Annotated in this window: 46 protein-coding genes (2 of these 46 cut by a window edge); 20 read left to right on the top strand and 26 right to left on the bottom strand. The window is 68.3% G+C overall.

Features of this window, described 5'->3' with window-relative positions; genetic code table 11:
- Nucleotides 1-137: 137 nt before the first annotated feature.
- On the bottom strand, nucleotides 138-1,244 hold the full coding sequence (locus tag ASE58_RS16075; protein WP_055823493.1) for a 5-methyltetrahydropteroyltriglutamate--homocysteine S-methyltransferase: 1,107 nt from the start codon (nucleotides 1,242-1,244) through the stop codon (nucleotides 138-140).
- A gap of 219 nt (nucleotides 1,245-1,463) precedes the next feature.
- Between ASE58_RS16075 and ASE58_RS16070 the strand changes: the two genes are divergently transcribed.
- From ASE58_RS16070 to ASE58_RS16040, 7 genes are all read left to right on the top strand, one after another.
- Nucleotides 1,464-2,744 (top strand): MFS transporter, encoded by a 1,281-nt coding sequence (locus ASE58_RS16070; protein WP_235515925.1) that lies wholly within the window; start codon nucleotides 1,464-1,466, stop codon nucleotides 2,742-2,744.
- 71 nt (nucleotides 2,745-2,815) lie between these two features.
- Complete coding sequence (locus ASE58_RS16065; protein WP_055823489.1) at nucleotides 2,816-4,222, top strand: aldehyde dehydrogenase; 1,407 nt, start codon at nucleotides 2,816-2,818, stop codon at nucleotides 4,220-4,222.
- An 87-nt stretch (nucleotides 4,223-4,309) separates the two neighbouring features.
- Complete coding sequence (locus ASE58_RS16060; protein WP_055823487.1) at nucleotides 4,310-5,146, top strand: p-hydroxycinnamoyl CoA hydratase/lyase; 837 nt, start codon at nucleotides 4,310-4,312, stop codon at nucleotides 5,144-5,146.
- A 155-nt stretch (nucleotides 5,147-5,301) separates the two neighbouring features.
- Nucleotides 5,302-7,395 carry an acetate--CoA ligase family protein gene (locus tag ASE58_RS16055; RefSeq protein WP_055823485.1) on the top strand — a complete coding sequence of 698 codons (2,094 nt, stop codon included), beginning with the start codon at nucleotides 5,302-5,304 and terminating at the stop codon, nucleotides 7,393-7,395.
- A 92-nt stretch (nucleotides 7,396-7,487) separates the two neighbouring features.
- Nucleotides 7,488-9,875 (top strand): TonB-dependent receptor, encoded by a 2,388-nt coding sequence (locus tag ASE58_RS16050; RefSeq protein ID WP_235513652.1) that lies wholly within the window; start codon nucleotides 7,488-7,490, stop codon nucleotides 9,873-9,875.
- 176 nt (nucleotides 9,876-10,051) lie between these two features.
- Nucleotides 10,052-11,641 (top strand): L-aspartate oxidase, encoded by a 1,590-nt coding sequence (gene nadB / locus ASE58_RS16045; RefSeq protein WP_055762814.1) that lies wholly within the window; start codon nucleotides 10,052-10,054, stop codon nucleotides 11,639-11,641.
- A 121-nt stretch (nucleotides 11,642-11,762) separates the two neighbouring features.
- Nucleotides 11,763-12,839: a serine hydrolase gene (locus ASE58_RS16040; RefSeq protein ID WP_235513651.1), complete on the top strand. Its 1,077-nt coding sequence runs from the start codon at nucleotides 11,763-11,765 to the stop codon at nucleotides 12,837-12,839.
- A gap of 40 nt (nucleotides 12,840-12,879) precedes the next feature.
- Here ASE58_RS16040 and ASE58_RS16035 read toward each other — a convergent pair whose 3' ends face one another.
- Both ASE58_RS16035 and ASE58_RS16030 read right to left on the bottom strand, forming a co-directional pair.
- Complete coding sequence (locus ASE58_RS16035; protein WP_082468139.1) at nucleotides 12,880-13,962, bottom strand: glycoside hydrolase family 43 protein; 1,083 nt, start codon at nucleotides 13,960-13,962, stop codon at nucleotides 12,880-12,882.
- Nucleotides 13,940-14,578 carry an HAD-IA family hydrolase gene (locus ASE58_RS16030; RefSeq protein ID WP_162233539.1) on the bottom strand — a complete coding sequence of 213 codons (639 nt, stop codon included), beginning with the start codon at nucleotides 14,576-14,578 and terminating at the stop codon, nucleotides 13,940-13,942. Before ASE58_RS16030 ends, ASE58_RS16035 begins: the two co-directional genes overlap by 23 nt.
- A gap of 79 nt (nucleotides 14,579-14,657) precedes the next feature.
- Between ASE58_RS16030 and ASE58_RS16025 the strand changes: the two genes are divergently transcribed.
- Nucleotides 14,658-14,876, top strand: coding sequence for a hypothetical protein (locus ASE58_RS16025; RefSeq protein ID WP_055823476.1), 219 nt, complete (start codon nucleotides 14,658-14,660; stop codon nucleotides 14,874-14,876).
- 60 nt (nucleotides 14,877-14,936) lie between these two features.
- On the opposite strand, the gene purH is transcribed toward ASE58_RS16025, so the two are convergent.
- Nucleotides 14,937-16,526, bottom strand: a complete 1,590-nt coding sequence (purH, locus tag ASE58_RS16020) for a bifunctional phosphoribosylaminoimidazolecarboxamide formyltransferase/IMP cyclohydrolase (protein ID WP_055823473.1) — start codon at nucleotides 16,524-16,526, stop codon at nucleotides 14,937-14,939.
- A 172-nt stretch (nucleotides 16,527-16,698) separates the two neighbouring features.
- Here purH and ASE58_RS16015 point away from each other — a divergent pair, with 172 nt between their 5' ends.
- Nucleotides 16,699-17,478, top strand: a complete 780-nt coding sequence (locus ASE58_RS16015; RefSeq protein ID WP_055823471.1) for an SDR family oxidoreductase — start codon at nucleotides 16,699-16,701, stop codon at nucleotides 17,476-17,478.
- A gap of 11 nt (nucleotides 17,479-17,489) precedes the next feature.
- Here the strand turns inward: ASE58_RS16015 and ASE58_RS16010 are convergent, their stop codons facing one another.
- From ASE58_RS16010 to ASE58_RS15995, 4 genes are all read right to left on the bottom strand, one after another.
- Complete coding sequence (locus tag ASE58_RS16010; RefSeq protein ID WP_055823468.1) at nucleotides 17,490-18,062, bottom strand: hypothetical protein; 573 nt, start codon at nucleotides 18,060-18,062, stop codon at nucleotides 17,490-17,492.
- A gap of 18 nt (nucleotides 18,063-18,080) precedes the next feature.
- Nucleotides 18,081-19,820, bottom strand: coding sequence for a heparinase II/III family protein (locus tag ASE58_RS16005; RefSeq protein ID WP_055823464.1), 1,740 nt, complete (start codon nucleotides 19,818-19,820; stop codon nucleotides 18,081-18,083).
- Nucleotides 19,817-20,476, bottom strand: a complete 660-nt coding sequence (rpe, locus tag ASE58_RS16000; RefSeq protein WP_055823460.1) for a ribulose-phosphate 3-epimerase — start codon at nucleotides 20,474-20,476, stop codon at nucleotides 19,817-19,819. The genes ASE58_RS16005 and rpe overlap by 4 nt, the downstream gene beginning before the upstream one ends.
- 310 nt (nucleotides 20,477-20,786) lie before the next feature.
- The gene (locus tag ASE58_RS15995) at nucleotides 20,787-22,052 is read right to left on the bottom strand and encodes an RsmB/NOP family class I SAM-dependent RNA methyltransferase (protein ID WP_055823458.1); all 1,266 of its coding nucleotides are present in this window, start codon (nucleotides 22,050-22,052) and stop codon (nucleotides 20,787-20,789) included.
- An 88-nt stretch (nucleotides 22,053-22,140) separates the two neighbouring features.
- Between ASE58_RS15995 and ASE58_RS17635 the strand changes: the two genes are divergently transcribed.
- The 3 genes from ASE58_RS17635 (at nucleotide 22,141) to ASE58_RS15990 (ending at nucleotide 24,918) form a co-directional block, all read left to right on the top strand.
- Nucleotides 22,141-22,308 carry a DUF1674 domain-containing protein gene (locus ASE58_RS17635; RefSeq protein ID WP_082457151.1) on the top strand — a complete coding sequence of 56 codons (168 nt, stop codon included), beginning with the start codon at nucleotides 22,141-22,143 and terminating at the stop codon, nucleotides 22,306-22,308.
- A gap of 157 nt (nucleotides 22,309-22,465) precedes the next feature.
- Nucleotides 22,466-22,933: a hypothetical protein gene (locus tag ASE58_RS18040; protein ID WP_156347780.1), complete on the top strand. Its 468-nt coding sequence runs from the start codon at nucleotides 22,466-22,468 to the stop codon at nucleotides 22,931-22,933.
- A gap of 158 nt (nucleotides 22,934-23,091) precedes the next feature.
- Nucleotides 23,092-24,918 carry an AsmA family protein gene (locus ASE58_RS15990; RefSeq protein ID WP_055823455.1) on the top strand — a complete coding sequence of 609 codons (1,827 nt, stop codon included), beginning with the start codon at nucleotides 23,092-23,094 and terminating at the stop codon, nucleotides 24,916-24,918.
- Between the two features lie 344 nt (nucleotides 24,919-25,262).
- Here ASE58_RS15990 and ASE58_RS15985 read toward each other — a convergent pair whose 3' ends face one another.
- From ASE58_RS15985 to hemC, 6 genes are all read right to left on the bottom strand, one after another.
- Nucleotides 25,263-26,369 carry a CaiB/BaiF CoA transferase family protein gene (locus tag ASE58_RS15985; protein WP_055823452.1) on the bottom strand — a complete coding sequence of 369 codons (1,107 nt, stop codon included), beginning with the start codon at nucleotides 26,367-26,369 and terminating at the stop codon, nucleotides 25,263-25,265.
- Nucleotides 26,366-26,878, bottom strand: coding sequence for a GNAT family N-acetyltransferase (locus ASE58_RS15980; RefSeq protein ID WP_055823450.1), 513 nt, complete (start codon nucleotides 26,876-26,878; stop codon nucleotides 26,366-26,368). Before ASE58_RS15980 ends, ASE58_RS15985 begins: the two co-directional genes overlap by 4 nt.
- Before the next feature lie 13 nt (nucleotides 26,879-26,891).
- The gene (locus ASE58_RS15975) at nucleotides 26,892-28,076 is read right to left on the bottom strand and encodes an acyl-CoA dehydrogenase (RefSeq protein ID WP_055823446.1); all 1,185 of its coding nucleotides are present in this window, start codon (nucleotides 28,074-28,076) and stop codon (nucleotides 26,892-26,894) included.
- Nucleotides 28,077-28,357: 281 nt separating this feature from the next.
- Nucleotides 28,358-29,278 carry a hypothetical protein gene (locus ASE58_RS15970; protein WP_055823443.1) on the bottom strand — a complete coding sequence of 307 codons (921 nt, stop codon included), beginning with the start codon at nucleotides 29,276-29,278 and terminating at the stop codon, nucleotides 28,358-28,360.
- A gap of 30 nt (nucleotides 29,279-29,308) precedes the next feature.
- On the bottom strand, nucleotides 29,309-29,974 hold the full coding sequence (locus tag ASE58_RS15965; RefSeq protein ID WP_055823441.1) for a uroporphyrinogen-III synthase: 666 nt from the start codon (nucleotides 29,972-29,974) through the stop codon (nucleotides 29,309-29,311).
- Nucleotides 29,971-30,882, bottom strand: a complete 912-nt coding sequence (hemC, locus tag ASE58_RS15960) for a hydroxymethylbilane synthase (protein WP_055823437.1) — start codon at nucleotides 30,880-30,882, stop codon at nucleotides 29,971-29,973. The genes ASE58_RS15965 and hemC overlap by 4 nt, the downstream gene beginning before the upstream one ends.
- 80 nt (nucleotides 30,883-30,962) lie before the next feature.
- Here hemC and tsaD point away from each other — a divergent pair, with 80 nt between their 5' ends.
- Genes tsaD through ASE58_RS15945 form a run of 3 tightly spaced genes read left to right on the top strand, consistent with a single transcriptional unit; the run spans nucleotide 30,963 to nucleotide 33,271 of the window.
- Complete coding sequence (gene tsaD / locus ASE58_RS15955; RefSeq protein WP_055823434.1) at nucleotides 30,963-32,003, top strand: tRNA (adenosine(37)-N6)-threonylcarbamoyltransferase complex transferase subunit TsaD; 1,041 nt, start codon at nucleotides 30,963-30,965, stop codon at nucleotides 32,001-32,003.
- A complete protein-coding gene (locus ASE58_RS15950; protein ID WP_055823431.1) occupies nucleotides 32,000-32,974 on the top strand; it encodes an NAD(P)H-dependent glycerol-3-phosphate dehydrogenase in 975 nt (324 codons plus the stop codon). Before tsaD ends, ASE58_RS15950 begins: the two co-directional genes overlap by 4 nt.
- A gap of 54 nt (nucleotides 32,975-33,028) precedes the next feature.
- On the top strand, nucleotides 33,029-33,271 hold the full coding sequence (locus tag ASE58_RS15945; RefSeq protein WP_055823427.1) for a hypothetical protein: 243 nt from the start codon (nucleotides 33,029-33,031) through the stop codon (nucleotides 33,269-33,271).
- Between the two features lie 44 nt (nucleotides 33,272-33,315).
- Here the strand turns inward: ASE58_RS15945 and ASE58_RS15940 are convergent, their stop codons facing one another.
- The 4 genes from ASE58_RS15940 to metX form a co-directional block, all read right to left on the bottom strand.
- Nucleotides 33,316-34,110: a DUF72 domain-containing protein gene (locus ASE58_RS15940; protein ID WP_055823424.1), complete on the bottom strand. Its 795-nt coding sequence runs from the start codon at nucleotides 34,108-34,110 to the stop codon at nucleotides 33,316-33,318.
- 41 nt (nucleotides 34,111-34,151) lie between these two features.
- Entirely contained in the window at nucleotides 34,152-34,868 is a 717-nt protein-coding gene (locus tag ASE58_RS15935) for a hypothetical protein (protein WP_156347779.1), read from the bottom strand.
- A gap of 75 nt (nucleotides 34,869-34,943) precedes the next feature.
- Entirely contained in the window at nucleotides 34,944-35,531 is a 588-nt protein-coding gene (metW, locus tag ASE58_RS15930; RefSeq protein ID WP_055823417.1) for a methionine biosynthesis protein MetW, read from the bottom strand.
- A complete protein-coding gene (gene metX, locus ASE58_RS15925; protein ID WP_055823414.1) occupies nucleotides 35,528-36,655 on the bottom strand; it encodes a homoserine O-acetyltransferase MetX in 1,128 nt (375 codons plus the stop codon). The genes metW and metX overlap by 4 nt, the downstream gene beginning before the upstream one ends.
- 218 nt (nucleotides 36,656-36,873) lie before the next feature.
- Between metX and hisC the strand changes: the two genes are divergently transcribed.
- Entirely contained in the window at nucleotides 36,874-37,968 is a 1,095-nt protein-coding gene (gene hisC, locus ASE58_RS15920) for a histidinol-phosphate transaminase (protein ID WP_055823411.1), read from the top strand.
- A complete protein-coding gene (locus ASE58_RS15915) occupies nucleotides 37,968-38,876 on the top strand; it encodes a prephenate/arogenate dehydrogenase family protein (protein ID WP_055823408.1) in 909 nt (302 codons plus the stop codon). The genes hisC and ASE58_RS15915 overlap by 1 nt, the downstream gene beginning before the upstream one ends.
- 155 nt (nucleotides 38,877-39,031) lie before the next feature.
- On the opposite strand, the gene ASE58_RS15910 is transcribed toward ASE58_RS15915, so the two are convergent.
- The 7 genes from ASE58_RS15910 to ASE58_RS15880 all read right to left on the bottom strand — a co-directional run bounded on the left by ASE58_RS15910 (nucleotide 39,032) and on the right by ASE58_RS15880 (nucleotide 49,701).
- Entirely contained in the window at nucleotides 39,032-40,960 is a 1,929-nt protein-coding gene (locus tag ASE58_RS15910; protein WP_055823404.1) for a CocE/NonD family hydrolase, read from the bottom strand.
- 191 nt (nucleotides 40,961-41,151) lie between these two features.
- Nucleotides 41,152-43,113 carry an ATP-dependent zinc metalloprotease FtsH gene (gene ftsH / locus ASE58_RS15905; RefSeq protein WP_055762745.1) on the bottom strand — a complete coding sequence of 654 codons (1,962 nt, stop codon included), beginning with the start codon at nucleotides 43,111-43,113 and terminating at the stop codon, nucleotides 41,152-41,154.
- A 69-nt stretch (nucleotides 43,114-43,182) separates the two neighbouring features.
- The gene (tilS, locus tag ASE58_RS15900; RefSeq protein ID WP_055823401.1) at nucleotides 43,183-44,298 is read right to left on the bottom strand and encodes a tRNA lysidine(34) synthetase TilS; all 1,116 of its coding nucleotides are present in this window, start codon (nucleotides 44,296-44,298) and stop codon (nucleotides 43,183-43,185) included.
- Between the two features lie 328 nt (nucleotides 44,299-44,626).
- A complete protein-coding gene (locus tag ASE58_RS15895) occupies nucleotides 44,627-45,607 on the bottom strand; it encodes a hypothetical protein (RefSeq protein ID WP_055823397.1) in 981 nt (326 codons plus the stop codon).
- Nucleotides 45,608-45,672: 65 nt separating this feature from the next.
- On the bottom strand, nucleotides 45,673-46,494 hold the full coding sequence (locus ASE58_RS15890; protein WP_162233538.1) for a helix-turn-helix domain-containing protein: 822 nt from the start codon (nucleotides 46,492-46,494) through the stop codon (nucleotides 45,673-45,675).
- Nucleotides 46,495-46,753: 259 nt separating this feature from the next.
- On the bottom strand, nucleotides 46,754-49,030 hold the full coding sequence (ptsP, locus tag ASE58_RS15885; protein WP_055823394.1) for a phosphoenolpyruvate--protein phosphotransferase: 2,277 nt from the start codon (nucleotides 49,028-49,030) through the stop codon (nucleotides 46,754-46,756).
- A 110-nt stretch (nucleotides 49,031-49,140) separates the two neighbouring features.
- Nucleotides 49,141-49,701, bottom strand: a complete 561-nt coding sequence (locus ASE58_RS15880; RefSeq protein WP_055823391.1) for a helix-turn-helix domain-containing protein — start codon at nucleotides 49,699-49,701, stop codon at nucleotides 49,141-49,143.
- 102 nt (nucleotides 49,702-49,803) lie between these two features.
- Here ASE58_RS15880 and ASE58_RS15875 point away from each other — a divergent pair, with 102 nt between their 5' ends.
- A complete protein-coding gene (locus ASE58_RS15875) occupies nucleotides 49,804-50,259 on the top strand; it encodes a DUF6456 domain-containing protein (RefSeq protein ID WP_055823389.1) in 456 nt (151 codons plus the stop codon).
- Here ASE58_RS15875 and ASE58_RS15870 read toward each other — a convergent pair.
- A complete protein-coding gene (locus tag ASE58_RS15870) occupies nucleotides 50,213-52,651 on the bottom strand; it encodes a DUF2339 domain-containing protein (RefSeq protein ID WP_162233537.1) in 2,439 nt (812 codons plus the stop codon). The two genes, ASE58_RS15875 and ASE58_RS15870, sit on opposite strands and share 47 nt — an antisense overlap.
- Before the next feature lie 65 nt (nucleotides 52,652-52,716).
- Here ASE58_RS15870 and ASE58_RS15865 point away from each other — a divergent pair, with 65 nt between their 5' ends.
- A protein-coding gene (locus ASE58_RS15865) for a glutathione S-transferase family protein (RefSeq protein WP_235513650.1) crosses the window boundary here: on the top strand, nucleotides 52,717-53,379 show its 5' portion. 3 nt of this gene lie beyond the right edge of the window; the window shows 663 of its 666 coding nt (coding positions 1-663); the start codon lies at nucleotides 52,717-52,719; its stop codon lies off the right edge, out of view.
- On the top strand, nucleotide 53,379 holds a 1-nt sliver of the coding sequence (dapF, locus tag ASE58_RS15860; RefSeq protein ID WP_055823384.1) for a diaminopimelate epimerase. Its footprint extends 950 nt past the window's final position; only 1 of the gene's 951 nt is visible here; only part of the start codon is in view: it crosses the right edge, with 1 base visible at nucleotide 53,379; its stop codon lies beyond the right edge, outside the window. Before ASE58_RS15865 ends, dapF begins: the two co-directional genes overlap by 4 nt.

The following is a 53,379-nucleotide window of genomic DNA, read 5'->3' as shown; positions in this document are numbered from 1 at the left end:
CCCCTCGTCTATCGCGCGGGCTAAGCTTAGCCTTCGCCGAGAACGCCGATTTCAGCCGGGGAATCTCATATGCGGCCAATTTTATAGGCGACGCCGGCCTTGTTGCCAGCGTCGCCATTCCGCATCATTCGCTATCCTCACCCCCACACATCGCGCGCGACATCGACGACGAGGCGGAGCTTTGCCGCCTGTTGTTCAACCTCGATATCGTTGCCGTGGACCGTCGAGGAAAAGCCGCATTGCGGCGACAGTGCCAGCTGATCGAGCGGGGCGAAGCGGGCGGCTTCGTCGATCCGGCGCTTCACATCGTCGGCGGTTTCGAGGTCGCCGAGCTTCGTAGTGACCAGCCCCAGCACCACCGTCTTGCCCTTCGGCAGAAAGCGCAACGGAGCGAAGTCGCCCGAGCGGGGATCGTCATATTCGAGGAAATAGCCGTCGATCGCCAGTTCGTTGAACAGCACCTCGGCGACCGGTTCATAGCCGCCCTCCGCCGCCCAGGACGAGCGGAAATTGCCGCGGCACAGATGAACGCAGACCGTCATGTCGTCGGGCCGGTCGCGGATCGATTCGTTGATGAGCCGCGCGTAGAGCCGGGGCAATTCGTCCGGGTCCATGCCGCGCTTGCGGGCATTTTCGCGCTGCGTCGCATCACACAGATAGGCGAGGTTCGTGTCGTCGAGCTGGAGATAGCGGCAGCCCGCATCGGCCAGGCTGGCGATTTCCGCGCGATAGGCGGCGGCAAGGTCAGTGTAGAAATCCTCCAGATCGGGATAGGTCGCGCCGTCGATCGCGTCGCGCCCGCCGCGAAAGTGCAGCATCGTCGGCGACGGGATCGTCACCTTGGGCGTGCGCGTCGTGCAGCTGGCGAGGAATTCGTAATCGGCGCGCTGGATATCGCGGGCATGGGTGACCTTGCCGGTGATCTTCATGACCGGCGGGGCATATTCCAGCGCCTTGCCACCGTGCTGGTGAAACTTGACCTGGGTGCCGCCGGCTTCCTCCACGCCGTCGAGCTGCAGCAGGAAATCGGTGTGGAAATAGGTGCGGCGGAATTCGCCGTCGGTAATGCCCTGCAGCCCGAGTTCCTCCTGAAACCGCACCACGTCGCGGATCGCCGCGTCCTCCGCCGCGCGCAACGCGGCCGCGTCGATCGTGCCGGCGCGATAGGCGTCGCGCGCCTCGATCAGCGCCTTTGGCCGCAGGAAACTGCCGACGTGATCGGCACGAAAGGGTGGGGTCGGCATCGTCTCTCTCTCCCGCGACCCTGTAGTTATCCACAGGGCAATCTGAAGTTATCCACAGTTATCCACAGGCTGGCGTGGATAACCACAACGATCGGCAGCGCCATGAGCAAGGCCGGTTGTCGCGGGCCGTCATAGCGGTATATGTTACCCGACATAACAAAAAACTGGAGAGGGTGCATGGTAAGCCACGACCCACGCATAGCGATCGATCAGGCACCGATGTCGCGATTCCAATGGGGGATCGTGGCGACCATGGTCGGGCTGAACGCGCTGGACGGATTCGACGTGTTGTCGATCAGCTTCGCCTCGCCCGGCATCGCCGCCGATTGGGGGATCGATCGCGCGGCGCTGGGCATCGTATTGTCGATGGAACTGGTCGGCATGGCGATCGGGTCGCTGTTCCTGGGCGGGGTCGCCGACCGGTTGGGGCGGCGTACGACGATCCTCGGCTGCCTGGGCATGATGACGATCGGCATGCTGGGTGCGGCCAGTGCGGGCGGTATCGTCGCGCTGTCGGTCTGGCGCGTCGCCACCGGTGTCGGCATCGGGGGGATGCTGGCATCGACCAACGCCGCCGTCGCCGAAGCCGCCAATGCGAAGCATCGCGCGCTGGCCGTCGTGCTGATGGCGGCGGGCTATCCGATCGGGACGATCGTCGGCGGATCGGTGTCGGCGGTGCTGCTGGCGCACTATGACTGGCGGGCGGTGTTCGTGTTCGGCGCGGCGTGCAGCGCGCTGTTCGTGCCCCTCGTCCTGTGGCGCGCGCCCGAATCGGTCGCGTTCCTGATGCATCGCCGGCCCCCCGACGCACTGGCACGGATCAACGCCACGCTGCGGCGGATGGGGCATGGCGCCGTCGACGCATTGCCCGATCCCGAGCCGAAGGGCGTCGCCGCAAAGGCACCGGTGGTCGCGCTGTTTTCCCCTGCGCTGTTGCGCACCACGCTGGCGCTGACACTCGCCTATCTGGCGCACATCATGACCTTCTATTTCATCCTGAAGTGGATTCCGAAGATCGTGGTCGACATGGGCTTTCCCGCACCGCAGGCGGCGGGGGTGCTGGTCTGGGCCAGCATCGGCGGGGCGACGGGATCGCTGATCCTCGGGCTGCTGACGGGCAAGGTGCGGGTGCTGGCGCTGACCATCGGCGCGATGCTGTTGTCGACCGCGCTCGTCATCGTGTTCGGGCGCGCGCAGAGCGACTTGGCCGGCCTGTCGATCGTTGCAGCCGCCGCCGGCTTTGCGACGAATGCCGGGGTCGTCGGCCTCTATGCGCTGGTCGCCGAGCGCTTTCCGACATCCGCCCGCGCCACTGCGACCGGCTTCGTCATCGGCGTCGGGCGCGGCGGGTCGGCGCTGGCGCCGATGGTCGCCGGATTCCTGTTCGCCGCCGGCTATGGGTTGCAGACGGTTGCGGTACTGATGGGCATCGGGTCGCTGGTCGCGGCGGTCGCACTGCTGCTGCTGCGCGGCAGGCCGACGGTGGCGGTCGCGCGATAGGCGAATTGCCCGATTGACGCGCCAAGCGACTCGATTTAGGTATGGTGCATAACAAATAAGGAGAGGCCGCCATGGTGTCCGCCAAGACATTCGATCGGATCAACCCCGTGACCGGCGCGGTCGCGACCACCGCAGAGGCGTTCGGCCCGGCAGAGGCGAATGCCGCAGTCGAGCAGGCTGCCGCTGCCTTTCCGGCATGGTCGGCGCTCGGCCCCAATGCCCGCCGCGCCGCGCTGACCAAGGCGGCAGATGCGCTGGCCGGCAAGGGCGACCAGTTCGTCGAGGCGATGATGGGCGAGATCGGCGCGACCGAGGGGTGGGCGCGCTTCAACCTGATGCTGGCGGTGTCGATGGTGCGCGAGGCCGCTGCGCTGACCACGCAGATCGCGGGTGAGGTGATCCCGTCGGACAAACCGGGTTGCATCGCGATGGCGCTGCGCGAACCGGTCGGCGTCATGCTGGGCATCGCGCCGTGGAACGCGCCGATCATTTTAGGTGTGCGCGCGGTCGCAGCACCACTGGCGTGCGGCAACACGGTCGTGCTGAAGGCGAGCGAGCAATGCCCGCACACCCACAGCCTGATCGCCGAAGCCTTTGCCGAGGCGTTGCCCGCAGGCGCGGTGACGATCGTCACCAATGCGCCCGAAGACGCCGGTGAGGTCGTCGGCGCGCTGATCGACAATCCCCATATCCGCCGGATCAACTTCACCGGTTCGACCCATGTCGGCCGGATCATCGCGAAGCGCGCCGCCGAGCATCTGAAGCCGGTGCTGCTGGAGCTGGGTGGCAAGGCGCCGCTGATCGTGCTGGACGATGCCGATCTGGACGAGGCGGTAAAGGCCGCCGCGTTCGGCGCGTTCATGAACCAGGGCCAGATCTGCATGTCGACCGAGCGGATCATCGTCGTAGAGAGCGTCGCCGATGCCTTTGTCGAGAAATTCGCTGCCAAGGTCGGCACGATGGCGGTCGGTGATCCGCGCGAAGGCAAGACCCCGCTGGGCGCGGTGGTCGACCAGAAGACGGTCGATCACGTCCAGTCGCTGATCGACGATGCGGTGGCGGCCGGCGCGGTGCAGGTGAATGGCGGCGACGCGAACGGCGTGCTGATGCCCGCCCATGTCATCGATAAGGTGACGCCGACCATGAAGCTGTTCCGTGACGAGAGCTTCGGCCCGGTCGTCGGCGTCATCCGCGCGCGCGACGAGGATCATGCAATTACCCTCGCCAACGACACCGCCTATGGCCTGTCGGCATCGGTCTTCACCCGCGATACGGCGCGGGGCCTGCGCGTTGCGAAACGCATCCAGTCGGGCATCTGCCACGTCAATGGCCCGACCGTGCATGACGAGGCGCAGATGCCGTTCGGCGGCGTGAAGGCATCCGGCTATGGCCGGTTCGGCGGCCGGGCGGGGATCGACGCCTTTACCGAACTGCGCTGGATCACGATCGAGACCCAGCCGGGCCATTACCCGATCTGACGCGACCGCGCGCACGGCGCACCGCATTTCCCATTCGACATTCTCGCCGGCGAACCTGACCGCCGGCGCCAGCAAGAGGTTTGCACCATGACCGAAACGAGTAGCAACGGCGTCGTCGCCTATGATGTCGAGGGTGGCATCGCCTGGGTACGGTTCAACCGTCCCGAAAAGCGCAACGCGATGAGCCCCACGCTCAACCGCGACATGATGGAGGTCCTCGATGCGCTGGAGTTCCGCGACGATGTGGGCGTGCTGGTGCTGTCGGGCGAAGGGCCGGCGTGGACCGCGGGCATGGATTTGAAGGAATATTTCCGCGAGACGGAATCGCAGGGGCTGGCCGGCACGCGCAAGGCGCAGCGCGAGAGCTATGGCTGGTGGCGGCGGTTGCGCTGGTTCCAGAAGCCGACGATCGCGATGGTCAATGGCTGGTGCTTCGGCGGCGGTTACGGCCCGCTGTTCGCCTGCGACCTGGCCTTTGCCGCCGAGGAGGCGAAGTTCGGCCTGTCGGAGATCAACTGGGGCATCCTGCCCGGCGGTGGTGCCACCAAGGTGGCGCAGGAGCTGATGCCGTTCCGCAAAGCCATGTACCACGCGATGATGGGCGAAAATATCGACGGCAGGACCGCCGTCGAATGGGGCCTGGTCAACGAGGCGCTGCCGCTCGATCAGCTCAAGGACCGCGTGACCGACGTCGCCAAGGTGCTGCTGGCGAAGAACCCGGTCGCGTTGAAGGCGACCAAGGATGCGATGAAGCGCGTCGGCGTCATGAGCTATGACGATGCCGAGGACTATCTGGTCCGCGCGCAGGAAGCGGCCAATTCCTACGACAGCGACGGTCGCAAGGAAGGCATCCGGCAGTTCATCGACGAGAAGAGCTACAAGCCGGGGCTGGGCGCGTACGACAAGGACCGCGCCAAGGCCTGACCGCTCAAATCCTCCCCGGAATGGGGAGGGGGACCATGCGCAGCATGGTGGAGGGGGGTGCCCGCAACCGGAACGGCCGTATTGCATGGCTAACCCCCTCCGTCAGCGCTGTCGCGCTGCCACCTCCCCGTGCCGGGGAGGATTGAGGACATTCGATGCCCGACCTTTCCCGCCTGCTCACCCCCCGTTCGGTCGTCATCGTCGGCGCGTCGCCGACGCCCGGCGCGCTGGGCAATGCGGTGCTGCGCAACCTCGAACGGCACGGCTATGCCGGCGATATCCACCTCATCAACCCGAAGCGCGACACGATCGACGGGCGGCCCTGCCTGACATCGATCGACGCGTTGCCGATGGGAGTCGATGCGGCGGTTCTGGCGATACCGGGGCCGGCGGTGCTGGGCGCGGTGCGCGCGCTGGCGGCACGCGGGGTCGGTGCGGCGATCATCTTTTCGGCCGGCTTCGCCGAAGGGGGCGAGGAGGGGCTGGCAGCGCAAGCCGAAGTCGCCCGGATCGCCGCCGAACACGACATGGTGGTCGAGGGGCCGAACTGCCTCGGCCTCGTCAACTATGCCGCCGGCGTGCCGCTGACCTTTGTCGAGGCGCCGGTGCTCGACCTGACCGGCAAGCCGGCAGTCGGCATCGTCAGCCAGTCGGGCGCGATGGCGGTGGTGCTGGGCACCACGCTGATGGCGAAGGACCTCGGCATCACCGTATCGGTATCGACCGGCAACGAAGCGGCGTCGGGCGTCGAGGACTATGTCGAGCATCTGATCGCCGACCCGGCGACGCAGGCAATCGCGATGATCGTCGAACAATTCCGCCAGCCCGCGCGCTTTTTGCGCCTTGCGGAACAGGCACGCGCGGCAGGCAAGCATATCGTCCTGCTCCATCCCGGCACGTCGAGCGCGGCGCGCGAAAGCGCCGCGACGCATACCGGCGCGATGGCCGGCGACTGGCAGCTGATGAAGGCGAAGGTAGAACGTGCCGGCGTGGTGCTGGTCGACAGCCTCGAGGCGCTGGGCGATGTCGTCGACCTCGCGGTGCGGGCAAAGCCGGTGCGGCGCGGCGGCACGGCGGTGCTGACCGAAAGCGGCGCGTTCAAGGCGCTGACCCTCGACCTTGCCGAAGCGATCGGCCTCGACCTGCCGCCGATGGCGGGGGCGACGGCGGAGGCAATGCGCGGCGCGATCCCCGATTTCATTCCCGTGTCGAACCCAATGGACCTGACCGCGCAGGCGCTGGTCGATCCCGACCTGTATCGCCGCACGCTGATCCCGCTGCTGGCCGACGACGCCTATGCCGCGTTGGTATTCGGTATCATCCAGACCGATCCGGCAACCTCGGCGCGCAAATTCCCCGCGATCATCGATGCGGTGCGCGCGCTGGCCCCGGACAAGCCGGTGATCTTTGCCGGGCTGGACGACGGCGCGCCGGTACCGGGCGAGTATATCGCCGGGCTGCGCGCGATCGGCGTCCCCTATTTCCCCTCGCCCGACCGCGCCTTTCGCGCGCTGCGCCACCTGTTGCGCCATGCCGCGCGCGACTTTGCGGTGGCGGAGGCCGATCCGGTCGCGCTCGATCTGCCGGGCGGGGTGATCCCCGAATATCGTGCCAAGGACCTGCTGGCCCCGGTCGGCATCCCGTTCCCGGCGGGCGGGTTCGCCGCGACCGTTGCCGAGGCGCAGGCGATCGCCCGCCGCATCGGCTATCCGGTCGCGATCAAGGCGCAGGCCGCCGCGCTCAGCCACAAGAGCGATGCCGGCGGCGTCATCCTGAACATTGCCGACGATGCCGCATTGGCGGCGGCATGGGACCGGCTCTACGCCAATGTCGCCGCATACGACGCGACCATCGCGCTCGAGGGCACGCAGGTGGAGGCGATGGGTCGGCGCGGTGTCGAATTGATCGTCGGCGCGCGCAACGATCCCGACTGGGGGCCGGTGATCCTGGTCGGGTTCGGTGGCGTTACCGCCGAACTGCTCCACGACGTCCGGCTGTTGGCCGTGGACCTGACCACGCAAGCGATCGTCGCCGAACTGCGCGCGCTCAAACAGGGGGCGTTGCTCGACGGCTATCGCGGTTCGCCCGCGCTCGACGTCGATGCGGTCGCCGCGCTGATCGCCGGGCTGGGCCGGGTGCTGGCGGGGACGCCATCGATCCGCGAAATCGATCTGAACCCGGTGGTCGTCTATCCGAAGGGCAAGGGGGTCGTCGCGCTCGACGCACTGATCCTGGCGGAGGGCAGCTAGTTCTTAACCATTACAGTTATTGACAATAGCATTTGCTCGCGTAGCCTGCGGGAAAAGGGGAGCGACAGATCTCCCCATCCTGGGAGGATGCTATGACTGGCCTTCGTTCGTCGATGGTTGCGGTGCTGCACTGTCATGCCGCGATCGGTGCCCTGGCGGTTGCCGCCATCCCTGTCGCCGCCGCCGCGCAGGACACGCCGCCCACCGCCCAGGCGGAGGAGGGCGAGATCATCGTCACCGCCCGCCGCCGCGCGGAAAGCCTGCAGGATACGCCGGTCGCGATTTCGGCGTTCACGTCGGACATGCTCGACCAGCGCCAGATCGTGCAGACCCAGGACCTCGAGCGCGTCACCCCCAGCCTGCAGTTCAAGCCGGCGGGGCAGCTGTCGGGCAACAGCGCGGCATCGGTCGTGTTCATCCGCGGCGTGGGACAGGTCGATCCGACCGCCGCGGTCGATCCGGGCGTCGGCATCTATCTCGATGAAGTCTATCTCGGCCGCGCGGTCGGCGGGGCGATCGATTTCGGCGATATCGATGGCGTGGAGGTGCTGCGCGGGCCGCAGGGGACGCTGTTCGGGCGCAACACCATCGGTGGCGCGATCCTGGTGCGCACCCGCCAGCCGGAACTGGGCAAGACCAGCGTCCGCGCCCGCCTCCGCGTCGGCGATTACAATCTGCGCGAAGGGTTCGCGGCGGTGAACGTGCCGCTGGGCGAGACGCTGGCCGCGCGCGTGTCGGGCGGATTCCGCCGCCGCGACGGCTATGTCATCCGCGCGGTCGACGGCCTCGATCTGGGCAACGAGAATGGCTATTCGCTCAACGGCGCGGTGAAGTGGGAACCGTCTAGCGACTTCGACCTGTTCCTGCGCGCCGATTATTCGCGCCGCGACGAACATGGCGCACCGTTCGTGCTGGCCGGCGTCAACGAACAGGCCCCGGTCGCCGCCATCGCCAGCGTCGCCGCCGGCTGCCCCGGCGCGACCATCCCCTTTTCCCCGATCGTGCCCGGCGATCCTCGCTTCGGCGCGCCCAACGTGCCCCTTATCAACGACGCGCGCTGCGCCAATGATTTGCAGGCGAAGGGCGATTTCGTGAACGGCGGCAACGCGGCGGTGATGAGCATGTCGGAGGTGTGGGGCGTCGCCGGCACCGCCAACATCCATCTGACCGATCAGGCACTGGTGAAGCTGATTACCGCGTACCGCGAAACCAGCTCGCGCGGCATCCGCGATGCCGACAACACCCCGCTGACGCTCATCACTACCGATGTCGGGTCGAAATCCAACCAGTTCAGCCAGGAGGTTCAGCTCCAGCTCGATTTCGGCAAGATCAGCGGCATCCTCGGCGGCTATTATTTCAACGAATCGACCGATGAGCGCGCGACGGTCTTCCTCGCCTTCCCGCCCTCGCCGCCGGTCATCCGTTCGCTGCTGGCCGGCGGCCCCGGCAGCCGCGACCTGCAGGTCTCGCGCCTCAAGACCAATTCGGTCGCGCTGTTCGGGGAAGCCACCTGGTCGCCGACCACCCGGCTGGAGCTGACCGGGGGCCTGCGCTACACCTCCGACCGCAAATATTATCAGGGGACGGTGCTGAACCTGTTCCCCGCGACCCAGCCCGACCCCAACCCCCTGCCGCAGCTGGCGACGACGCAAGGCGGGCCGCTGTTCATCTTCCCCCGCCCGTTCCAGCGCGATTTCGCCGCGCTGACCGGTTCGGCCAGCGTGCAATATCGCTGGAGCGGCGCGGTCAGCACCTATGCGTCCTATGCCAAGAGCTTCAAGTCGGGCGGCTTCAACACGCGCTATAATGCGGCGACGTCGAACAACCTGCCGGTGCCGTTCTCGGACGAAAGCGTCACCAGCTACGAAGTCGGCATGAAGACCAATATCGGCCGGTTGCGCCTGAACCTCGCCGCGTTCCAGGCGGAATATCAGGATATCCAGCTGATCTTCCGCCAGGGGGTCGTGCCGCTGCTGTTCAACGCCGGCGAAGCGCGCATTCGCGGGCTGGAGGCGGAGGCGAACTGGCGCGCGCCATGGGGGCTGATGGTCGATGGCGGCCTGAGCGTGCTGAAGGACAAGATCAAGAGCATCACCCCGATTCCCGGCGCGACCGCGACCGTGACGCCGAACGACGACCTGCCCTTCACCCCCGACATCCAGGCCAATCTCGGCCTGGCGTACAAGATCGAACTGGGGAACGGCACGACGCTGACCCCGCGCGTCGATGGCAGCTATACGTCGAAGATCACTTTCATCACCGGCAGCATTCCGCTGATCGAGGAGGACGGCTATTTCGTTGGCAACGGGTCGGTCGCACTGAAGCTGGCCAACGGGATCGAGATCAGCGCGGGCGTGAACAACATCCTCGACCAGCGCTATCTGATCCAGGGCAACGCCTCGCTCGCGACGCTTGGCTATGCGGAACGCATCTTCGCCCGCCCGCGCACCTGGTTCGCACAGCTGTCGACGTCGTTCTAACCTGCTGTTCGTCACCCCGGGCTTGACCCGGGGTCCCGCTTCTTTCCGCCGCCAGAAGAAGCGGGACCGCGGATCAAGTCCGGGGTGACGGTGGTGGATGGGCGTTGTCCTACCCCCACGCTTGTCACGCCCTACGAAACCCGCCTAGTCGTCGGACAGAGCAACCGGAGCGCATCTTGTCCCACGACCCTGCCCAGAGCGATATCCTCATCATCGGGTCGGGGGCTGCCGGCCTGACCGCCGCGCTGCACCTGGCGGAACGCTTCCGCGTGACGGTGCTGGCGAAGGGCGCGCTGAACGAAGGGTCGACGGCGTGGGCGCAGGGCGGGATCGCCGCCGTGCTCGAACCCGGCGACACGTTCGAGAACCATGTCGAGGATACAATGGTCGCCGGTGCCGGCCTCAACGATCGTGCTGTCGTCGAATTCGTCGTGGAGAGCGCACCCGCCGCGATCGAGCGGCTGGCGGCGCTGGGCGTGCCGTTCAACATGGAGGGCGAGGCGCTGCACCTGACGCGCGAGGGCGGCCATTCGCACCGGCGCATCGTCCATGTCGACGACGCCACCGGCTGGGCGGTGCAGGAGGCGCTGATCCGCGCGGCAAAGGCGCATCCCAACATCACCCTGCGGCCTGACATGGTCGCGGTCGACCTCGCCACCAGCCGGCATGAGCAGCGTTATTCGGGCGCGGGCAATGTGTGGGGGGTCTATGCCTTCGACCGCACGACCGACCGGGTCGAGCTGTTCACTGCGCGCGCGACGATCCTTGCCACCGGCGGGGCGGGGCGCACCTATTTGTTCAGCACCGCGCCGCGCGGCGCGACCGGCGACGGCATCGCCATGGCGTGGCGCGCGGGGTGCCGCGTGTCGAACATGGAATTCATGCAGTTCCACCCGACCTGCCTCTACAATCTGGAGGTCAAGAACTTCCTGATCACCGAAGCGGTGCGCGGTGAGGGCGGCAAGCTGATCAACCCGACCACGGGCAAGAATTTCATGCCCTATTACGACCCTCGCGCCGAACTGGCCCCGCGCGACATCGTGGCACGGGCGATCGATGCGGAGATCAAGCGCTTCGGCCTCGATTACGTCCATCTCGACATCAGCCACATGGACCCGGCGTTCGTGCGCGGACACTTTCCCAACATCTATGAAAAGCTGCTGGGCCTCGGCATCGACATGACCCGCCAGCCGATCCCGGTGGTGCCGGCGCAGCACTATACGTGCGGCGGGGTGGTGATCGACCGCGACGGGCGCACCGACCTGCCCGGCCTCTATGCGGTCGGCGAAGTATCGCAATCGGGGCTGCACGGTGCGAACCGCCTCGCGTCCAACTCGCTGCTGGAATGTTTCGTGTTCGGCGAAGCGGCGGCAAAGGACATCGCCGCGCGCTGGGACACCCTGCCGCCGCCGCCCGCCATCCGGGGCTGGGACGAAAGCCGGGTGACCGATTCCGACGAGGAAGTGGTCATCAAGCAGAACTGGACCGAAATCCGCCGTTTCATGTGGAATTATGTCGGCATCGTCCGCTCGACCAAGCGGCTGGAGCGCGCGCGCCACCGCATCGCGCTGCTGGCCGAGGAGGTTGCCGATTATTATGGCCATTTCCGCGTGACCGCCGACCTGATCGAACTGCGCAACCTGCTGCAATCCGCCGACCTGATCGTGCAGTCGGCACTCAAGCGCAAGGAAAGCCGGGGCCTGCACTACACGCTTGATTACCCCGAAACCGGGCACGAGGCGGTCGACACCATACTCGTTCCATAAGACGTGCTGCCATTCGTCGTCCCTGTGGGGGGATTCGTCGCAAGCGGATCGGCCCGGCCTGTTATGTTAATACCCGGACAAGCATGGTTACCGCATATTCCGGGGTGAGATGGTCGCACACATGTTGAATCGAATCGGGTCGCGCAACGCGGCGCTGATGGTGGCGGTGATGGCGCTGGGCGGTGCCGGGTTGGCAACGCGCACCTTGCCGCCGACGGCGCAGGCCGCGCCGCAGCGCTATGCCGTGCCGGTGCCGCTGCCCGCACAGACCCGGCCCGCCCCGCCGGCCCTCGTCGCGGCGATCAATGCGCTCGGTGACGGGTTCCAGGGCAGGGTCGGCATCGCGGTGCGCAGCATCGATGACGGCTGGGTCGTGGGCCATGCGATGGACCAGCGGATGCCGCAGCAATCGGTCAGCAAATTGTGGGTCGCGCTGACCACGATGAACGCGATCGACGAAGGGCGCTATGCGCTCGACACCCCGGTCACGATCACCCGCAGCGACCTGACCCTGTTTCACCAGCCGATCGCCTATCTGATGAAGGACGGCGTGTTCACCACGACCGTCGGCGACCTGCTGCGCCGCGCGCTGACGATGAGCGACAATACCGCCAACGACAAGCTGCTGAACCTAGCCGGCGGGCCGATCGCGGTGCGCGACTTCATCGCCAGCCGGGGTCTCGGCAATATCCGCTTCGGTCCGGGCGAACGGCTGCTCCAGGCAAAGACCGCCGGCCTGCCGTGGCGGCAGGAATATTCGCAGGGCAACGCCTTTGCCCTGGCACGCTCGCGGCTCGACCCCAATGTCCGCCGTGCGGCGTATCAGGCCTACGTCGCCGATCCGCCCGATGGCGCGGGTGCGGGTGCCGTCGCCGATGCGCTGGCCCGGCTGCACCACGGGATGCTGCTGTCGCCGACATCGACCCGCTGGCTGCTCGACACGATGAGCCACACCCGCACCGGCCGCGCCCGCATCCGCGCAGCACTGCCCGCCGGGTGGAGCGTCGCGCACAAGACCGGCACCGGACAGGATCTGGGCGGACGCACGGCGGGCTTCAACGACGTCGGCATCCTGACCGCGCCGGACGGCAAATCCTATGCCGTCGCGGTAATGATCGGCGACACCTCACGCCCGGTGCAGGAACGCCAGCAACTGATCCAGACGGTCGTATCGTCGATCGTCGCGGTGCACGGATAGGACGATCACGCCGTTCCCCCGCCCGCGCGGGGGAGCGGCCCTATCGTTTCCCCAGCAACCTCGGCCCCACGCCCTTATCGGTAATCACCACCGGCACGATGCTGCCATCGGCGCGGAAGGTCAGGCGGTCGATTGCGACTTCGCGGTGGTTGCCGTCGGTTTCGGTCAGCGGGCGGCGGTGATAGACGATGACCCAGTCGTCGGTGCCCGGAATCTGCAACAGCGAATGGTGGCCTGCCCCGCGCGCCACCCGCGCATCCTGTTGCAGCACCACCCCGCGCGGCGTGAACGGCCCCAGCGCGGTCGGCCCCGTGGCATAGGCGACGCGGTAGTCCGGCCCGGTCCAGTCCCCCTCCGACCACATCAGGTAATAGACGCCCTTGCGCTTTGCCATGAACGGCCCCTCGACATAATCGGGGGAGGGGGTGATCGATTTGAACAGGGTGCCATCGGCGAACGGCACGATACCGGTCAGCGTATCGGACAGGCGCACGACGTTGCAGTGCTTCCACCCGCCATAATAGAGATAGACCTGCCCGTCATCGTCGCGAAACGCCATCTGGTCGATCGGCTGCGCGCCGCCGATGATCTTGCCGATCAGCGGCTTGCCGATCGCATCGCGGAATGGCCCTTCCGGCCGATCCGCCACCGCGACGCCGATGCCGCCGGTCTGCGCATCGTTCTTGATGTCGTTCGCACCAAAGAACAGGTAATAGCGCCCGCGATGCTCGATCGCCGACGGCGCCCACATCGAATAGGCCGCCCAGCCGACCCGCTCCACATCCAGCACGCGCGGATGCCGCGTCCAATGCACCAGGTCGGGCGAGGAAAAGGCGTCGAGGAACGTCTGGCGCAGGAACGGGTGCCAGATATGCGGGGCCTTGCGCTCGTTCGCCTGCCATGGCGTGAAGGGGCTGGTCGGCGCAGGCGTGCCCTGATCGGCGGAATAGGTCGGGTAGATCCAGTATCGCCCGCGAAAGATGCGGATTTCAGGATCGGCATACCAGCCCGGAAACGCCGGATTGGCCGCCAGCGCCGCGCGCGGCAGCGCCAGCGACGCGCCCAGCCCGGCCAGCAGCGTACGGCGATCGACGCGTAGGTCAGCGATAGTCGGTGATCGCATAGGTCCCTTCCTCTGCCGCGACGCGGGGGCCGACGATCGCGACCGCTGCTCCCGCCGCCTTGCCCGCCGCGACACCGGCGGGCGAATCCTCGAACACCAGACAGTCCGTGGTGGCGACGCCGAGCCGTTCGGCGGCGAGGCGGAACCCCTGCGGGTCGGGCTTGCCGCGCGTCACATCCTCTGCGGTGACGAAGACGTCGGGCACCGGCAGGCCGATGGCGCGCAACCGCACTTCCGCCAGGTTGCGCGGCGCGGAGGTGACGATTGCCCATTCCTGTGGGGCAAGCGTGGCGATCAGGTCATGGATGCCTGGGATCGGCACGACACCAGCGACATCTTCCAGCTCGGCAGCGTTCAGCCACGCGGCCTCGGCGTCGATGTCCATGCCCGGCGTAGCGAAGCGTCGCACCGTATCTTCGCCCCGTACACCGTGGCACTCAGCAATCAGCGTATCCGCATCGATGCTATGCCGATCGCACCAGCGCCGCCAGACCCGCTCGACCGCTTCCGAGGAATCAAGCAGCGTCCCGTCCATGTCGAACAGGAACGCGGCGTAGGCGGCATTGTGGAACGACGGCATGAAGGCGGTCGTACCGGGTGGGAGCGGGCGAGGCAAATCGCGATCGATAACGCGACGGGGGTATTGAAGCGTTCGCCCTGCCTCTGCCATGCTAAAGGCCAGGAGGACGAAAACGATGAAAATTCTGGCTTATCTGCTGTTGGCAGCCGCCATGGTTGGTGGCTTTGTCGGCCCGATCGTGACCGGCGCCTACGTGGCCGGTGCCGTTGGCGGGGCTGCGCAACTCTTCCCGGCAAACGTCTGTGCATGGCCCATGGTGTTTGGCGTCTTGGCGGCAATCGGTGCCCTGACGCCGCCGGTCATCGCCGAGCGCAACGGATGGCTCGCTTGGTAAAAGCGGCCCGGAAAACAAGCATCGGCGCAACCTCCCGGTCTCGCCGACGCTCTTTACCGATCAATGCCGGAAGTGGCGCATGCCCGTGAACACCATCGCGAGGCCCGCTTCGTCGGCCGCCGCGATGACCTCTTCGTCGCGGATCGATCCGCCCGGCTGGATCACCGCCGTCGCCCCGGCCTCGACCGCGGCCAGCAGGCCGTCGGCGAAGGGGAAGAATGCGTCCGACGCGACCGCCGACCCGGTGGTGCGTGCCTCGCTCCAACCGGCCTTGTCTGCGGCATCCTTCGCCTTCCACGCGGCGATACGCGCCGATTCCAGCCGGTTCATCTGGCCGGCACCGATGCCCGCCGTGCTGCCGTCCTTGGCATAGACGATCGCGTTCGACTTCACATGCTTGGCGACGGTCCACGCAAAGCGGCAGTCGGCCAGTTCCTGATCCGTCGGCTGGCGCTTGGTCACGACCTTCAGGTCGACCTGACCCAGATTGCCGCCATCACGCGACTGGACCAGCAGCCCGCCGGCAATAGTCTTGACCATCAGCCCGCCACGCGCCGGATCGGGCAGGTCGCCGGTCAGCAGCAGGCGGAGGTTCTTCTTGGCAGCGAACACCGCCTTCGCCTCGTCATCGGCTGAGGGGGCGGCGACGACTTCGGTGAAGATGCCGCTGATCGCGCGCGCGGTTTCGCCGTCCAAGGGACGGTTGACCGCAATGATCCCGCCGAATGCCGACACGCTGTCACACGCCAGTGCCGCCTGATACGCCTCGATCAAGGTCTCGCCGGTCGCGACGCCGCACGGATTGGCGTGCTTGACGATGACCACCGTCGGCGGGCCGTCGCGAAACTCGCTGACCAGCTCCAAAGCGGCATCGGCGTCGTTATAGTTGTTGTAGCTCAGCGCCTTGCCCTGCACCTGCTCCGCCTGCGCGATGCCGCGCGCGGCGGGGCCGCGCGGGATGTAGAGCGACGCCGACTGGTGCGGGTTCTCGCCATAGCGCAGCTCCGCGCCACGGGTGAAGGCGAGGGGGAGCGTGTCGGGAAACGCCTGCCCCTGATCGGCAAAGGCGAACCACTGCGCGATCGCCGAGTCATAGGCGGCGGTGGCGGCATAGGCCTTGGCGGCGAAGCGGCGGCGGGTGGCGAGGGTCGTCGCGCCGCCGGTTTCGGCCAGCTCGGCGATCAGCGCGGCATAGTCGGCCGGATCGGTGACGATCGCGACGGCATCATGGTTCTTTGCGGCCGAGCGGACCATCGACGGGCCGCCGATATCGATATTCTCGATGATCGTGTCGCGGTCGGCGCCCTTGGCCACGGTCGCTTCGAACGGATAGAGGTTCACGACGACGATATCGATCGCGCCGATGCCGTGTTCGTCCATCGACGCGACATGCTGCGGATTGTCGCGCACCGCCAGCAGCCCGCCATGGACCACCGGGTGCAGCGTCTTGACCCGCCCGTCCATCATTTCAGGGAACCCGGTCAGCTCCGAAATGTCGCGGACGGTCAGGCCCGCTTCGCGCAAGGCGCTGGCGGTGCCGCCGGTGGAAACCAGCTCGACGCCATGGGCAGCAAGGGCGGTGGCGAGGTCGACGATGCCGCTCTTGTCGGAAACCGAAAGGAGCGCGCGCTGTGCGGTGACATGATCCATGGCCGCGCCCTTTCGCGCGAATGGCGCGGCGGGGCAAGGGGGCGCGGCTTGCGACTTTCGGCGGGTCGGCCTAGCCTGCACGCCGTCCCAGATGGAGTCGGAACGATGGTCCAGTCCCTCAGCTGAACCGGCGGAGCGTCCGCCGCACGATCACGCGTACAGGGACTTCATCATGCAACGTCTGCAATCGAAAATCTGCGTCGTCACCGGCGCGGCGCGCGGGATCGGCCACGCCATCGCCGCCCGTTTCCATGAAGAGGGCGGCACCGTCGTCCTGACCGACAGCGACCGGCACGCCGGACAGGCCGCCGCCGATGCGCTCGGCTGTCGCTTCCTGCCCCTCGACGTTCGCGAGGAGGATGACTGGGCGCGGCTGGCGGACGACGTGCCGGTGGCCGATGTCGTGGTCAACAATGCCGGCGTGACCGGGTTCGAAGGCGGCATGGTCGCCCATGATCCCGAACATGCGTCACTGGCGGATTGGCGCGCGGTCCATGCCGTCAATCTCGACGGCACGTTCCTCGGCTGTCGCTATGCGATCGGCGCGATGAAGGGGGCGGCGAGCGGATCGATCATCAACATCTCATCGCGCTCCGGGCTGGTCGGCATTCCGGGGGCGGCGGCCTATGCCTCGTCGAAGGCGGCGATCCGCAACCACAGCAAGACGGTCGCGCTCTATTGCGCGCAGAACGGCTGGCGCATCCGCTGCAATTCGCTCCACCCGGCGGCGATCCTGACCCCGATCTGGGAGCCAATGCTGGGCGACGGCCCCGACCGCGCGGCGCGGATGGCGGCGCTGGTGGCGGATACGCCGCTCAAACGCTTCGGACTGCCGGAGGAAGTCGCGGCGGTCGCCGCAATGCTGGCATCGGACGAAGCGACCTATATCACCGGGACCGAGGTCAATATCGACGGCGGGCTGCTCGCCGGATCGGCGGCGTCGCCGGGGTGACGGAATAGCAGTTAGCCCTTCTTCACCGACATCGGCACGGCGCAGCCATAGGCCTTGTGATAGGACTGCCCCCAACACCGCAGGAAGCCGTCGAGGACGTTCAGGTTCATCGGCCAACGTATCGTCATCGGCTTGCCGTCCGGGCCGCGCGCATCGGCCAGCTCGGGCGGCCTGGGCAGCACGGCCAGCGCGGCGCGGGCACGCTCGAGTCCCACCCGATCGCCGCGCAGGAACGCGATGCTGCCATCGACATACAGGTTCCAGCCCCAGGCCCGGTCCTTCTCGGCGGGCTTGCGGCTCTGTGCGAACAACGCGATCGCACGTGCGGTCTGGCCTAGCTCAGCGCGCATCTGACCCTCGTGCCAGAACAGGATCTTGGCATTCGGCTGGTCGGACGGGTGCGCGGCGCGCCAATCGCGGATCAGGTCGGCCGCTTCAGCGTCGCAGCCCCGCTTCGACAGCGCGCGCCAGCCGCCGTCCATGTCCTGATCGAACGCCTGCTGTTCCAGCGCCAGCATTGCCGCCAGGTCATAGCGGCAATCGGGGGCGGGGAGGGCGAACAACGCAGCGGCCAGCAGTAACATCACCCTATCCCCTCAACCCTACCGCGCCCGGTGGAACCGCCATGAAAAGTCATGCCCGCCCGCCGGGGTCGCGCCCGACAGGACCAGCTGGAACGTCGGCACCGGCGTGCCGCCCTCATCGATCCACAGGCTTTCCTCGACGCCCAGCGTCGCGCCCTTGCAGCGGAACTGCCACACCGGGCCGCCATCGGGAATGCGCAGGAACGCGGCCTGTCCGTCCGGCGTCGGCGCGATCTCGATGCCGGGTGCCAGATGGAAACGCGCGACGAAGCCTGTGTCGCCCTTGCGCCCGCGCCGGCCGGTCGGGATCAGCATGTCCTCACCCTGCACGTCGCGGCCATCGGCGCTGAGGGTCAGCACGCGGCGATGCTGGAAGCCCAGCCGCCTGGCATAGCCGTCATGTGCGACCTCGATCCGGCTGATCGCGTCGCTTTCCTGCCGGTGCATGTCGACCACGCCGACCCCCTTGCCCAGCGACCCGTCGGCATGGATCGCGGTCGAATTGGCATCGGCCAGTACCAGAGTCGAATGGGCGGCGGTGGTGCGCAGCGCGCGGCGCAGCTCGGGCGAAAGCGTCAGCAGCGCGGCGCCCGCACCGCCGCAATTGACGACGATCCGCTGCCCGCCGTCCGACAGTTCGAACGCCAGCGTCGATGCACAGCCCTCGCGCGCCGCCCGCGCCACCGGCGGCGGCGCGGAATCGACTATCAGTACGGTGCGCCCGGCGGCTAACCGTTGGTAACCCCAGTCGCCTGCATGCCGTAGCGGGCGGGTGCGCACCCCGGTCGCCGCGACGACATCGGCGATGCGTTCGCCGTCGACCGGCCCCGATCCCTGCCAGCAGGCGAGGCCACCCTCGCCATGGCACACGCCCAGCAGCGCGGCGACCATCCGGGTCAGCGCCAGCCCCTGCGCCTCGGGCACGTCCATCCGCCGCGCGGCATAGATTTCGCGAAGCGCCGCCAGCGTCATCACCGCGTCGAGCTGTTCGGCGGGCGATCGGCCGACGATGCCGCCATCCTCGAACAGGCCGGTCGTCAGCGCCCGCGCAAGGCCATGTTCGCCGAACGCCCGGCGCGGATCGCCGCCGGGAATGACCAGCCCGGCGGCGACCACGCCCGCCCAGGCGGTGATCGCGCGAATCCCCGCCGGCGCCTTGCCCGCTTCACCGTCCAGATGCCGGGCGGCGCGGGCGATCGTGTTGAGCACGCGCGAGCGATAGACCAGATCGGTCGACGACAGGATCAGCGGCGCATGCGCGATCCAGAACAGCATCCGCCGCCCGGTGACATGCGCGCTCCATGCCGGTTCCGACACCCGTTCGCCATGCGCCGCCAGCCATTGCAGCATCAGCGTCTCGGCGATCGGCACCGCCGTCACCCGTGGCGCGACGCTCGACAAGTCGCGCAGCCATGCGAAGCTGTGGAGATGTTCGGCAAAGGCGGCGGAGAATTTGGGCCGGTCGAGGCCGAGGCGATCGATCGGTACCGCCTCGCCCCGGAACATCAGCTCGCCGCGTAGCAATGCCTGCCCGCGCGCGATATCGCCGAAGAACGGATCGTCGGCGACCGCGATCAGCTTGAGCGGATGCCGCCCCTTCAGCCGCAGGCCGTGCAGCGGCGTGCGCCACGCAAGCCGCTGCAATTTCTCGGCAATCCGTTCGGACAGCGACAGCCCGGTGCCGCCACCCTGCCGCACCAGCCGTTTGCCGACGTCGATCTCGCCCCGCGGTTCGTCGATCGGCTGGGGCGGGATCATGCGCCGCGCAGTGCGGCGATATTCGCGGCATAGGCGGTCGGGCCGCCGGTAAAGGTCGCGGTGCCGGCGACCAGGCAGTCGGCTCCGGCGGCAATCGCCTTGGGCGCGGTCACCCGGTCGATCCCGCCATCGACCTGCAGGTCGATCTGCCGGCCCGTCGCGTCGATTTTGCCACGCAGCGCCTCGATCTTGCGCAGTTGGCTGTCGATGAACTTCTGTCCGCCGAACCCTGGATTGACGCTCATCACCAGCAGCAGGTCGGTCAGGTCGATCACCTGGTCGACCACCTCGACCGGGGTGCCGGGGTTCAGCACGACGCCCGCGCGCTTGCCCAGCGCCTTGATCCGCTGGAGCGTGCGGTGCAGGTGCGGCCCCGATTCCGGATGGACCGACAGGATGTCGGCACCCGCCTCGGCGAACGCCTCCACCAGCGGATCGACCGGCGACACCATCAGGTGGACGTCGAACGGCTTGGGGCTATGCGGGCGCAGCGCCTTCACCACCGCCGGGCCGATCGTCAGGTTCGGCACGAAATGCCCGTCCATCACATCGATATGGATCCAGTCCGCGCCGGCGGCATCGATCGCACGGACTTCCTCGCCCAGCTTGGCGAAGTCGGCGGACAGGATGGAGGGCGCGATACGGACGGGTTGCATGGCATTCGTCCTAGCACGGTCTGCCGATGCGGCAAGACTTGCTTAGGGTCTGTCCTCAACCGCAATAAGGATCGTGATCGCCCGTGGATGGCCGCCCACGAGAAGTGCAGCGCAGTCGGGTAGCTGCGCTACCCGCAAGCAAGCGACGATGCTGGGCGGCCATCCACGGACGACCGCGCAGCGGCGGGCGGATTTTGGCGCCAGGCGGCGTCGCGTGTCGGTCACGATGCTTACGCATCGCTCCCTCCTTATTCCTGGCCTGGCGCCAAAATCCGCTCCGTCACGACCTTATTGCGATTGAGTACAGACCCTAACCCTCCTGTCGCCGCAGCCGGACGATGAAGAACCCGTCCAGCCCGCCCTGCTCGGCCAGCATCCCCGGCAGCGTGCGGACATAGCCGCGTTCATGCGCCGTCACGCCCTCGGGCAACTCGTCCGCCGTCGCCAGCTCTACGGCGTAATCCGGCCGCGCAGACAGGAACCGGTCAAGCTGCGCCTCGCCCTCGGCCGGCTCCAGCGAACAGGTGGCATAGACCAGCCGCCCGCCCGGCTTCACCCAGTCGGCGGCACGCGCCAGCAACCGCGCCTGCAACGCCGCCGTTTCCGCAATGATGCTCGGCCGCACGCGGTGCAGCACATCGGGGTGGCGGCGGAAGATGCCGGTCGCGCTGCACGGCGCGTCGAGCAGGATCGCGTCGACCGGCTCGGCCGGCTTCCACACCAGCGCATCACCGGTCACGACCGTTGCCGACAGCCCGGTACGCTCCATATTCTCGGTCAGGCGCATCAGCCGGCTCGCCGAATTGTCGAGCGCGGTCACGTCCCATCCCGCGGCGGCCAGCTGCAGCGTCTTGCCGCCCGGCGCGGCGCAAAGGTCGAGCGCATGGCCCGGCCCCTTGCCCAGCAACCGCGCCGGGATCGACGCCGCCAGGTCCTGCACCCACCACTGCCCCTCGGCATAGCCCGGCAGGTCGGCAATGGCGCCATGTTCGGCCAGACGCCGGTGATGCGGGGCCAGCGCCACGCCCTCCGGCCCGTCCTCACCCTTTAACGACAGGTCGACCGGCGGCTGCTGCGCGATCGCCTGTGCCGCCGCGATCACCATGTCCTCGCCCCATGCCGCGACCCAGCGCGCATCGGTATCGGCGGGCAGCGTCGCGGCATCGGGCAGCCGCGCATTGCCGCGCATCAGCGTCCCGAACACCCCGTGCACCAGCTTGCGCGGGCCACCATCCACCAGCGGCAGCGCGGTCGCGATCGCGGCGTGCGGCGGCGTGTTCAGCACCAGCGCCTGTGCCAGCGCCACGCGCAGCACGAACCGCGCCTTGGCATCGTCGGGCAGCGGCCGCTGCGTCGCGCTGTCGATCAGCGCGTCGAGATCGGGCAGGCGACGCAGCACGGCGGCGGCAATGGCATGGGCCAGCCCGCGATCCTCACGCCGGTCCAGCTCGGACGTAGCACTCGCCAGCGCCGCCTCCAGCGGCAATCCGCGCCGGATGACGGCATCAAGCAGTTTCAGCGCGGCACGGCGCGCGGGCACGCCGGGCGCTTCGGGGGCAAGACGGGGGCGGGCCATGATTGGGTTCCCATGTGGAAAAGGGGGTACTTGAATCCTGTCGCCGATCCGCCAAGTGCAGGCCTAAGCGAACCGGAAAGGACCCCCTATGGGCAAGCGACCGCCACATGTGAAGCCGCCAGCGCATCTCTCCAAGTCGCCGCCGGTACCGACTCCCGAGCCGATCCCTGAAAAACCGGACGCCGACGACCCGCTGGGTCTCAGCCCGACGCGCTATGGCGACTGGACGCACAAGGGCATCGCGGTCGACTTTTGAGCGGCTGCCGCGCCTCGCCGTTCCGCCGAACGGCGCGGCGGTTAAGGCCGCCGGTTATCGTGCAAGAGACGCCTTGCGCGGAATGGCGGGGGTGTCCGCCCACGCCTACTTGTGGACATTTAGCCGGGCACATACCGTGGCTGGAAGGAGACGTTCGATGCCTTCCCGCGCTTCGGTGTTATGGATGTTGACCGCCTTACTGATAGCGGCATATCCAGTTCCGAACTTCATTTACTGGCCTGAAATTCTGAAGTCAGGCGTTCTTCCTGTCGATGGCGACAGCATCGGCATACCCATGTTTGGCAGCTTGCTCGTGACGCTGGTGGTGTCGCCCATAGTCATCGGCATGGCTTGGATGTGTTATCGGCGCTACAATCCATCCACCCGGTTTCTTGTTTATCGTTTGGATCGCCCTTTGCGCAGCGCCGTTGCGACGGGAATTTTTGGCGTCAGCGCCGCTATTATATGTTTTGCTGCGCTGGCTGACGCCGTCAGAGCAATGCCGTGGTATGAGTATCTTTGGCCCGCATATATGCTGTTTATATCGGCGTGGCTCTTAACGCTAAGAGCTTCATTCATTCAACAACATACCGTTCAAGAGGCGGAGGCCGAACCGCTTCAATAGTCCGCCGCATGTAGGCGGAACTTCTGCAAACCACCAATTCCGGCCATTCTCATAACTCGCCCCCCTTGGTGACGCCCGTAGATCGCCGCCACCTACACCCCTGTCAGTAATTCCATTGCGCCCATGGAACGAACTGCCTGTTCCCGACTTGTCGCCAGATGGCATGGTTTTCGCGCAACTGGCGGTATTTCGTGGGCGGCATCGTCGGGCTGGCGCTGCTGATCCTGTTGATCCTCGCCGCCTTTCCATGGGGGTTGTTGCGCGACCGGGTGTCGGTGAAACTCGCCGAACGCTTCGGGTCCGATGTGTCGATCGGCACGATCGAGCGGGTCGAGCTGCTGTCCTTTTCGCCCACCTTGATCGTCCGTGACCTGCGCATCGCCCAGCCCAGCTGGGCGGGGCAGGGCGATCTGGTCCGGTTGCAGCGCATCGATTTCCGCTTCCGCGTCCTGCCGCTGCTGCGGGGCACGTTCGACCTGACCGCGCTCGCCATCGATGGCGGACGGGTGGCGATGGTGCGGTCGCGCGACGGACGAAAGAACTGGGCCCCCGACAAGCGCGGGGACAAGGGGTCGGCGTCCGCCATCACCAGCCTGACCGTCCGTAACCTCGTGATCGATTATCGCGATGCGGTGCAGAACCGCCGATTTTCGGTCACCGTCGCCTCCGATGCGCAGGGTTTTCGTGCCGGCGGCGGTGGCGCGATCGACAACCGCCCGGTCACGGTGTCGCTGAACGGCCCGGCCATCGCCGGCGACGGCGCGTGGCCCTTCACCGCGCGGGTCGCAGGAACAACGATCGACGTCGATGCGAAGGGCACCATGGCCTCCCCGCTCGACACGCGGCGGATGACCGTCGACCTGACCGCGCGCGCCGACAATCTGAAGACGCTGGACGCGCTGGTCGAGGCGGGGCTGTTCGGCACGCAACCGGTCGCGCTCACCGCGCGCGTGCGCCACGACGATCCGACCTGGGTGATCGAAAAGCTGTCGGGCAGCATCGGCCGATCGCGGCTGTCCGGCGCCAACGCGACCGTCACCAAGGATGGCGAGAAGACCGGCATCGACGGGCGGCTGCACTTCGCCACCCTGTCGTTCGACGACCTCGCCACCGACGAAGGCCGTGCCGAAGCCGCCGCGATCGAGCGTCGCATCGGCCCGCGCGTCGTGCCGGGCACCCGCATCAACCTCGCCAAGATGGGCAATCTCGACGGCACGCTCGCGGTGCGCGTCGACCGGTTGCTCGACATGCCGGGCCTGCGCAGCCTCGACACCGTGCTGGCGATCGACGACCGCCGCCTGACCGTCGCGCCGCTGACCGTGCGGCTGGCGCAGGGGCAGATCACCGGGCAGGTAGTGATCGATCAGCGGGGGCGCACGACGCCGAAGGCGACGTTCGACCTGCGGCTGAAGGATTCGCGCATCTCGACCTTCGCCGGCGGCGCGCCGGTCGATGCGCCGCTTCGCGCCCGGCTGCGGCTGGTCGGCAGCGGCGACACCATCCGCCAGGCGATCGGCCGGTCGGACGGTACGATCGGCTTCGCGGCAGCGGGCGGCGTGCTGCCGGCCAAGATGGCGTCGATGCTGGGTGCCGATGTCGCGCGCGGCGTGCTGACCGACGACGATGCGCAGGCGCGGCTGCGCTGCCTCGGCCTGCGGCTCGACGTCACCAACGGGCTGGGGCGGATCGACCCGCTGCTGATCGACACGTCGCGCGCGCAGACGCGGGGGCGGGGGGTGGTGCGCCTGTCCGACGAAACCCTGTCGATCGCGCTGACCGGCACGCCGAAACAGCGCACGCTGTTGCACCTCGACCAGCCGGTGCGGATCGGCGGCCGCATCCAGTCGCCCGAGGTGCGCATCCCGCCGGGCATCAAGAGCGCGGGCGGCATCCTGCGCATGATCGGCCACGCGATCCGCGGCGACGATACCCCGCGCGCGGGCAATGCCGATTGCGGCGCGCTGGTCCGGCGCGTGCTGGGATAGGCTTGCCGACCAGTACGCACCCCTTTCCTACACGCTGCCACCGCGCCATGATCGGCGACGCGCGACCCGCGCCCGCTCTTTGAATCCGCTGCAGCTGCCACAATTTGACCACAGTGCAACAAGCGTGGCGAGTGTGAACTTTGTGAACTTTGGCGCCCAGAGCGGTTCTCGATCAGGCTGGATCATCGGCACGGCGCCGTTTTCGGTTCGGGGCAAGGAGAGAGGAGGGAGCGATGCCGAAGCATCGTGACCGACGATCGACGCCGCCCCGGATCAAAAATGGCCCGCCGCGAAAGCGGTCGCCCGCAGGGCGATGACGGTGGTTCAGCCTGGTCGAAAACCGCTCAGGGCCGCTGTGGCGCACCCCGTTCGGCGACCATCCGTTCGCCGTCGATCACGATCGGCCCGGCAAGGCCCGGCAGCCCGTCGGGCCGGATCGCCATGCCGCGCGCGACCACCTGCGGGTCGGCGAACACCTCGTCCAGCGCGTTGATTGGGCCAGCGGGGATGCCGGCGGCCTCCAACGCTTGCGTCAGGTCGGCCTTGCGCCACGTCGCCACCGCCGCCTGCACCGCCGGAATCACCTCGTGGCGATGCATCACCCGCGCCGGGTTGGTCGCAAAGCGCGGGTCGGTATGCAGGTTCAGGCCCAGTATGCCGCACAGCCGCGCGAACTGTCCGTCATTGCCGACCGCGATGACCAGCGCGCCGTCCGCCGTCTCGAACGCCTGATACGGCACCAGATTGGCGTGGCCATTGCCCATCCGCGTCGGCACGCTACCCCCCGCCATCAGGTTCAGCGCCTGGTTGGCCAGCACCGCCACCTGCGTATCGAGCAGCGCCATGTCGATCCACGCGCCCTCATCCGTCAGGTCGCGACGGTGCAGCGCGGCGAGGATCGCGACCGCTGCGTACAGCCCGGTGAACAGGTCGGCATAGGCCACGCCTGCCTTTTGCGGTGCCCCGTCCGGCTCGCCCGTCAGCGACATGGCGCCGCCCATCGCCTGGATGATGAAGTCGTATCCGGCGCGGTGGGCATAGGGTCCGTCCTGCCCGAAGCCGGTGATCGAACAGGTCACCAGCCCCGGCCGCACCGCCGACAGCGCGGCATGGTCGAGATCATATTTGGCAAGGCCGCCGACCTTGTAATTCTCGATCACCACATCGGCCCCGGCGACCAGCGCGCGGACCTCGGCCTGCCCTTGCGGGCTGGTGATGTCGATCGCCACCGATCGTTTGCCGCGATTGGTGGCGTGGAAGTAGGCCGCGTCGCGGGCGCTTCCGTCGGGCGCGGTGACGAAGGGCGGCCCCCAGTGGCGGGTGTCGTCGCCGCTGCCCGGCCGCTCGACCTTCACCACCTCCGCGCCCAGGTCCGCCAGCACCTGTCCGCACCACGGCCCGGCCAGGATACGCGCCAGCTCGACCACGCGAATGCCCGCCAGCGGCTTCACGCGCGGCGCAGTTCGTAAAGGACATGCGGCACCATCCGCCCGCCGCGCAGCACAGCGACGCTGCCGGGGCGCAGCGTCGCCCCCAATGCCGCGACGGCAGCCCGCGACCGGGCATTGTCCTCACCAATATGGAAGGTAACGGCCCCAACATGCCGAGCGACATGATCGATCATCAGCCGCTTCGCCTCGCGATTATAGCCCCGCCGCCAGCAGTCGCGCGCGAAGAAGGTCCAGCCGATCTCGATCTCGTCGGCCTCGACATCATGGGGGCCATAGCGGCTCGACCCAATGATCCGCCCATCGCCCGCATCGCGGATGGTCAGCATTCCGCCGCCCGCCAACCCTTCGTCGAAAAAGGCGCGAAAGACACCCGTCTGCCACCGGTCGTGCGCGGGATGCTGGTCCCAGATCGCCGGATCGGATGCGACACCGTACAACGCATCATAGTCGCCGGCGGTCGTCGGCCGAACCGTCACCAGATCGCCGATCAGGATCGGCTGGCGATCCATTACCGCGGGGCCATCAGAAGGCGGCGATCCCGGTGATCGCCCGGCCGAGGATCAGGCCATGGACGTCGTGCGTGCCCTCATAGGTGTTGACCGTCTCCAGGTTGATCGCATGGCGCATCACATGGAATTCGGCGGCGATGCCGTTGCCGCCATGCATGTCGCGCGCGGTGCGGGCGATGGCCAGCGCCTTGCCGCAGTTGTTCCGCTTGATGATGCTGATCGCCTCGGGCGCCAGCGTGCCGTCGTCGAACATCCGCCCGGCGCGCAGTGCCGCCTGCAGCCCCAATGCGATCTCGGTCTGCATGTCGGCCAGCTTCAGCTGCACCAGCTGTTTGGAGGCGAGCGGCACGCCGAACTGCTGCCGGTCGAGCGTATATTGCCGGGCGGCGTGCATGCAGAATTCCGCCGCGCCCATCGTGCCCCACGCGATGCCATAGCGCGCGCGGTTGAGGCAGCCGAACGGCCCCTTCAGCCCCTCGACATGCGGCAGCAGCGCGTCCTCGCTGACCTCGACGCCCTCCATCACGATCTCGCCGGTGATCGATGCGCGTAAGCTTAGCTTGCCCTCGATCTTGGGCGCGGACAGGCCGGCCATGCCCTTTTCCAGCACGAAACCACGGATCTTGCCGCCATGCGCGTCGGACTTGGCCCACACCACGAAGACGTCGGCGATCGGCGAATTGGTGATCCACATCTTGGCGCCGGAGATGCGATAGCCGCCGTCGATCTTCTCCGCCCGCGTCCGCATGCCGGCGGGGTCCGACCCGGCATCGGGTTCGGTCAGCCCGAAACATCCGACCCATTCGCCGCTGGCCAATTTGGGCAGATATTTCGCCTTCTGTGCGTCCGAACCATAGGCGTTGATCGGATGCATCACGAGGCTCGACTGCACGCTCATCGCGCTGCGATAGCCGGAATCCACCGCCTCGACCTCGCGCGCGACCAGGCCGTACGCGACATAGCCCATGCCCGCCCCGCCATATTCGGGATCGATCGTCACGCCCAACAGGCCGAGCGCGCCCATCTCGGTCATGATCTCGCGCGCGAAATCCTCGTCCAGGAAGGCGCGGGTCACGCGCGGCAGCAGCTTCTCGCAGGCATAGCCATGGGCGACGTCGCGGACCATGCGTTCCTCGTCGCTCAACTGCGCGTCGAGGGCGAAGGGGTCTTGCCAGTCGAACCGGCCCATATCGGCCATGGGCGTTTCCTTTAGAGCGGGTTGTGATAATATGGAGGCAGCGTGATTGCCCTGTCGGGTTCGTCCGGCAAGGAGCGGATCGCAGCAGGTAGCAGCGCTACCTGCAAGGTTCGTGACGCAGCCGGCGGGCACGACAGGGCAACCGCCTTGCGGCGGGCCGATTTTCGCCCAGGGCAGCGGCGCTCGTCGGTCACGATGCAACAGCATCGCTCCGCTCCTCGCTTCTTGCCCTGAACCAAAATCGGCTCCGTCACGATACCTCCATATTATCACAACCCGCTCTAAAGCGTGGGCGCGACCGTCTCGGCCGCGGCGGGGGGAGCGGATGGGTCGGGGGTCGGCTGCACGATCGCCGACGGCGCGACCGGTGCCGGACGCGGCGTGGTCAGCGCGACCGATTCGAGGTCGACCAGCGCCTTGCGCGCGTTGACATAGCGCTGTGCGGCGGCGGTCCACGCGGCGGCATTGGCGGCGCCGGGCATGCGTTCGACCTCGGCCATCGCCGTTTCGACCTGCCCCGTGTCCAGCCGGCGGCGTGCGCGCTCCAGCCGGTCGCCGGGGCGGCTGCTGGGTGTCGTGCCCTGGCGGATCACGATCAGTTGCCCGACCTCGCGGCGAAAGGCATCCCACCAATTCTCGTTCACCGGGCCGGCGGTCAGCGGGATGGCAGCGGCGTCCAGCGCGCTGCGCAGATCGTCCAGCGTGACCGGGTTCTGCGCGGCGGCGATCAGCGTGCGCACCGCATCGGGGCGGCTGCCGCCGAACCGGTCGCGCAACTGCCCCTCCAGATAGTCGAGCGGCCGTCCGCGATCCAGCGCACGGCGCGTGGCGACGATCACCATCATGTCCTCGGCGCGGGTGGCATAGCCCGCCGCATTGCGCGCGCTGCTGTCCAGCCCGACGATGCGCGTTTCCAGATCGGCGATGCGCGCGGCCAGTGCCGCTTCGCGTGCCGACAGGATCGGGAGGGCGGAAACCTGCGGCGGCGGGGCGGCGCTGGTCGCGACCGGGGTCGGCTGCGCGGTCGGCACGGCGGCCTGCTGCTGCACGCCCCAGCCGAAGCGCGGCGCGACATAGCGCAGCACGGCGAGCGTCAGGCCAATGCCGATGACGAAGGCGATGAGGGCGATGGCCAGCCATCCCCGGCCGCCCCGGCGACGCGAGTATCTGGTCGTCGGAAAGGGCACATCGTCGCTGATCATGCCGCCTTATCCCCGCGCCCGTCCGTCGGGTCAATCACATGCGTCCGCCAGCGCGATGGCGGCGATGATGGTCGCGGTGTCGTCGGGCCGCGCGGCGACGGCGATGTCGCGCCATCCGTGGCCCAGCGTGTCCGCGACCGCCGGGGCGATGGCGGCGACGGCCAAGGTTCCGCGATCCGCGACCAGCATCGCCAGCCGCTGTGCCGCGCGCTGCGAATGGACCAGCGCAACCGTGCCATCAAGCAGGGCGGTGTCGATCCCCTCGACCACCTCGCTGGCATAGACGGCACGGATCGCCGACAGCACCGGATGATCGGCCACCGCCCGCGCGCGCGCGGTCAGCAGCAGCGCGCGGCGCACCCCGGCGCGGCCGGCGGCATCGAGCAGCGCCCGCCCGTTGGCATCCCCGGTCGCCACGACCCGCAACCCCGCCGCTCGCGCCGCCGCCGCCGTCGCCGCGCCCACCGCATGGACGGGCAGCGTCGCATAGGCGAGCAGTGCCGTGCCGGCCTGCCGCACCGCATTGGCGCTGGTCAGGATCAGTGCGTCATGCGCCTCGACCGGCGGCGCGTCCCATGCCAGCGGCGCGATGTGGAACAGCGGCAGGCGGATCGCGGTGCGCCCCAGCGCCTCGATCGCGCGGGCGGTGGCGTTGTTGCCCGGTTCGGGCCGCAGCACCGCCAGCGGCCGGCTCATTGCGCGAACAGCTTCGCCACGCTGTCGGGCGCGCGCGCCAGCATCCCTTCGGCCAGCATCCGGGGCAGGTCGATATCGTCGATCGCCCCGCTGGCGCTGTCGACCACCTGTGCGCTGCCATCCTGCGCCAGCAACTGCGCGCGCAGCGTCAGCACGTCGCCCTCGATCGTCGCCAGCGCCCCGACCGGTGAATGGCAATCGGCCCCCAGTGCCGCCAGAAACCCGCGCTCGGCGCGCACCGCCTGGTGTGTCGGCGCATGGTCGATGACGCGGACGAAGGCGAGGGTGGCGGCGTCCTCGGCGCGCACTTCGATCCCGACCGCGCCCTGCGACGGGGCGGGCAGCAGCGTGTCGATCGACAGCGCGGTACCGACATCGTGCCGGCCGAGCCGCTCCAGCCCGGCGGCGGCGAGCAGCGTCGCATCGACCTCCCCCGCCGCCAGCTTGCCGAGGCGGGTGTCGACATTGCCGCGGAACAGCACGATCCGCGCGTCGCTGCGGTGGCTGAGCACCTGCGCAGCGCGGCGCGGGCTACTGGTCCCGACCACGCCGCCTTGGGGCAGGTCGTCGAGCGAGGCGATCCCGACCAGCCGGTCGCGGACGTCGGCACGCGGCAACATCGCGGCGATGCGGATCTCGGTCGGGCGAACCGTCTCGACATCCTTCATCGAATGGACCGCCGCGTCGATTTCGCCCGAGCAGAGCGCGCGGTCGAGTTCCTTGGTCCACAGCGCCTTGCCGCCGATCTCGGCCAGCGCGCGGTCCTGCACCCGGTCGCCGGTGGTCTTGATCGTCACGATCTCGATGGCGGCGGGGTCCAGCCCATGTGCGGCCGCCAGCGCGTCGCGGGTGGCGTGCGCCTGCACCAATGCCAGCGGCGATCCGCGTGTGCCCAGTTTGAAGGTCATGGTCGCTCGCTATCCATCGGGCTGGCGCAGGGCAAGCCGGGGGTTCGCACGACGCCACAATCCGCGCTACAGCCGGCGGCATGTCCTCCCCCCTGATCCTCGGTATCGAATCCAGCTGCGACGAAACCGCCGTCGCCCTCGTACGCGGCGACCGCACCATATTGTCGCACCGCCTCGCGGGACAGGAGGCGGCGCACGCCCCCTATGGCGGCGTCGTGCCCGAAATCGCGGCGCGCGCGCATGTCGAAATCCTGCCCTCGCTGGTCGAGGGGGCGCTGGCCGATGCCGGGGTCGCGCTGGCGGATGTCGATGCCGTCGCCGCCACCGCCGGGCCGGGCCTGATCGGCGGGGTGATGGTGGGTCTGGTGACGGCCAAGGCGCTGGCGCTGGCGGCGGGCAAGCCGCTGGTCGCGGTCAACCATCTGGAGGGGCATGCGCTCTCCCCCCGCCTGACCGATCCCGACCTCGCCTATCCCTATCTGCTGCTGCTGGTGTCGGGCGGCCATTGCCAACTGCTGCGCGTCGATGGCGTCGGCCAGTATCGGCGGCTGGGCACCACCATCGACGATGCGGCGGGCGAGGCGTTCGACAAGACTGCGAAGGTGCTCGGCCTCGGCTATCCCGGCGGCCCGCGCGTCGAGGCGGCGGCGATGGAAGGCGATGCGAAGGCGGTGCCGCTGCCCCGCCCGCTGCTCGGCACGCCGGAGCCGCATTTCTCCTTCGCCGGCCTGAAAAGCGCGGTGCTGCGCGCGCATGACGCCGGCATCCACACGACCGCCGACATCGCCGCGTCGTTCCAGCAGGCGGTGGTCGACTGTCTGCTCGACCGGACGAAGCTGGCGCTGCACCTCGCCGGGCCGGTCAGTGCGCTGGTCGTGGCGGGCGGAGTCGCCGCAAACCGTGCGGTGCGCGCCGCATTGGAAGGGCTGGCGGTGGCGAACGGCCTGCGCTTCGTCGCACCGCCGCTCTGGCTGTGTACCGACAATGCCGCCATGATCGCCTGGGCCGGGGCGGAGCGGTTCATGGCCGGCCATAGCGATCCGCTCGACGTTGCGGCGCGGCCGCGCTGGCCGCTCGATCCATCGGCGGAAAAGGTGCGTGGGGCAGGAGTGAAGGCATGAAGATCGGGGTCATCGGTGGCGGCGCATGGGGCACGGCACTGGCGCAGGTCGCGGCGCGCGGCGGCGACGTGACGCTGTGGGTACGCGAGGGCGAGGTTGCCGAGGCGATCAACACGACCCGCAGCAATCCGCTGTTTCTGCCCGGCGTCACCCTGTCGCCAGCGATCCACGCCACGACCGATGCCGCCGCCTTGCAGGACGCCGACGCGCTGCTGGTCGTGTCGCCCGCACAGCATGTCCGCAGCGTATTGTCGGCGATCGATGTCGGCACCCGCGCGCTGGTGCTGTGCGCCAAGGGGATCGAGGCGGGGACGCGGCTGCTGGTCGGCGAAGTCGCCCGCGCCGTCCACCCGCAGGCGCCGGTCGCGGTCCTGTCCGGCCCGACCTTTGCGCACGAGGTCGCGGCGGGCAAGCCGACCGCCGTCACCCTCGCCTGCGCCGATGCCGCGTTGCGCGACCGTCTGGCCGAGCGATTGGCGGCACCGGCGTTCCGCCCCTATGCCAGCGACGACGTGATCGGCGCGGAGATCGGCGGCGCGGTGAAGAACGTCCTCGCCATCGCCTGTGGCGTGGTCGAGGGCGCGGGGCTGGGGCAGAATGCGCGGGCGTCGGTGATCGCGCGCGGCTTTGCCGAGATGACGCGCTTCGGCCTGGCGCGCGGCGCGCGGGCGGAGACGCTGGCCGGGCTGTCGGGGCTGGGCGATCTGGTGCTGACCTGTTCCTCCACCGCCTCGCGCAACTATTCGCTGGGCGTCGGGCTGGGGCAGGGGCGCGCCGCCGCCGAGCTGATGGCCGATCGGCGGACGGTGGCCGAGGGCGCGTTCACCGCGCCCGTGCTGCGCGAGGCGGCGGCGGAAGCAGGCGTCGACATGCCGGTAACGGCGGCGGTCGGTGCGCTGCTGGATGGCACGCCCGTTGCGCAGGTGATCGACACGCTGCTTGCCCGTCCGCTACGCCGCGAGGGGCTGTAACCGGTTGCGGGCACTGGGCGTTGCGCGACAGTGCGTGTTCGCTAGGCTAATACCATGATCTACAACATCATTGACCATCGATCGCGACCTTACCTCTGGCGGGAAGTGAATGCGATCGTCGAGGCAACCTCGCACGACAACGCCTGTGAGGACGCTGACCACGAGCGAACTTCCGACGCTGACATAACCTACGACCAGTTGGAGAACGTCACGGTTCAAGAGGCCGTGGCATGGGCGAGTGCGGAGCCGAGCGCGGTCACGCTCTACCTCTATGACAAGGGCGCGGGCACGACCTGATGGGCCTCCGCAATTAGGCGTGAGCAGACGAGTTGAGGCCTGGCTTAAAGGCGCTCAATCAGCGCCATTGCCCCATGAGGTGCTCTGATTTTTGCGCCGTTGATGAAGAAGACGAACGCCTCGCGCGGGCGCTTCACCGGTGGGGTGGGATCGATATAGGGCAGGCCGTCCGGCATCCCGCCATTGGCCCAGGTTCGCGCAGCGTCGGCCCAGCGGTCGAGCGCGGCGTCGTCATAGCCGGTCGCGACGTCCTCCTGCGCATTCTCCAGCCGGGCATAGGCGAAGTCGCCGGTTACATCAGCGATCGCCGGATAGCCGGCCGAATCGGCATGGACGATCGCCACGCCCGCCTTGCGCGCCATGTCGACGAACGCCGGCACGGCGAAGCTGTCGTGGCGCACCTGCACCGCATGGCGCAGCGTCACCCCGGCATGGGCAGCGGGCAACAGCGCCAGGAACGCGGCGAAATCGTCGGCGTCGAACTTCTTGGTCGCCATGAACTGCCACAGGATCGGGCCTAGCTTGTCGCCCAATTCGGTAATGCCTGAACCGATGAACCGTTCGATCGACTCCCCCGCTTCGGCCAGCACCTTGCGGTTGGTGCAGTATTTCGACGCCTTTACCGCGAAGACGAAGCCGTCGGGCGCGGTCGCGGCCCAGTTGGCGAAGCTCGCCGGTTTCTGGGTGCCGTGATAGGTCGCGTTGATCTCGATCGCGGTCAGCGCGCGCGACGCGAATTCCAGCTCGCGCTTCTGCGCCAGCCTGTCCGGATAGAAGGTGCCGCGCCACGGCGGAAAGCTCCAGCCGCCGATGCCGATGCGAATGGGAGCCTGGGTCATGCCACCGATCGTGACCGGTCACCGGCCCGCTGGCAAGCGGGTTAGCGCGCCGCCATGCGATAGCTGCCGCCGGTGACGTCGGTCGAGGCGACCAGCACCTGCGGATCGACCGCGAGCCGGGGCACCTGTCCCGCCTGCCACGCGGCCAGTTCGACGCGATACTGGTCGTAGGCGCGATAGAAATCGACGAAGGGCTGGTCGAGCGAAGCGATGCCCGGCGCGGCAAAGCCATCGATCCCGCCCACCGGCAGGTCGGCGACCTGTGCCAGCATCGGCAGCGCCGTTGCGCAGAACTGGTCCCGCACCGGCGGCTGGGCGAAATAATTGTAGACGCGGGTCATCGCGTCGTCGAACCGATCCTGCCAGTCGCCGCCGCCGCGGCGGTATTCGGCCTCCAGCGCCTTGTGCGCGGCGGCGAAGCGGGCGGCATGGACCTTCAGCAGCCGGTTATATTGTGCGACCCCCGTCGGATCGGCGACATTGCACTGGAGCGCGGCGACGTTCAGCGCCGATCGCAGATGCCAGACGGCCGCATCGGCCGACAGCGCGTGGTTGGGCGTCGCGTAATTGCCGTCGGACAATATGGCAGGAATGGTGAGGCTGGCGGCAGCGCCCATCGGCGGCCTGGGCTTCGGCGTAGGCACGGCCGCGACCGGCACCGGCGGTGGTGTCACCACCGCGACCTCGGGCGTCTTGCGCGCGCAGCCGTGGAGCAGCGCGGCGCTGCAGGCAGCGAGCAGGAGCAGGCGTGTACGCATCGAACCGATTCCCGTCTTGTCCCCCGACATGACGGAAATATCGGCCCCAAAGCCTTCACAATGGTTAACGCGGCATCAGCGTTTGAGCAGGAACACCGCATGTTCGGCACGGAAATTGGCCGCCGCCGCCGTGGTCCGCCGGCCCCCCGACAGGAACCACGCATCGACCACGATAATCCCTTGCTTGGCGACATAGGCGCGGAAATCGTCGATCGTCAGGTGGTGTATGTTGGGCGTTTCATACCATTCGAGCGGTAACAGCTTCGTCACCGGCATCCGCCCGCCCCACAACAGCGACGCGCGCACCCGCCAGTGCGCGAAGTTGGGAAACGACACGAACGCCTGCGCCCCGATGCGCAGCAGATGGTCGAGCACGACATGCGGCCGCATCGCGGTCTGCAACGTCTGGCTGAGGATCGCATAGTCGAAGCTGGCATCGGGATAATCGGCCAGGTCGCGATCGGCATCGCCCTGCATTACCGACAGCCCGCGCGCCATCGCGTCGGCGACATTGCCCGGATCGATCTCCAGCCCGCGCGCATCGACGCCGCGTTCGTCGCGCAGCGCCGCCATCAGCTGCCCGTCGCCGCAGCCGACGTCCAGCACACGCGAACCCCGCGCAACATGCGCGGCGATGATCGCCAGATCGGGGCGCAGCGTCATGCCCGTGCCTCCAGAAAGCCGCGCATGATCCGGTCCAGCTCGGGCGAATCGAGCAGGAATGCGTCATGCCCGAACGGCGAGGACAGCTCGACGAAGCTGGCCGGTGCCCCGGCGGCGTTCAGCGCGTGGACGATGTTGCGCGATTCAGCAGTCGGATATAGCCAGTCGGTATCGAAGCTGACGACGCAGAACCGCGCCTTGGTCGTACGGAACGCGTTGGCCAGCACCCCGCCATGCTCCTCCGCCAGATCGAAATAATCGAGCGCGCGGGTGATGTAGAGATAGGAGTTGGCGTCGAACCGGTCGGTAAAGGCCAGTCCTTGATGCCGCAGATAGCTTTCGACCTGGAAATCGGCGTCGAAGCCGAAGGTCTTGGCCCCGGCCTGTCCATCGGCGCGGGCCTGCAGCTTGCGGCCGAACTTGGCGGTCAGCCCCGCTTCGGAGAGATAGGTGATGTGCGCCGCCATCCGCGCGACCGACAGCCCGGCGGCAGGCGGCGATCCGTCGGCATAATAGTCGCCGCCGCGCCAGTCGGGGTCGGCCATGATCGCCTGTCGCCCGACTTCGTGAAACGCGATGTTCTGCGCCGAATGCCGCGCGGTCGATGCGATGACGACCACCGCCTCTACGCGCTCGGGCAGGGTCGCGGCCCAGGACAGCGCCTGCATGCCACCCATCGACCCGCCGACCACCGCCCGCAACCGGTCGATGCCGAGATGGTCGAGCAGCATCCCCTGCGCGCGCACCATGTCGCGGATGGTCAGCACCGGGAAGCGCATGGCGTATGGCGTGCCGGTCGCCGGATCGATGCTGGCCGGGCCCGACGATCCCATGCAGCTGCCCAGCACGTTCGAACAGATGACGAAATGCTTGTTGAGGTCGATCGGCTTGCCCGGTCCCACCATGCGCGCCCACCATCCAGGCTTGCCGGTGCGCGGATGGGTGGAGGCGACATGCTGGTCGCCGGTCAGCGCGTGGCAGATCAGCACCGCATTGTCGCGTGCCGGCGACAGCGTGCCATAGGTTTCGTAGGCGATGTCGATCGACGACAGCATCGCTCCGCCATCCAGCGCGAGGCCGGCGGCAAGGGTGGCGCGACGATCGGGGCCGAAACGGGAATCCATGGGGTCTGCGGTTAGGCGGGAGGCGCGGCGGGTTCAAGGGTCGGGGTGTGCGGCACCCCCATCGTCATTCCCGCGCAGGCGGGAATCCATATGCGCTGACGTTCATGCGGGAGGTGCAACCGTTACGTCTATGGATCCCCGCCTCCGCGGGGATGACGATACGGAGAGGGCGGCCCCAAACCTTGCGTTCACGCCGCGCATTTGCCAGTGCCGACGCCATGACCGCACCCGCTCCCAAGCCCTGGATTCTCGACATCGCCCCTTACGTTCCCGGCCGGTCCAAGACCGATGACGGGCGGCAGGTGGCGAAGCTGTCGTCGAACGAAAATCCGTTGGGCACCTCGCCCCACGCCCGCGCCGCCTTCGCGACCGCCGACCGCAGCCTCGAGCGCTATCCCGATCCCGCCGCCGCCGACCTGCGCGTGGCGATCGGGCAGGCGCATGGGCTGGACCCGGCGCGCATCATCTATGGCACCGGGTCGGACGAGGTGCTGCACCTGGCGGCCGGGGCCTATGCCGGGCACGGCGACGAGGTGATCTTCGTCCGCTACGGCTTTGCGGTCTATGAGATCGCGACGCGGCGGGTGGGGGCGACCCCGGTGATCGCGCCGGACAAGGATCATGCGACCGATGTCGATGCGATCCTCGCCTGCGTGACCGATCGGACCCGCGTGGTGTTCGTCGCCAACCCGAACAACCCGACCGGCACCTATGCCCCGCGCAGCGAGATCGCGCGCCTGCACGCCGGTCTGCCGTCGACCGTGCTGCTGGTACTCGATCAGGCCTATGCCGAATATCTGGAACCGGCCGAGGACGATCACGGCCTCGAACTGGCCAAGACGCAGCCCAACGTGCTGGTCACCCGCACCTTTTCGAAGATCCACGGCCTTGCCGCCGAACGGATCGGCTGGGGCTATGGTTCGGCGGAGGCGATCGATGCGATGCACCGCATCCGGGCACCGTTCAACGTGACCACCGCCGGACAGCAGGCGGCGATTGCCGCGATCCGCGACAAGGCTTTCGTCGAGGCGAGCCGCGCCCACAACCGTCAGTGGCGGACGTGGTTCGAGGGTGAGATTGCCGCGATGGGCAATGCCGGCCTGCGCGCGGTGCCGTCCAAGGCCAATTTCGTGCTGGTGCTATTCGAAGGGCCGGTCAGCGCGGGCGACGCGTATCAGGCGCTGATGGAGCGCGGCTTCATTGTCCGCTGGCTGCCGGGACAGGGGCTGGCCAACGGCCTGCGCATCTCGATCGGGACCGAGGCGGAGGTGCGCGGCGTCGCCGCCGCGCTGCGCGAGATCGTGGGCGGCTGATGCTGCCGTTTTCCCGCGTCGCCATTATCGGGCTGGGGCTGATCGGATCGTCGATCGCCCGCGCCGTGCGTGCCGAGATGCCGACGGTGCGGCTGACCGGGCATGACGCTTCTCCGCAAGCACGTGAGGCGGTGCGGGCGCTGGGGCTGGTCGACGACTGTACCGACCATGCCGGGGCGGCGGTGATCGATGCCGACCTGGTGATCCTGTGCGTGCCGGTCGGCGCGATCGGCGCGGTCGCCGCCGAGATCGCCGCCGACCTGCCCGAGGGCGTCATCGTCAGTGACGTCGGGTCGAGCAAGGCCGGCATCGCGGCGGCGCTGGCCGAGGCGCTGCCCGGCGTCGCCATCGTGCCGGCGCATCCGGTGGCCGGGACCGAGCGCAGCGGGCCGGAGGCGGGCTTCGCGACGCTGTTCAAAGGGCGCTGGTGCATCCTCACCCCCGCCGCCGATGCCGATGCGACGGCGGTCGAGCGGGTCGCCGAATTCTGGCGCCGGCTGGGGGCCGACATCGATACGATGGACGCGCAGCATCACGACCTGGTGCTGGCGGTTACCAGTCATCTTCCCCACCTGATCGCCTACACCATCGTCGGCACCGCATCCGACCTGGAGGCGGTGACGCAGAGCGAGGTCATCAAATATTCCGCCGGGGGGTTCCGCGACTTCACCCGCATCGCCGCCTCCGACCCCACGATGTGGCGCGACGTGTTCCTGGCGAACAAGGACGCGGTGCTGGCCATGCTCCAGCGCTTCTCCGAAGATCTGTCGGCGCTGCAGCGCGCGATCCGCTGGGACAAGGGCGAAGAGCTGTTCGACCTGTTCACCCGGACGCGCGCGATCCGGCGGTCGATCGTCGAGCAAGGGCAGGACGACGCCCGCGAGGATTTTGGGCGGAATCACGGGTAGTTTGCCGGCTTTTGGTAAACCGTTCGTGCTGAGTAGGGGCTGAGCGAAGTCGAAGACCCGTATCGAAGCATCTGGCCGCAAGCGGTCCTTCGATACGCCCTTTCGACTTCGCTCAATGGCTACGCAGGACGAACGGTGTGACTTGTCACCCCGGCCTACTTCGCCTCCACCACAGGCAGCCATACCGCGCTGGGGCTGGACCCACCGCGTTCGATCGTCACCGTCGCCTTGCGATACGCATCCTTGGGCGCTGTGAAGATGTTCGGGACATAGGTTTGCGGGTTGCGGTCATAGAGCGGGAACAGCGACGACTGGACCTGCACCATGATCCGGTGACCCGGCTGGAACACGTGGTTCACCGTCGGCAGGCGGAAGCGATAGCGCTGCGTCTTGTTGGCCGGGATCGCCGAGGGCTTGGCGAAGTCGTCGCGATAGCGCCCGCGGAAGATGTCGAGGCTGATCGGCAACTGGTATCCGCCCATCGCCGGCTGGCCGGGCACCACGTCGGGATAGACGTCGATCACCTTCACCACGAAATCGCCATCGGTGCCGGTCGTCTTGGCAAAGATGTCGGCCATCGGCGCGCCCGATACCTTGACCGGCTGGGTCAGGACCGGGGTCTGGTAGGTCATGACATCGGTGCGGCCGTCGACATGGCGCTGGTCGCTGACCAGCCATGCCTTCCACCGGCCATCGTCGAAATTGACTGGGCGCGAGAGGTGCGGGACCGGCTTGGCCGGGTCGGAGACATAGCTGTCGCCACCGGCCTTGGCGGCAGTGAAGCCGAGGTCGCCGTCGGCACCGAGATAGATGGGCTTGAGCGGGGCGGTGCAGCCCTTCTCACACGCCAGCGGCCACTGGGCCAGTTCGTCCCAGTGGTTCTCGCCGGTGTTGTAGATCAGCGCCTGCGGCGGGGTGAAGGCCGGGCGGCCATCGCGCAGATACTGGTCGAAGAACGGGAACAGATAATTCTCGCGCCATTGCAGCGCGGTGTCGCCGTTGAACTTGATGTCGCCGAGCGACGACCCGTCATAGTTCGCGCCGCTGTGCCGCCACGGTCCCATGACGAGGAAGTTGTTGCCGCCCTTGCCCTTCGCCTTCAGCGCTTCCCATGCGGTGATCGCGCCGTACATGTCTTCCTGATCCCACAGCCCCTGTTCCCACATGGTCGGCACGTTGGAGGGATTGGCGGCGAGCAGCTTGTCGAGCGCCTGCCCCTGCCAATAGGCATCGTAGGATGGATGCGCGACGAAGCGCTGCCAGAAGGGGAGTTGGGCGTAGCCCGATGCCTTTGCCCAGTCGTTCGCGGAACCCACGTTCCGGAACTGGTCGTAATCGTCATAGGTGGTCGAGGGCGGCGAGGCGCCGGGGCCTTTGTAGCCGGTCTGGCTACCGATCCAGCCAATATTCGCCAGGCGGAACGCGCCGTAGTGGAACCAGTCGTCGCCCATCCAGCCGTCGATCATCGGGCTTTCGGGCGCGGCGACCTTCAGCGCGGGGTGCGGGTTCAGCAGCGCCATGACGACGGTGAAGCCTTCGTACGACGACCCGAGCATGCCCACGCGGCCGTTGCTTTCGGGCAGGTTCGCCTTCTTCACCAGCCAGTCGATCGTGTCATAGGCATCGGTGACATGATCGGTGTTGGTCGGGTTCAGCGGCCCGCGCACCGGACGGGTGACGACATAATCGCCCTCCGACCCATATTTCCCGCGAATGTCCTGGAACACGCGGATATAGCCGGCGCGGGTGAAAACCTCGTCGCCCTGCGGCAGGGCGGCGACATAGCTGGTGCTGTCGGCACGGGCTACGCGACCCGAGGCGTTATAGGGGGTGCGGGTCAGCAGGATCGGGGCGTTGGTCGCGCCCTTCGGGATCATGATGACCGTGTGCAGCTTCACCCCGTCGCGCATCGGGATCATCACTTCGCGCTTCACATAGTCGTATTTGTCGGTCGGGGGCACGAAGTTCGCCGGGATGTCGCCCTTGGTCGGCCAAATGTCGGGGCCGGGTTGCGCGGTCTGCGCGGCAAGGGTCGAGGCGCCGAAGGCAAGGGTACAGGCGAGCAGCAGCGGACGAAAACGCATGGGGGCAATGACTCCTGACCGATCGCCGGACAGCGATGCGATGATGTCACATCGTTCGGCGGAGCGTCGGGGAAGTCAATATGACCGACAGCAATATCGGCCCAAAGTTCACTAAGTTCACACTCGCACGCGTTTCGCGCACGGCGTGAAGCCCGGTGGTGGAGCGACCTGCCCCACCACCAGGAACCGGGTTACGCGCCCTGCGGCGTCGGCGATCCGAAGGGGCCGCGCGGGCGGCGGGTCTTCGGGATGGAGGTGCCGGCGGCGGCCAGCGGGGTCGACGGCGTGCCTTCGTCCCGGCCGATATCCTCGCCCGCGATCAGCCGCTTGATCTCGTCACCCGACAGGGTTTCGAACTCGAGCAGCGCGCCGGCCAGCGCATGCAGCTGATCGACATGCTCGGTCAGCAACTGGCGTGCGCGTTCGAGACCGCCTTCGACGATGCGCTTGATCTCGCTGTCGATCAGCTCGGCGGTCTTGTTCGACATGCGTGCCGGGGCCGACGACGAATAGCCGAGGAACGATTCGCCCTGCGGTTCGCCATATTCGACCGGGCCCACCGCATCGGACATGCCCCAGCGGGTGACCATGTCGCGGGCGAGCGACGTCGCCTGCTGAATGTCGCCCGAGGCACCCGACGACACCTTGTCATAGCCGAAGATGATCTCCTCGGCGATGCGGCCACCCATCGCGACCGACAGGTTCGCGTACATCTTGTCGCGGTGATAGCTGTACGAGTCACGCTCCGGCAGGCGCATCACCATGCCCAGCGCACGGCCGCGCGGAATGATCGTCGCCTTGTGGATCGGGTCCGATGCCGGTTCGTGGAGCGAGACGATGGCGTGGCCGGCCTCGTGATAGGCGGTCATCCGCTTTTCATCGTCGGTCATCACCATCGAGCGCCGCTCGGCACCCATCATCACCTTGTCCTTGGCCTCCTCGAACTCCTGGTTCGCGACGAGGCGCTTCCCCTTGCGCGCCGCGGTCAGCGCCGCTTCGTTGACGAGGTTGGCGAGGTCGGCACCCGAGAAGCCCGGCGTACCGCGCGCGATGACGCGGGCGTCGACGTCGGGCGCCAGCGGCACCTTCTTCATGTGGACCTGCAGGATCTTGATCCGGCCCTCGATATCGGGGCGCGGCACCACGACCTGACGATCGAAGCGGCCCGGACGCAGCAGCGCGGGGTCGAGCACGTCGGGACGGTTGGTCGCCGCAACGATGATGATGCCCTCGTTCGCTTCGAAGCCGTCCATTTCGACCAGCAGCTGGTTCAGCGTCTGCTCGCGTTCGTCATTGCCGTTACCGAGGCCTGCACCACGATGACGGCCGACCGCATCGATTTCGTCGATGAAGACGATGCAGGGGGCCGACTTCTTGGCCTGTTCGAACATGTCGCGCACGCGGCTGGCGCCGACGCCGACGAACATCTCCACGAAATCCGAACCGGAAATGGTGAAGAACGGCACGCCGGCCTCCCCCGCGATCGCGCGGGCGAGCAGCGTCTTGCCGGTACCGGGCGAACCGACCAGCAGCGCGCCCTTCGGGATTTTGCCGCCCAGACGCGCGAACTTGGTCGGGTCCTTCAGGAAGTCGACGATCTCGGTCAATTCGGCACGCGCTTCGTCGATGCCGGCGACGTCATCAAAGGTGACCTTGCCTTCCTTCTGCGTCAGCATCCGCGCGCGCGATTTGCCGAAGCCCATCGCGCCGCCACCGCCGCCGCCCTTCTGCATCTGGCGCAGTACGAAGAAGGCGATGCCGAGGAACAGCAGGAACGGCAGCGACTGGACGAGGATCGCCATCCAGATGTTCGGCCCTTCCTCCGGACGCGCATTCATCACGACGTTCTTCGCGCGCAGCCGTTCGATCAGGTTGGGATCGTTCAGCGCGTTCGTGCGGAACTTGTCGTCGTTGGTGTAGGTGCCGGTGATCGTGCTGGTCGCGATATTGACGTCGCGAACCGACCCTTCGTCGACCTTGTTCAGAAAGGTCGAATAGGGGATCACCTGACCCTGGGTCTGCGTGGACGGGCCGTTGAACAGCTGGACGAAGATCGCCAGCGACACCAAGATGCCGACCCAGATCAACAGGCTCTTCATCCACGGATTGCCGCCGTTGTTTTCGGGGCCGTTCTGCTTGTCGTTGTCGTTCATGCGGACGTGCTACCTCTCAGTCCACCCAAGATAGGCTTGGCGAGGTTAATGGCAATGGAACAACGTCGATCAGTCTGATCGACGCGGTGGAGCGGGGCGAAAGCGCCAGATTCCGGCGCTTGCCGATGCCATGACGCCGGCTTGCGTGGCCTTTTTGCCCGACTCGAGCGTGTCGAGCAGCGATTCGATATTGGCGGCGTCGGACCATTTTCCCTCGGTGACGCCGTTGTCGCGGCGGACCTGGCCGATTGCGCGGCGGGCGAGGCGGCGGCGCAGTTCGCGCGGCAGGTCGGTCGGGTCGAGGCGATGTTCGCCAGTGTCGGCGGGCAGGCTGCGGGTGCGCCACAGCCAGTCGATCGTCTCGGACAGCGCGGCGTCGACCTCGCGGCAATGCGCTGCGGCAGCGGCGAGGGCGAGCGGGTCGATCTGACCGCTGGCGAGCAGCGCACGGGCATGAGTGCGGTCGTGGCGCGGGTCGGTGTTCGACGGGTCGTCGACGAACGGGAGGTCGGCAGCGAAGGTGCGAAGGTCGGCGCGGCGCCAGGTGAGGAGCGGGCGAATGATGGGGAGACCTTGCCCCATGCGGGCACCGTGCCCCCGCGCAGGCGGGGACCCAGGGTCTCCTGTCGCTAAGGCCGCGTCCTGTTGCTCTGGACCCCCGCCTGCGCGGGGGGACGGTTCCTCCAAGGATGTCGCGACTGCCCATCGATCGGCAAAAAACTCCCAGCGCGGGCGGATGCCGGCGAGACCTGCCGGGCCGGAGGCGCGGGCGGCGCGCATCAGGAAGGTTTCGGCCTGATCGTCGGCATGATGCGCGGTGGCGAGCGCGCTCGCGTCGGCGGCGAGCGCCCAGTCGGCGAGCAGGGCGTAGCGGGCTTGGCGGGCCTGGGCCTGGATGCTGGCGCCTGCGGGGGGCTTTTCGGGCCGCAACGTCGCGTGGGGGACGGCATGGGCGTTGCACCAGTCGGCGACCATCGCCGCTTCGTCCGCGGAGGTAGCGCGCAGGCGGTGGTCGACGGTGGCGGCAATGACGCTGCCGGGGAAGGCGGTGGCGGCGAGCGCGAGGAGCGCCATCGAGTCGGGGCCGCCGGAGACGGCGATCGCCAGCGGGCGGTCGGGTGTCGGGGCGACGGCGAGCGCCTTTACGTCGCGGGTGAAGCGGATGGTGGCTTCTAGGGGGAGCATGGCGTTTGGTACGTTCGGGGCGGCGGAGTCGGATGGCGGCATGGGCTCGGCTTCCCTTCGACCTTCCCAAATTGCTTCGAGCCTGTCGAGAACCGAAGTCGAGAAGGGGTTGCCCCAAACTCCGGGTTCTCGACAGACGCTTCTCGACAAGCTCGAAGCTGCTCGAACCGAACGGGTGGGGCGGGGGAAATTCTGAACCCGTTCGTCCTGAGTAGCTGCCGAGCTTGTCGAAGCAGCGTATCGAAGGACCGCCAAAAGTGCTTCGATACAGGTCTTCGACTACGCTCAGCCCTTACTCAGCACGAACGGAGGGGAGGTAACGTCCCCCTCACGCCGCGCACTTGTTCGCCGTCCGTCCCTTCGCCACGTCCGCCTTCATCGCCGCCGACAGCTTCTCGCCATAGACGTCGCTCAGCTCGCCATAGACGTCGCAGGCTTCCTTGGTCTTCTTCAGCTTGGTCAGCGCATCGGCCAGATAGAACAGGCTGTCGGCGGCGCGTTCGCCGTCGGGCATGTTCTTGTAATTGTCGTAGAATTCACGGCTCGCCAGGCTGGGCTTGCCGTCGTCGAGATAGGAGCGGCCGATCAGGTTCTGGGCATAGCTGGCGCGGCGGTGCTTGGGGTATTTGGCGACGACCGGGCGCAATGCGGCGATGGCCTCGGGATAGAGTTTCGCGCTCCACAGGCGGAAGCCGTAGAGATAGCCGTCCTCCGCCGCGTCGCCGGACGACGGCTTTTCGATCGCGTTGATGCGGGCGGCGCGGGCCGGGTCGGCAGTAGCAGGCGCGGTGACGGCGGGCGGACGCACCGTGCCACCGCCCAGCGTCCCGCCGCCGTTGCCGGAGCCGCGCGTCGGCGGCGTGTCGGTCGAGGTGTCGCCGGAGGCCGCGACCGCGCCGGGGGTCGCCGGAGCGATCGGGGCGGCACCGGTCGATTCGAGCGTCTTCAGCTTGGCATCGGTCGCGGTCTTGTACGCCTCGAACGCTGATTCGAGCTGGCGCAGCTTGTATTGTGCCTGTTCGAGCTGGCCGGTCAGCGATTGCTGCTGCGATTCGAGCGCGTCGACGCGCGAGGTCAGCGTGGCGAGCGGGCCGCTCGACGGGCTGCCGGGAATGTCGACGGGCTGGGTCGGCGCGGTGATCTGCGGCTCGACCTGGTTGGGGGTGCCGCCGGGAAACACTTTCCGCTGCACGGCGCGCATCTCGCGCTCCAGCTTGTTGACGCGGGGTTCGATCTGGCTGGTGGTCTGCGCCGTGGCCGGCCAGGCAGCGAGCAGGGCGAGAAGCGGCAGGGCTTTGAAATGGCGCATGAAAACTCCCCCCGGAGCAGGTTGGACGGGCCGCGCGACCCTAGACAGGCGAGCTGTCGCCACGCTTAACCGGCGGGCGACGGCGTGGGCGTGGTGCTGGCCGAGCCGCGGTTGCGAAGTGCTTCCGCGCTGACGCCCACGGTGATCGGGCGTTCGGCGGTGCCGAGCGGCGGCACGTTCGATCCGTTGACCGTGACGGTCAGCAGGTCGGGACGGCCGGTGCGGATCTGCGGGTTCTTGGCGGTCATCGGGACGTCGTAGCGATCGCCCGACTTCATCTCCTTGTTCACCAGCGTGCCGGTGTCGTCGAAGATGCGGACCCAGGTGGTGCCGGTCGCGGTCAGCGTCACCTGACCCCCGCCCGCCGGGACCGGCGGGGCGACGGGCGCGGTATTGCCGTTCGCCGGGGTGGGGGTGGGCGGCAACATGCCGAGGTCACCGGCGACGGTCGCGGCGGGCGCGGTCACCGGTTCGTCGTTGCGGAATAGCGAGGTGCCGAAATACAGGCCGACGCCCAGCAGCAGTACGATCGCGATCGCGGCAGCGATCACGACGACGCCGGGCGAGGGGCCGCGGCGCATGTCGATCGGTTCGAGGTCCTGCAACGGTTCGGGCCGCTGGTAATTGGTGGCGAGTTCGCTGCGCAGCGCGCGCGCCACCTCCGTCTCGTCCACGCCGACCGCGCGGGCATAGGCGCGGCCGAAGCCCATTGCATAGGTGATCGAAGGCAGCGCCTGGAACTTGCCGTCCTCGACCGCCTCCAGGTGACGCAGCGGAATCCGCGTGCGCTGCGCGACGTCCGACAGGGTCAGACCCTGTGCCTCGCGTGCCGAACGCAGCATCATGCCCGCCGTGCGTGGCGCGCCCGTGGTGCTGTCGCCGTCCATCATACTACCCTTCCAACCCGCTGATCGTCCGCCCCCGGTACATCGGCGGTTTCGGCCAGCACAGGGCGGCTGTCAACGCCGCAGCGGGGAAGTGGCGAGGAATTGAGGTGAGGGTTCGACGATCCTTCTCGGTACGGGGGAGGGGACCGCCGCGTAGCGGTGGTGGAGGGGAATGGCCGCATGTGGCTCCGTTGCGTTGCGGGGAGAGCCCCCTCCACCATGCTGCGCATGGTCCCCCTCCCCGTACCGGAGAGGATCTTCAGCTCAGGTCTATGCCGTTGGCCTTGGCCCAATCCTCCAGGGCGGGGCGCAGCGTGCGGCTGGGGGTGGCCAGCAGGCGGTCGATTTCGGCCGTTGCCGCCTGCCGGTCGAGCGAGCGGATCATTGCCTTGACCGGGCCGACCGCCGCCGGGGTGATCGACAGCCGGTCGATGCCGAGTGCGATCAGCGCCATCGCCTCCAGCGGGCGCCCGCCCATCTCGCCGCAGACGGCGACGGGCTTGCCCGCCTCGTGCGCGGCCTTCGTCACGCGGCGCAGGAAACGCAGGATCGCGGGGCTGAGCCAGTCGTAACGCATCGCGAGGCGCGGATCGGCGCGGTCGGCGGCGAAGAGGAACTGGGTCAGGTCGTTGGTGCCGATCGATAGGAAATCGAGTTGCGGCCACAGGAAATCCAGCACGTCGGCCAGCGCCGGAACCTCCAGCATCGCGCCATAGCGGATGTCGGTCGGCAGCGGCTTGCCCCGCCCGCGCAGCCATTCGCGCTGCGCTTCGAAGAGCGCGCGCGCTTCTTCGAATTCCCAGGGTTCGGAGACCATGGGGAACATGACGTTGAGGGTGCGGCCGTCGGCGGCTTCGATCAGGGCGCGGGCCTGTGCCTTCATCAGCCCTTCGCGGCCAAGGGCCAGGCGGAGGGCGCGCCAGCCCATGGCCGGGTTTTCCTCCGTCTGCCCTTCGGCATGGTCGAGATAGGGCAGCGCCTTGTCGCCGCCGATGTCGACGGTGCGGAACACCACCGGGCGGTCGCCGGCCACGTCCAGCACGTCGCGGTACAGGCGCTGCTGGCGTTCGCGCTGCGGCAGGGTGGCCGACACGAGGAACTGGAATTCGGTGCGGAACAGGCCGATGCCATCGGCGCCGGTCAGGTCGAGCGCGGCGGCGTCGTCGCGCAGCCCCGCATTGACCATCATCGTGATGCGGTGGCCGTCCTTGGTCACCGGCGGCTCGCCCTTCATCGCGGCGAAGGCGGCGCGGCGCTTCTGCGTCAGCGCCAGCTTCGATTCGAACGCCTCCTCCATCGCCGGGGTCGGGCGGATGACCAGCAGGTCCTCGACCGAATTGAGCAGCAGCCGGTCGCCCTCGGCGATCAGGCGACGGATGTCGCGGACGCGGCCCAGCACCGGGACGCCCATCGCGCGGGCGACGATGACGACATGGGCGGTCAGCGACCCTTCCTCCAGCACCACCCCTTTCAGGCGGCGGCGGTCATATTCGAGCAGTTCGGCCGGCCCCAGGTTGCGCGCGAGCAGGATCGTGTCCTGCCGAAGCCCCATCTGCGCGGCGGTGCCGAGCTGCCCCGAGACGATGCGTAGCAACCGGTTGGACAGGTCCTCCAGGTCGTGCATCCGGTCGGCGAGCAACGGGTCCTTGATCTCACGCATCCGCATCCGGGTACGCTGCTGCACGCGTTCGATCGCGGCCTCGGCGGTCAGGCCGCTGTCGATCGCCTCGTTGATGCGGCGCGCCCAGCCCTCATCGTACGCGAACATCTTGTAGGTCGCCAAAACCTCGTCATGTTCGCCACCGACGCCGAATTCGGCCTGGTTCGACATGCGTTCGATCTGGTCGCGCATCTTGTCGAACGCGGCATAGACGCGGTGGCGCTCCGCCTCGACATCCTCGGCCACGGTGTGTTCGATGACGATGCGCGGCTGGTGGAAGACGGCGACGCCCGCGCCCATCCCCTCGACCAGCTTGAAGCCCGGCACGCGCACCGCGCCGGTCGCCTGCGGCCGGATCGAGGCACCGCCGGTCGCGTCGATCAGGTCGGCATTGGCGATCAGTTCGGACAGCACCATCGCGACGGTCTGCAATGCCTCTATCTCGACATCGGCATAGCGGCGCGGTTCGGCATGCTGCACGGTCAGCACGCCCACCGCGCGTTCGCGGCGGATGATGGGGACCCCGGCGAAGCTGTGATATTTGTCCTCGCCCGTTTCCGGCCGATAGGCGAAGTCGGGATGGGTCGCGGCTTCGGCGAGGTTCAGCGTTTCGATATTGGCGACGATCGTGCCGACCAGCCCCTCGTTCGGGGCGAATTTGGTGACGTGTACCGCCTCCTGCGCCAGGCCAACGGTGGCGAAGAGTTCGAGTAGCCCCTCGCGCAGCAGATAGATCGAGCAGACTTCGCTATCGAGCGCTTCGGCGATGATGCGGACGACGGAGTTCAGCTTGGCCTGCGCCGGACTTCGCGACGCCATCACGTCGTGAAGGTTGGTGAGGATTTCGCGGGCGGAGGCGGTGGCCGAGACGGGCATGGGCAAGGGCTACCACGCCGGGGCAGGGGCGTCACGACGCTTTAGGGTGACGTCGGGGAAAGTTGGGGTTTGCGGGCGAGGGTACGGTGTGGGCCAGAGGAGGGCATACCCTACAGATTGCGCACCAGCCGTTCGGCCACCGCGATCCACGCGCAGCGCAAGGGCACCGGACTGGTGCCGAGCGTCGCGGGGAGGATCGACACCATGTCGCCATCGAACGCCAGCAACCGGCCGAACGCGAAGCGGCCGGCGGGGGCGGGGGCAAGGACGTCGCGGTGGAGCGCGGCGATATAATCGGCGGGCGCGAGGCGGCGGCACCACACCATATCGCCTGCGCGATAGTCGCCGGTCGTCGCCTGCACGATCATGGCGACAAGGTCGGCTTCGCTGCGCGGCGGGGTGACGCTCATCGCGCGGCGCGGGGCGGTGGCGCCCGATCCGTCGAGGATCGCGGCGACGGGAATGTCGGGCCGTTCGGGCAGGCGGACCAGATCGGCGGCATCGACCGCCAGCGCCTCTGCAATACGATTGAGCCAGCCGACCGACACGGTGCGGGTGCCGGTTTCGAGGCGGCCGATCGTCTGCGCGGTGGTCGGCGGCACGCAGCGGATCGCGACCTCTTCCAGCGTCAGGCCCTGCGCGCGGCGTACTTCGCGGATGGCGGTAATCATCTGGGCGTCATCCTTGTGCGCAAACCGATCTGGTACAAACGCTTTCCTACAACGATGCCGTCATGGCAACCCCGGCGGCGAATCGGATGCAGGAGGCGGGGTGTGCGCGAACTGGTGGAACGGCAGCTGGCGGACGGCCGGGTGCGGGACGAGGCCGGCGGGCGGCGGGTGCAGGTCAATTTGCGCGAATCACCGCTCGACTGGTTGCGATCGCGATCGCTGGTCGATGCGCGGCAATATGAGGCGGGCGAGCGGCTGCGCGGCGATTATGAGCGCGCCGCGCTGGGGCCGCGGGTCACGATGCGGTGGGACGCCGCGCCGCGCGGGGGCAAGGGGGCTCCCAGCGATCCGTCGGGCGGGCAGGTGGCGGCCAAGGCGCGGTTCGATGCGGCGGTGGCGGCGGTCGGGCCGGGGCTGTCGGATATCCTCTGGCGAACGGTGTGCGCGAACGAAGGGCTGCCGGCGGCGGAGAAGGCGCTGGGGTGGCCGGCGCGGGCCGGGCGGCTGGTGCTTACGCTGGCGCTCGATCGGCTGGCAGCGCATTACCGGCTGGCGTGACGAACCGCCGATACGCCCAGCCGATCGCGATCAGCGCGCCGCCCAGCGCCATGAACGACAGGATGCGCAGCACGCCCTCCAGCGCCGAGGCGTCGATCAGGAAGACCTTCAGCGTGGTGAGGGTCAGCAGCGTCAGGCCGAAGCGGCGCAGGTCGGCGCTGCCCCGCGCGATGCCGCGCCATAGCCAGAGGATGGCGAGCGCCAGCATCGCAGCGGAATAGCCGCCATTTTCGGCGAGACCGACCGGGCCGGTGAGGATCGTGCCGTGCGCGATCTGGCGGATGGTGGCGAGGGTTGCGATGAGGGTCAGCAGCGCCGCAATCAGGCTGCGGCGCGGCAGGTCGGTCAGGCGCCACACGATCGCGGCGGCAAGGGCGAAATGGAGCGTGGCGGCGTTGACGATCGGCAGCGCGCCGACCGCCTGGGGCACGAAGGCGGGGTTGAGGCCGAGCAGGTCGAACCACAGGATGCGGCCCAGCGCGAGGGCGAGCAGCGCCTGACCCACGCGGCGCTGGCGCGGCCATGCGACCCACGCGGCGAGGAGCGCGAGGTCGGTCAGGATCGCGCGTTCGACGAAGCCCGACGCGCGGAACGCTTCGGGCGTGGCGATGGCCAGTGGTTGCTTCAGCAGGACATAGAGGCCGGCGATGGCGATGCCGGTCGCGGTGGGCAGGATCAGGCGGCGGGCCGGGCCGAACAGGCCGCGCTGCCACAGGCCCGCGCCGACCAGCGCGAGCGCGGGGAGCAGGAGCAGGCGGGCGGCATCGCCGGAGGCGGGCAGGTGGAGATAGGGCAGTTCCTCCCACAGCAGCGACACCAACAGCGCCTGTGCCACATCGGCCAGCGGCGGGAGGGCGAGGGCGAGCAGGACCAGCGGCGGGAACAGCGCGAGCCGTTCGGGGATCGCCCGGTCGAACCGCGCCGCCGCCAGCAGGATGCCGAGCGCGGCGAGCGGGGCGAGCACCGCCGGGAGCAGCGCGGCGACGGCAAGACCGGTGCCGAGCGCCGCCACCGCCACGCCGCCGACCAGCCCCATGTCGCCGCGATCGGCACGGTCGCGGTGGCGCCAGGCAAGGGCGGCGGCGGCAAGTGCGAGGGCGAGGTTGGCGAGCGCCCAGAGCGCCGGGGACAGCAGGTCGGGGGCGACGATCCGGGCCGCCAACAGTGGCGCGGTAGTGCCGGTGAGTGCCACCACGGCCCAGCCGGGCGCGCGGCGGGACGCAACGCCGCCGCCAGCACCGAACAGCAGCAGCGCGACGGGCAGCGCCGCCGGGGTCGCATTGGGACCCTGCACCAGCCCGAGCGCGACCAGCAAGGTGACGAGGATCGCCGCGCCGATCGCGGCGTGCAGTAGGGTCGCGTCGCGCCATGCGAGGAACAGCGCGGCGGCAGACAGGGTGAGGTAGAAGCCCCACGCCAGCCCGGAAAAGTCGAGCATCGGCGCGAGCGCCAGCGTCTGGAGCAGCGCCACCTGCAGCGGTGCGGCGCGCAGCCACGGGCGGGTGATCGCGGCGCGCGGGGCGGCGAGCGTGCCGCCGATGCCGAGCGCGATCAGGAACGCGCCGATGCCGCTGAGGCTCGTCGGCGGGACCAGCGCGATCAGCAGCCCGGCCCAGCCGAACGCCGCGACCAGCGCCGACAGCGCCAGCCACGCCCAGCCGCGCACGATGGCGAGCGCCAGCAGCGCGGCGACGAACAGGCCGAGATAGACGAGCAGCGCGCCGATCCCGGCGGCGTCATAGCCCGCGACCAGCGGTGCGGCGAACCCGCCGACCAGCGCCATGACGGCGGTTGGCGGCCCGTGGCGCAGCGCCAGGAACAGGCCGAGCGCGGTGACGCCCAGCATGATCGCGAAGCCCGTCGCCGGGCCGATCAGGTGGTAGAGCGCGGCGGCGAGATAGAGCGTGGCATAGGCCGAGGCGATGCCCGCGCCGGCCAGCACCTGTGCGATGCGCGGATCGTCGCGGGTGGCGGGGATGCGCCGCGCCGCTTCGCTGCCGATCAGCAGCGCGAGCGCGAACAGCGCGGCCAGCACGGTGCGGATTGCCGGGGTCAGCCACCCCGCCTCGATCGACAGGCGGACGAGGAAGATGCCGCCGACGACCAGCGCCAGCCCGCCGATCCACACCGGCAGGCGGCTGCCGATCAGCGTTTCGACATCGATCTTCGGGCGCGGCGGGCGGGGGCGGGGAGCGCGACGTGCGCGCGCTTCGTCGGACGGGGCAGGCGTGGCGACGACCGGACGGGGCGCGATCGGTGCGGGGGCAGGCACCGGTCGGAGCGCTGGCTCGGCCGGGCGCGGTTCGCGCCGTTCCAGCACGTCGACGCGCCGCTGCAACCGGACCAGTAGGACCGTCTGCGCGATCACGGCGAGGAGGAGGACTATCGTCACGATACCCGATTGTGGCACAGCCGACGGGCCGGTGTCGCCCCCTTCGCGCGCCGTGGGGAGATTGCATGTCGATGCAGCTATATGGTTCGACCATTTCGCCGTTCGTCCGCAAGGTCGCGGTGTTCGCCGAGGAAAAGGGGATCGCGCTCGACCTGATCCCCACTGCGCCCGGCGATGCGTCGCCGGCGTTTCGCGCGATCAGCCCGTTCGGGCAGATCCCGGCGCTGGTCGATGGCGATTTCTCGCTGGCCGATTCGAGTGCGATCGTCACCTATCTGGAGGCGAAATATCCCGAACCGGCGCTGATCCCCGCCAAGGCGCAGGCGCGCGGGCGTGCCATCTGGTTCGATGAACTGGCGGATACGATCGTGTTCGGTGCCGGTCGGGCAATGCTGTTCAACCGGGTGGTCGGGCCGCTGTTTCGCGGCGGTGTCGGCGATGCGGCGGTGGCGGATGCGGCGGAGCGCGATCAGTGGCCGGGCATCCTCGCCTATCTCGACGCGCAGGTTGGCGGGCAGGACTTTCTGGTCGGGGATACGCTGACGCTGGCCGATATCGCGGTCGCGAGCGCCTTTGCCAGCACGCTGCATGCCTGTGCGCCGGTCGATGCGGCGGTATATCCGGACCTTGCGCGCTATCTGGCGGCGATGCTGGCGCGGCCGGCCTTTGCGACGCGGGTGGCGGGTGAGCGGGCATTTATCGAGCGGGCGCGGGCAAGGGTTGCGAAA

The organism is Sphingomonas sp. Leaf9 (assembly GCF_001421355.1).
Classification (GTDB): Bacteria; Pseudomonadota; Alphaproteobacteria; order Sphingomonadales; family Sphingomonadaceae; genus Sphingomonas.
Note: the sequence above shows the minus strand (reverse complement) of the source record. Positions and strands in the feature narration are given on the sequence as shown.

Coding starts and splice junctions, on each gene's coding strand:
- ASE58_RS16075 (WP_055823493.1), bottom strand. CDS start 1,244: ATGCCGACCCCACCCTTTCGTGCCGATCACGTCGGCAGTTTCCTGCGG.
- ASE58_RS16070 (WP_235515925.1), top strand. CDS start 1,464: ATGTCGCGATTCCAATGGGGGATCGTGGCGACCATGGTCGGGCTGAAC.
- ASE58_RS16065 (WP_055823489.1), top strand. CDS start 2,816: ATGGTGTCCGCCAAGACATTCGATCGGATCAACCCCGTGACCGGCGCG.
- ASE58_RS16060 (WP_055823487.1), top strand. CDS start 4,310: ATGACCGAAACGAGTAGCAACGGCGTCGTCGCCTATGATGTCGAGGGT.
- ASE58_RS16055 (WP_055823485.1), top strand. CDS start 5,302: ATGCCCGACCTTTCCCGCCTGCTCACCCCCCGTTCGGTCGTCATCGTC.
- ASE58_RS16050 (WP_235513652.1), top strand. CDS start 7,488: ATGACTGGCCTTCGTTCGTCGATGGTTGCGGTGCTGCACTGTCATGCC.
- ASE58_RS16040 (WP_235513651.1), top strand. CDS start 11,763: ATGTTGAATCGAATCGGGTCGCGCAACGCGGCGCTGATGGTGGCGGTG.
- ASE58_RS16035 (WP_082468139.1), bottom strand. CDS start 13,962: ATGCGATCACCGACTATCGCTGACCTACGCGTCGATCGCCGTACGCTG.
- ASE58_RS16025 (WP_055823476.1), top strand. CDS start 14,658: ATGAAAATTCTGGCTTATCTGCTGTTGGCAGCCGCCATGGTTGGTGGC.
- purH (WP_055823473.1), bottom strand. CDS start 16,526: ATGGATCATGTCACCGCACAGCGCGCGCTCCTTTCGGTTTCCGACAAG.
- ASE58_RS16015 (WP_055823471.1), top strand. CDS start 16,699: ATGCAACGTCTGCAATCGAAAATCTGCGTCGTCACCGGCGCGGCGCGC.
- ASE58_RS16010 (WP_055823468.1), bottom strand. CDS start 18,062: ATGTTACTGCTGGCCGCTGCGTTGTTCGCCCTCCCCGCCCCCGATTGC.
- ASE58_RS16005 (WP_055823464.1), bottom strand. CDS start 19,820: ATGATCCCGCCCCAGCCGATCGACGAACCGCGGGGCGAGATCGACGTC.
- rpe (WP_055823460.1), bottom strand. CDS start 20,476: ATGCAACCCGTCCGTATCGCGCCCTCCATCCTGTCCGCCGACTTCGCC.
- ASE58_RS15995 (WP_055823458.1), bottom strand. CDS start 22,052: ATGGCCCGCCCCCGTCTTGCCCCCGAAGCGCCCGGCGTGCCCGCGCGC.
- ASE58_RS17635 (WP_082457151.1), top strand. CDS start 22,141: ATGGGCAAGCGACCGCCACATGTGAAGCCGCCAGCGCATCTCTCCAAG.
- ASE58_RS18040 (WP_156347780.1), top strand. CDS start 22,466: ATGCCTTCCCGCGCTTCGGTGTTATGGATGTTGACCGCCTTACTGATA.
- ASE58_RS15990 (WP_055823455.1), top strand. CDS start 23,092: ATGGCATGGTTTTCGCGCAACTGGCGGTATTTCGTGGGCGGCATCGTC.
- ASE58_RS15980 (WP_055823450.1), bottom strand. CDS start 26,878: ATGGATCGCCAGCCGATCCTGATCGGCGATCTGGTGACGGTTCGGCCG.
- ASE58_RS15975 (WP_055823446.1), bottom strand. CDS start 28,076: ATGGCCGATATGGGCCGGTTCGACTGGCAAGACCCCTTCGCCCTCGAC.
- ASE58_RS15970 (WP_055823443.1), bottom strand. CDS start 29,278: ATGATCAGCGACGATGTGCCCTTTCCGACGACCAGATACTCGCGTCGC.
- ASE58_RS15965 (WP_055823441.1), bottom strand. CDS start 29,974: ATGAGCCGGCCGCTGGCGGTGCTGCGGCCCGAACCGGGCAACAACGCC.
- hemC (WP_055823437.1), bottom strand. CDS start 30,882: ATGACCTTCAAACTGGGCACACGCGGATCGCCGCTGGCATTGGTGCAG.
- tsaD (WP_055823434.1), top strand. CDS start 30,963: ATGTCCTCCCCCCTGATCCTCGGTATCGAATCCAGCTGCGACGAAACC.
- ASE58_RS15950 (WP_055823431.1), top strand. CDS start 32,000: ATGAAGATCGGGGTCATCGGTGGCGGCGCATGGGGCACGGCACTGGCG.
- ASE58_RS15945 (WP_055823427.1), top strand. CDS start 33,029: ATGATCTACAACATCATTGACCATCGATCGCGACCTTACCTCTGGCGG.
- ASE58_RS15940 (WP_055823424.1), bottom strand. CDS start 34,110: ATGACCCAGGCTCCCATTCGCATCGGCATCGGCGGCTGGAGCTTTCCG.
- ASE58_RS15935 (WP_156347779.1), bottom strand. CDS start 34,868: ATGCGTACACGCCTGCTCCTGCTCGCTGCCTGCAGCGCCGCGCTGCTC.
- metW (WP_055823417.1), bottom strand. CDS start 35,531: ATGACGCTGCGCCCCGATCTGGCGATCATCGCCGCGCATGTTGCGCGG.
- metX (WP_055823414.1), bottom strand. CDS start 36,655: ATGGATTCCCGTTTCGGCCCCGATCGTCGCGCCACCCTTGCCGCCGGC.
- hisC (WP_055823411.1), top strand. CDS start 36,874: ATGACCGCACCCGCTCCCAAGCCCTGGATTCTCGACATCGCCCCTTAC.
- ASE58_RS15915 (WP_055823408.1), top strand. CDS start 37,968: ATGCTGCCGTTTTCCCGCGTCGCCATTATCGGGCTGGGGCTGATCGGA.
- ASE58_RS15910 (WP_055823404.1), bottom strand. CDS start 40,960: ATGCGTTTTCGTCCGCTGCTGCTCGCCTGTACCCTTGCCTTCGGCGCC.
- ftsH (WP_055762745.1), bottom strand. CDS start 43,113: ATGAACGACAACGACAAGCAGAACGGCCCCGAAAACAACGGCGGCAAT.
- tilS (WP_055823401.1), bottom strand. CDS start 44,298: ATGCTCCCCCTAGAAGCCACCATCCGCTTCACCCGCGACGTAAAGGCG.
- ASE58_RS15895 (WP_055823397.1), bottom strand. CDS start 45,607: ATGCGCCATTTCAAAGCCCTGCCGCTTCTCGCCCTGCTCGCTGCCTGG.
- ASE58_RS15890 (WP_162233538.1), bottom strand. CDS start 46,494: ATGGACGGCGACAGCACCACGGGCGCGCCACGCACGGCGGGCATGATG.
- ptsP (WP_055823394.1), bottom strand. CDS start 49,030: ATGCCCGTCTCGGCCACCGCCTCCGCCCGCGAAATCCTCACCAACCTT.
- ASE58_RS15880 (WP_055823391.1), bottom strand. CDS start 49,701: ATGATTACCGCCATCCGCGAAGTACGCCGCGCGCAGGGCCTGACGCTG.